Here is a 57,671-nt window from a genome sequence, read left to right on the forward strand (position 1 = left end):
TTCCAAATTTGTTCCCAAGAAATGGGATGAGGATAAAGAGAAGCTTTTGGCAGCCATGAATAAATTAGGTTTTCGTGATTTTCAATTGATTTCTGATTCGATATATCGCCATAATAATTCTTCTGTAAACCTTAAAGTTAAATTAGTTCAAGGACGTAAATATTATTACCGAAATATCTTTTTTGATGGTAACTATATCTACCCGGATTCGGTGTTGAAGGATGTGTTGGGAGTTAAGAAAGGAGATGTGTATAATACGGAAGAACTCGATAAAAAAATGGGAGGAAATCCTGGCGAAGACTTGAGTTCTGTTTATATGGACAATGGTTATTTGTATTACAATGCGGAGCCAGTAGAAACGTCTATTGTAGGTGATTCCATCGACTTAACGATTCGAATTTCAGAAGGTAAGCAAGCCACCATCAATAAGGTTATATTGAATGGTAATACCAAAACCTCTGACCACGTGGTTATGCGGGAGATTCGTACTTTACCAGGACAAAAATTCAATAAGTCTGCGATTATTCGTACAGTTCGTGAGTTATCTCAAATTGGTTATTTCAACCCAGAAAAAATTACGCCTAATCCTCAACCTCGTGCGGATGGAACGGTAGATATTGAATATAACGTAGAAGAAAAACCTTCAGATCAAATTGAATTATCAGGAGGCTGGGGAGGATACGTGGGCTTTGTAGGTACCCTAGGTGTGGTTTTCAATAATTTCTCCGCTAAAAATTTGACCAATTGGGCGGCTTGGCGTCCTCTACCTGCGGGAGATGGTCAGAAATTAGCGGTTCGTTTTCAAGCGAATGGAGCGGCATTTCAAAATTACAGTTTGACATTTACTGAGCCTTGGTTAGGAGGTAAGAAGCCTAATTCATTCTCTATCGCATTAAATCGTAGTATTTCATATCCTTACCAATTTAGAACAACGGGCTATGGAGGCGGAGGCTATGGGAGTGGCGGAGGCTACGGGGGTAGTTATGGAGGTGGCTACGGAGGTTATGGTGGCTATGGTGGTTACGGAGGAGCATATGGGGGCTATCAAAGTTATTCTGTGCCAGATTCATTGTTAACAGCTCACTTTAATGTGAACAGTATTACTTTCAGTTTAGGAAAGCGTTTAAAATGGCCAGATGATTATTTCTCTTTGAGCCACTCATTATCATTTTCTCAATATGATGTAGATCGTTATTATACTTGGGCTTACCCACAAGGTATTTCCACTTCAGTAACTTTCATGACAAATTTCTCTCGAAATAGTATTGATAACCCTACATTTGCTCGTTCAGGATCTAGTTTTTCCATGACAGCATCATTAACACCTCCTTACTCTTTGTTGGGCGGGAATAAAACGGGCCAACTCATTGAGTACCATAAATGGATGTTGGATGCAAGCTGGTTTAGTCCATTGGCAGGTAAATTTATCTTACATACGCGAGCTCACTTAGGTTTCTTAGGGTCTTATGGGGGGAAGGAGACTACTCGATTTGAGCGTTTCGATCTAGGTGGTTCAGGAATGGTGCAAGGTTTCTCATTCAACCGAGATATTGTTGGATTGAGAGGTTATAAAGATCGTGTTATTGGACCATCTGGATCTTATGGAAACGGAGGGGTTGCATATAATAAATTTGTCATGGAGGTCCGTTATCCTGTATCCTTGAATCCATCGGCTACTATTTTCGTATTGGGTTTTGCTGAAGGAGGAAACAACTTCTCTACACTATCAGATTACAATCCATTTAATTTGTATAAGTCAGCAGGTTTTGGAGCACGTATATTCATGCCAGCCTTTGGTATGATTGGTATTGATTATGGTTTTGGATTTGATAAACCTAGACCGGGTGACTCTGATTTTGGACGTCAGGCCTTTACCTTCTCTATTGGTCAGCAGATTAGATAGTGATTTAGCAGCATACAATGAAAAAGTCGATTTTTTTCTTAATTTTGATGCTTACGGTGCTAGGACAAAGGTCTTTTGCCCAGAAATTTGGATACATTGATACGGAATTTATTACTTCTAAAATGCCAGAATACAAACAAGTTCAAGGCAAGATAGATCAAATGACCAAACAATGGATCCAGGAGATTTCAAACAAAAACGAGGAAGTCGCCAAATTAGAACGAGACTATAAATTAGAAGAATTATTGTTGACCGAAGATTTACGTCAACAAAGATTAAGTATCATTCGTCAAAAGGACAATGAAGCGAAGTCCTTTCAAAATAAGATATTCGGCACAGAAGGGGAATTGTTTAAGTTCAAACAGGCAGCTTTGAAACCTATCTTGGATGAAGTATCCAAGGCGGTAGAAAAAGTTGTCCGACAAAAGAGATTAGATTTCCTATTTGATAAAGCAAATGACGGTTTGGCTATGATTTATACCAATCCGGTACACGACTATTCTGATTATGTATTGGAAGAATTGGGATTGGAATTAGATCCTAATTTGGTCGATAAAGCAACAGATAAATTAAACAAGTAAAAGAAAATTAATAATCAATTAAACTCACGTATGAAAACCAAATTTTTGTTGGCCATGGGCCTAGTGTTCGGAATGGCTGTAATGCCTCTTAAGGCGCAGATTAAGATCGGATTTATCAATGCAGATTACATATTAAGTCAAATGCCTGAAGCTAAACAAGTGGAGGAAGATTTGAAAAATACGCAAAAGCAATATGAAACTTTGTACCAAGGAAAGGTGAAAGACTTTCAAGATAAATTGGCAGTATTTGAGAAATTACCAGCTAGCACAGCTGATATTATCAAGCAAGACAGAGAAAAAGAATTGCAGAATTTACAAACTTCTATTCAGGAGTTTCAACAAAATTCTCAATCTTCTTTGCAAAAGAAACAAGCACAATTGTTACAACCTTTGTTGAAGAAAATTGAAGAAAATATGCATGCGGTGGCTAATGAAAATGCATATACTTATGTTTTCAATTATGATGCAGGTATGGGAACAGCCCCTATCTTGTTACACTACCCAGCTGATGCTAGCATCTCTGACTTGGTGTTGAAGAAAATGGGAATTACTCCTAAGCCAGTAACGGCAACTCCAGCTGCTGCGACGACGACTCCAGCAACGAAAACGGCTACTCCGGCTACGAAGAAATAAGCTAATTTATACCATATAAAAGGGTGCAAGTCAAACTTGCACCCTTTTTTTATGTCTAATGAAGAAGCTGATAAATTTTGGCTAGAGCCTATTTATCAATATGTTTAAGTGGGAATTTTTTAACTTAGATTTGTCAACTTTTCAAAAGTTGACAAATCTCTAAGCAATATTGAATATTGAATATTCAAAAATCAATACTCATGAATACCATAATAACCCCCAAGAGGTATTTATGATTTACCACCTTGGTATTTATTCTTTTTCCAACCTGTATAAGGTGTCGAATTTTTTGTCGCTGTAGCAGCCGAGGAATTAACCCCTGCCGGAGCTCCCGTTCGTGGCGTACCACTGTTTCTATGGGATGATGTAGCTCCTGCCGCTCTAGGTGGGCGCTGAGGCTTCACAGCTTTCTTAGCAATGGTATGATTCATTAATGGATAAGGATGATCCTCTATAACAGGGATTTGCTTTCCAATTAATTTTTGAATATCCCTTAAGTATTCTTTCTCCTCTGCTTCACAAAAACCTATAGCAATGCCACTAGCTCCCGCTCTTCCAGTACGACCTATTCGGTGTACATACGATTCGGGAATGTTGGGCAGCTCATAGTTGATCACGTGTGTTAATTCATCAATATCAATTCCTCGAGCCGCAATATCGGTTGCAACTAGTACACGAGTAAGTTTGGATTTGAAATTATTCAAGGCTGTTTGTCTCGCATTCTGCGACTTGTTTCCATGAATAGCTTGAGAATTTACTCCCGCCTTGCTCAAATCTTTAGCCACTCGATCAGCACCATGTTTTGTTCTAGTGAAAACTAGAGCTCTTTCAATGGATTTATCCTTTAGAATATCAATCAATAATTTTCGCTTGTTATCCTTATCTACAAAATAAACCACTTGATTGATGGTATTAGCTGTAGATGATACGGGGGTAACTTCCACTTTAGAAGGATTATGCAGTATGCTATTGGCCAATTCTACGATGGCAGGTGGCATAGTAGCCGAAAAGAACAAAGATTGTCTTCTCTGCGGCAAACGAGCAATGACTTTCTTGACATCATGAACAAAGCCCATATCCAACATACGGTCAGCTTCATCCAATACAAAAAATTGAATATTTTGAAGGCTGATAATTTTTTGATTCATTAAGTCTAATAAACGCCCAGGTGTTGCTACTAATATGTCCACACCAGCACGTAGAGACTCTACTTGACTATGCTGACTTACTCCTCCAAATATCACTTTATAACGCAAATTGGTATTTCTACCATAACTCTCAAAACTTTCACCAATTTGAATGGCTAATTCCCGAGTAGGCGTTAAAATAAGACTTCTAATCAGTCTTTTACCAGCAGGTAAGTGCTTATCTTGAGTAAGCAGTTGAATGATGGGTATCGCAAATGCAGCTGTCTTACCCGTGCCTGTTTGTGCACAACCCAATAAATCTTTTCTGTCCAATACCAATGGAATGGCTTTGGCCTGAATAGGAGTTGGGGTGGTATAACCTTCTGATTCTAAAGCCTTCAGAATAGGCTCAATTAACTTTAAATTTTCAAATGACATAGTGCCTTTTTGTTTATCGACCGGATTGTTTTGATTTCTTGATCACCGGTCGGACGAAAAGGAACTCGTTGTCTAAAATGTAGACGGATTATTTTTTAAGAAATGCAGCAAACATCCATATTAATTTCTCTTGCTCGCGAATGTAATCGCTCATCAGGGCATTTGTACCTTCATCTTGGGCATCGGAAGCTAAATTCAATAATTCTCTTTCTAATACAATAAGTGCTTGAAAACCTTCTAATATATGAGATAAAGCTTCTTTTCCATTGGATATATGCTTCACTTCCTTGATGGTCGCATGAGCTACATAATCTGTGAAAGAATGCAATGGAGTATGACCCAAAGTCAGAATTCGCTCAGCTATTTCATCAATTTTTAATAAAGCATCATTGTAAATTTCTTCAAATTTCAAATGCAGTTCAAAGAATTTTTCACCTGAAATATTCCAGTGAAAACCCCTTGCATTGATATAAAGTATTTGATAATCAGCTAAAAGAATATTCAATTTAGCTGCTAGTTCTTCTGATTTTTGACTGTCTAGTCCGATGAGGTTCGTGTTAGCCATGTTGATGAAAATGAATGTTATGCTGATAGTTCAAACGGCAAGTCTTGTTAATTGGTTCAATTGACAGGATTGAGCTTGCCTAATTTTCTGCAATTTCGTCATAATTCAGCTGGAAATACATTTTTTAACAAAAAAATGTCGATTGAATTGGAATGACAAAAATGTTAATCCTGGAAATAATGGATGGTTTGTATCACTGTGGTGATGATAATGACTGACAAAACAAGGTAATGAAAAGCTTTTTCTGAAATTTTAGTCAAAATAATCTTACCCAAATAAGTGCCTACTATGCTGATAATGATTAAAAAGGGGATCAAAATTATATGTTCCTGATGAAAATACCCTTGAGAAATATACACCGCCGCCCTACTTAAATCAACTCCAAAATCAATAACCGCTGAAGTAGCTATGAATACATCCTTTTCCAATTGAAAGGCGGCTAAGGTAATTCCTCGGATAGCTCCTCCTGTACCTATTAAGCCGGCTAAAAAGCCAGAAATAGCCCCACCCGTATACAAATTTCGATTATTCTTTTGGATTCTGTTATGGGCGCCTGACATCAAGTAAATGGACAAAGCCAATATGATGATGTTCATGCTAAGTTCAATCTTTTTTTGAGGGATATAGTTCGTGAGTAATGCTCCTAGTATAACAAATAAAACAGCAGGGATACCCAATTTTAATACGATGTTTTTGTCTATTCCATTTCTGAACAATAGAATTTTAGAAGTATTGCTAAATACATGAAAGACGGCCGTAACACCCAGCACAATTTTGAAATCTAAAACCAAGGATGCTAGAGGTACAAACAAAATGGATGACCCAAAGCCACTGACCGTTCCGATAATTTCGGCTAATAGGGCTAAAAAAAAGAAGAGGCTATAGGTTTCCATTCTTCAATATAACAAATACCTGTTAAAATCTAATGAGTAGCATTTTCCCCTTCGGAGGATTCCATGGATTCAGGATCTGTTGTAGAAACCTTTTCTACTTCATGTTTTTCCAAAAACTTATTTTGAAAGAGTAGAAAAAGTACCACCCCACAGAAAATGGAAGCATCCGCAAAGTTGAAGATGGGTGTAGAATAATAACTTCCTCCCCAAATGGGTACCCAATTAGGTAAAATACCTTCCCATACATCAAAGAAAAACATGTCGATAACTTGTCCATGAAACCAGGTCATGGGAGCATTGGCAGGAGCATTATTAAACCAAACACCATAGAAAATGGAATCGATTAAATTGCCGATGGCCCCTCCTAATATTAAACCCATGCAAACTAATAAACCCGCATGCATTTTTTTCTTGGTGAAACTGTAGAGATAATACCCTATGCCGAACATCGCAATAATGCGGAAACTTGTCAGCATGAATTTGCCATAAATAGTTCCTAGCTGTATCCCAAAAGCCATACCTGGGTTCAAGGTATAATGTAATTTGAAATAACTACCCAAGAGTTCTATTTGACCAAAATAACCGGGCTCCATGAAAAAATGTACCGATAATTTAATGGCTTGATCTATCAATATAATGGCAATGCTGACTAAAAAGTAGCGGTAATTTTTTAACGTCATAGGTTTTTTCTTCGGCTCACTTCTTTTTGTAAAAGGGCAAACTCTCTTGAAGTTTGACCCGCAATGGAGCTATTTTCTTCAGCTCGACGGAATAAATAGGGCATAACAGCAGAAACAGGCCCGTAAGGTACATATTTGGCTACGTTATATCCTGAGGATGCAAGGTTATAAGAAATATTATCTGACATGCCCAATAATTGTGCAAAATAGATATGCGGATGATTTTGTGTAATTCCTTTTTCTTCCATCCACTGACAAAGTAATTGGCAACTATGCTCATTGTGTGTACCAACACAGAAATGAACTTGTTCTAAATGATCCAAGCAGGCTTGAATTCCTACATTGAAATCACGATCAGTGGCTTCCTTTTCCTTGTGTAAAGGTTCTGAGTATTCATCTTCATGAGCTCTCAAGCGCTCTTTTTCCAAATAGGCACCACGCACTAATTTAACTCCCAAGAAATAGGATTGATCCATAGCCACCTGAATGGCATGATGTAGATTCTCCAACATATCAATGCGATACATTTGAAAGGTGTTGAAAATAATGGCCGTCTTTAGATTGTAGCGCTGCATCATTTCATAGCATAATTCATCGATGGTATTTTGAATCCAACTTTCCTCCGCATCAATGAATAATCGTACTTGTTGTTGGTATGCTTCTTGGCAAATATCAATTAAATATTCCTTGCTTTTTAAGAAGTCAATTTCCTCTTCTTCCGTTAATCCTTTTTCCGTTTGGTATTTTTCTAATAACTCGCTATTGAAAATCCCCGTCATTTTGAAAACTGCATAGGGTATAGCGCTACTTTCGTGTGACTGGATGATTGTTTTAAGGATTTCATTTTTAGTTAATTGGAAAGATTTGTCGTTTTCTTCCCCCTCAACCGAATAATCAAGGATTGTGCCAATGTGAGCTTTATCCAGTTCTTGGATGGTAGTTTGACACTCCTGTATAGATTCTCCTCCGCAAAATTGACCAAAAAGAGTAGTTTTTATTATTTTTTTAACAGGTAAATGCAAGAAAAGGAATAATTTGATGAAAAAAGTCCCTAACTTTACAAGCCAATTTTGATTCATTATCGCAAATATCCAATAGGACTTGCGAAGTTGAAAATCACTTTTAGAAGCAAAGGCGATTTGGGTGTCCTCAAAAGATAGCTTTTTCAAGTTTTTCGAAGATGTTTGGTGGGTCATTTTTTTTAAATTGCCTGCAAATATAAGTGAATAAAATTTAACCGAATCTGTAACACAAGAATATTAATATTAAAACAGTTTTGAGCTTAGGCTCTTTTAATCTATCCAAATTTATGAATGCCAATTTAGAAGTAGTGCCGATGCAAGAATGGATTCAGACAGATGGCAAGCCGCTTATCATTGCGGGACCTTGTTCTGCTGAAACTGAGGATCAAGTATTAGAGACAGCCCGTCGTATTAAAGCGGAAGGCTATGCGCATATTATGCGTGCTGGTGTTTGGAAACCTCGTACTCGTCCAGGAAGCTTTGAAGGCATGGGAGAGCCAGCTTTAAAGTGGTTGGTTGAAGCAAAGAAAGAAACAGGTTTGCCATTAGCTATTGAAGTAGCAACTCCAGAGCATATTGAGTTAGCTTTGAAGTATGGTGTAGATGTTTTGTGGATTGGTGCTCGTACTACCGTTAACCCGTTTAACGTACAAGACCTAGCTGATGCTTTGAAAGGAGTAGATATCCCTGTATTGGTGAAAAATCCAGTTAACCCAGATTTAGCTCTTTGGGTTGGTGCATTCGAACGTTTACAAGGATCGGGAATTAAAAAATTAGGGGCTATTCACCGTGGTTTTTCTAATGCGCAAGAAACGAAATACCGTAACTCACCAATGTGGGCTATGGCCGTTGAATTGAAGCGTTTATTCCCTCAAATGCCAATGATCGGCGATCCATCTCACATGGCTGGAAAGCGTGCTTTGTTGATGGAATTGTCACAACGTATCTTGGATTTGAATTACGATGGTATGATCATCGAAACTCACCGTGATCCTGATGCTGCTTGGTCAGATGCTTCACAACAAGTTACTCCAGAGAAATTAGGGGAGATGTTACGTGAATTAGAAGTTAGAAATGCTAGTTATGGTGCTGATTTCTCGGATGAATTGGCGGCATTGCGTGAGAAAATTGATAATATTGACCGTGAATTATTAGAAGTGTTAACGGCACGTATGGCTGTGGTGGAAAAACTAGGTGAATACAAGCGTGATAATAATGTAGCTGTTTTGCAATTAGATCGTTGGAAGCAATTACATGGCGATCGTGCCAATCAAGCAAAAGGTTTAGGTTTATATCCGGAGTTTGTAGAAGAATTATTCAAATTGGTTCACTTAGAATCTATCCGTAAACAAACGGAAGTAATGAATTCGGCTACAGCTTAATCAATATCTTGATAATAAAGCTTTAAAGGCCAGTAAATGATATCATTTGCTGGCCTTTTTTCGTTTACCTCGACAGCGTTTCAAACGCTGTCGAGGTTTAGGATTTTATTTATTTTTTTGAAATCTGATAACTTCCCACAATTACTAAAGCCATTCCGATTAACACCATCACATCAGGAAGTCCATGTCCTAAGATGATCTCTATCAAAATAGAAAATAAGACTGCACTATTTCCCACAGCGCCCACAATACTCGTTTTTTCAAATCGCAAAGCTTGAGTCGTGAAACTTTGAACGCCTAAAGCCAAAAGTCCCATGATGATAATCTCGATGTATTGAGTTCCTTGAGGACTAACCCATTGGCCTGACCAAAAACTATTGGGTAAATTTCCCCAAGTTCCTAAGATTAAAGAGACACATGAAGCCGTAAAGCCAGCAGCCATGAAGGAAAAGATCACCCAACGTGAATCATAGTATTTCTGGGCTTCTTTAATAGCCATATATCCGAGAGCGGTCCCCATCGCATATAATAAACCCACCGAATGGTTTTGCCAATGTTTATCCGCGGAAGGTTGGAAAATCAATAATATACCCATGAATCCCATTAATAGAAATAAGACCTGTTTGCTTTTTAAGCTTTCCGTAGGTATCCAAATAAAGGTAAATATGGCAATGAAGAGCGGGAAGGCTTGTCCGTAGGTATTGGTCAAAGACAAACCCAAGTGTTCTAAAGCATAAAATAAGCAATACAGAGTAAAGGCGCCTAGTAGACCTCGAAATACCAAAAATCCTAATTTACCCCCTGTTTGAATAGCTGGTTTTTGCCAAAGACTACCTATTAAAAAGGGCAATCCTACCGCATTTCGGAATAATACTAATTCTACTGATGGAAAATGCTTACTCATCCTCTGGGCCATGGCGGACATCAAAGCAAAGCATAAGGATGATAAAAGCATGAAGCCAATTCCTTTATTTTTGCTAATGAATGGATGAATTTTGGAAAGCATATTTTAGGGAGAAAGCTCGTTATGGATTCAGGTAATCCTTATTTTTTTGGTAACTTGCATTTCTTTTTTCAAAGGTATGACAAAAAAAATAATTTTATCGGAATCGGCTCCTGCTGCGATTGGCCCCTATTCACAAGCGGTTGCCATTCAGGGAGCCTTATATGTTTCAGGTCAAATTGCCATTTCGGTATTGGAAGCTGGCGGAGATATTGAAGAAGAAACGCATCAAGTATTGAAAAACCTTGGCTACATTTTGAAAGAGGCGGGTTATGACTACGAAGATGTCGTTAAGTGTTCCATTTTTGTTAAAGACATGAATCATTTTGCTCAGATTAATCAGGTGTATGCCCAATATTTTTCTGTCAATCCACCCGCACGAGAAACAGTAGAGGTAGCTCGTTTACCCAAAGATGTTCGTGTTGAAATTTCTTGTATTGCCCATAAATAAATTCATATGCCTAATTTAGTTCGTGTTCGTTTTGCTCCCAGTCCTACAGGTCCATTGCATATTGGTGGAGTTCGAACAGCCTTATATAATTTTTTATTAGCTCGTAAATTGGGAGGTACTTTCATTTTACGTATTGAGGATACAGATCAAGCTCGTTTTGTTTCAGGTGCAGAAGCGTATATTTTGGAAAGTTTAGCCTGGTTAGGAATTTCGCCTGACGAAGGTATAGGCGTTGGCGGACCTTTTGAACCATATCGTCAAAGTGAAAGAAAAGATATGTATAAAGCTTATGCCGATGAATTAATTCAATCGGGTAAAGCCTATTATGCCTTTGATACTTCTGAAGAGTTGGACGCTATGCGGACGGCCTTTGAAAGCCAAGGTTCAGCCTTTCAATACAATGCGGTAACACGGGTTAAATTGAGAAATTCTTTGGCCCTTTCTAAAGATGAAGTGGACCAATTGTTAGCCAATAACACGCCTTATGTTATCCGATTGAAAGTTCCTGCCAAAGGAGAAATTCGTTTTCAAGATATTATACGAGATTGGGTACATGTGCATACTTCTAGTATCGACGATAAAGTGTTGATGAAATCCGATGGAATGCCGACTTACCACTTAGCCAATGTGGTTGATGATCATATCATGCAGATTACCCATGTAATTCGCGGTGAGGAATGGTTGCCATCGGCCCCTTTACATATTTTATTATATCAAGCATTTGGTTGGAATGCACCTCAATTTGCTCATTTACCCTTATTGCTGAAACCAGAAGGAAACGGTAAGCTATCAAAAAGAGATGCCGATTTAGGAGGTTTTCCTGTATTTCCTTTAGAATGGAAAGATCCTCAGACTGGCGCTATTTCCAAAGGGTTTAAGCAAGAAGGATATTTGCCTGAAGCTACCTTGAATTTCTTAGCCTTTTTAGGCTGGAATCCAGGAACAGAACAAGAACTCTTTTCATTGGATGAATTAATTGCAGCTTTTTCTTTAGAAAGAATCAATAAAGCAGGGGCAAAATTCGATGTCAAAAAGGCTCAATGGTTTAATGAGCAGTACTTAAAACAACATGACGCAAAAGAACTAGCGGCCACTTATTTGCCATCTATTGAGACGGAAAAAGGGGAAGCATATGTTCATTTGTTTTTGGACCGCATTACATTTCCTCAGCAATTAGGTCAAATGGTTCAAGAATTTTCGGAATTTCCAGAAAGTTATGATGAGGCTGTTTTGAGCTCTAAATGGAATGCAGAAACCAAACAAGCATTAGAACTTATTCTAGGGGTATTACCAACTTGTACCAATTGGCATGCAGAAGAAATTAAACTTTGTATTCAACAATGTTTAGATCAAGCTGGGATAAAAATGGGTAAAGTGATGCAATTATTCCGAGTGGCCATGAGTGGAAAAGGAGCAGGTCCAGATTTAATGATATCTTTGGAATTATGGGGTAAGGAGCAAGTTATAGCTAGATTAAGTAAAGCATTGGAAAAATTTCCAGCCATTTGATATGAAAGATAAATCAAAGAAAACCAAAGAGAAAGCTCCCAAAGTACATCCTGATTTGGCTGGCTTTGAGATGAATATTGATTCATTTGGGCAAATTACCTCTACTTTGAATCGAGATGCCTTGAATGCATTTTTGGACAAGGAGATGCCAGATGATAAAAAATTAAATCCGAAAAACGATGAAAGTAAATAAAGAAGATGTCATTAAAATTGCCCATTTGGCTCGTCTGGAGTTAAAAGAGGAAAAAATTCAAGACATGCAGGATTCCATCAATAAGGTATTGGATTGGATGGAAGCATTGAATGCCGTAGATACATCTTCAGTTGAACCTTTGGTACACATGACACCAGCTATCAATCATTTTAGAGAAGATCAAGCCAAGGCTATGCTGGATCGTCAAAAAGCATTAAACTTAGGTCCAGACACCAACGAAAGTTATTTTAAAGTACCCCAAGTGATGGAGTAATTAGCCAATATAGTATTGAAGGGCTTTTTTCATTTCGGATTTGCCCACGGGTATATCATATCCACAATCACCAATACCTGTTAATAAAGAGAAACGAACCTCATTTCCTAGGTTCTTTTTGTCTTGCATGGTCAATCGAATGATTTCAGGAATTTCACTTTCCTGTAGAGGCACTTTTCCATAAGTGGCAAATAGGTAAGCCTCAATATCTTCTAACTCAGCTAAACTGATTAAACCTCTTTCATAGGACAGGAAGGCCTCAGTGATGATTCCAACAGCAACAGCCTCTCCATGTAAGATTTTTCTTTTACCTTGATTCAATAAAAATGTTTCTACAGCATGTCCTAAGGTATGTCCTAGATTAAGGATTTTACGAATTCCTGCTTCTTTAGGATCTTCAGTAACAATGGCTTCTTTGATGGCAACCGAGTGAGCAATTAAAGCGGCAAAGTCGTTTTCTTGCCAGTCTAATTGGCTAATTTCTTCCCATTTTGCGGCATCACGGATTAGGCAATGTTTAATGATTTCTGCAAATCCAGATCGCTTTTCTCTTTCAATCAATGTTTCAATGAATGTAGGATCAATCAATACGGTTTTGGGCAATTGAAATACACCCAAATGGTTTTTGAAGCCTTGAAAATCAATACCTAATTTCCCTCCTACGCTAGCATCTACTTGAGCCAATAGGGTAGTCGGTATCTGAATGAAATCAATGCCTCTTTTATATGTTGAAGCACAAAATCCCCCCATATCCCCAATGACCCCTCCTCCCAAATTGATCATTAGAGCATGTCTGTCCAAATTAGCTTTGGTCATGACTTCCCAAATTTTCACACAAGTTGTGAGGTTTTTATGAGCCTCCCCAGATTTGATGACAACTTTGATATAATTTTTAGGAAGAAATTTTTCAATCTTGGGAAAACAATGTTTTTGCGTTAGCTCATCCAGCAAGACAATAACTCTAGAATAGATTTTCTTGTTGAGAAATGCAGGTAGAGAAGTGGAAATAGGAGCTATTTGTACGGACATAGTATGTAAAATTGGTATTAAAGTTTAAAAATACCACGAATTTCTCAAAATGGGCAATTTGAGAACCTAATTTTGGTTTTGTGGTATGCTTTTTCTTGCCTAATTTTGCGCGGTTATGTTTTTTCATACACCTTAAAATTTTATGAGAGAGATTCAATTCAGAGAAGCCTTGCGTGAGGCAATGCAAGAAGAGATGCGACGCGATGCATCCGTTTTTTTAATGGGTGAAGAGGTTGCAGAATACAATGGTGCATACAAAGTTTCCCAAGGTATGTTGGATGAGTTTGGTCCAGACCGAGTAATTGACACTCCGATTGCAGAGTTAGGTTTTGGAGGGATTGGAGTAGGAGCTGCTGCCAATGGTTTACGTCCGATTGTCGAGTTCATGACTTTCAACTTCTCCTTGGTTGCTATTGATCAAATTATCAACTCGGCCTCTAAAATGATGTCGATGTCTGGTGGTCAATATTCTTGTCCCATTGTTTTCCGTGGTCCTACAGGTAATGCAGGGCAATTGTCATCTCAGCACTCATCTAACTTTGAAAACTGGTATGCCAATACACCCGGTTTGAAAGTAGTGGTTCCTTCTAATCCAGCCGATGCCAAAGGTTTATTGAAGGCATCTATACGTGATAATGATCCTGTGATTTTTATGGAATCAGAATTGATGTATGGTGATAAAGGATTAGTACCTGATGGAGAATTTTTAATTCCCATTGGTAAAGCCAATATCGTGAAAGAAGGTAAGGATGTTACCATTGTAACCTTTGGTAAAATGCTTTCTCGTGTGGTTATGCCTGCTGTGGAAGAATTAACTAAGCAAGGAATCAATGCCGAAGTAATCGACTTGCGCAGCGTTCGTCCTATCGATTACATCACTGTGGTGGAATCAGTTAAGAAAACAAACCGTTGTGTAGTGGTAGAAGAAGCAAATCCATTATCGGCTATTTCATCCGAAATCACCTATCATTTGCAACGATGGGCATTTGATTATTTAGATGCTCCAGTAGTTCGTGTTAATTCAAAGGACTTACCATTGCCGTATGCTCCAACCTTGATTGAAGAAATTTTACCAAGTATTGAGCGCACAATTCAAGCAGTAAAAACAGTTACTTATAAAAAGTAATTTAAGCTAAATAAGAGTTAAAAGAGCCAAGCTACAACTTGGCTCTTTTTTGTGCCTTAATCTTCCTATTATTTACATTATCAATTTATTGGACAACATATGTATTTCCAAAAACGTTATGAACGCTCAACGCTGGCAAGGTTCTAAACCTTGACAGCGTTAGAAAATTAGCGTTCAAAAACAAAAAATCCCCCGATTTTCGGGGGATTTTTACGATTTCAAAACCTTACAAGATCACTATATTTTATAGGACATAAATAAAACGGGAACCGTCCACATCCACACCTTCAAGTTTAATACGTCCTTTACGCGCTTCTAATAGCTGAACAGCTTCTTTAGGGTCACTAACGGCCTTATCATTGATCTTGGTAATGATGGAACCTTTTGATAAACCATACATTTCAAGTCGGCCATCAGCTAATACCTCAATAACCTTTACACCATTGCTAACTTTGAATTTTTCTTTGTCAGTGCTACTTAGGCTTCCAAATTTTGCTCCTAAAAACTCTGATTTAGTTGATTCGCCTACATCCCCTTTTACAATGGACGTATTTCCATCCTTATTTTTTAATGTTACTTTGAATTCTTTGGTTTGACCATCACGATTCACCGTAACTAAAATACTTTCACCTGGGCGTTTTCTACCCACAATCTCCATTAATTTAGAAGAAGACTTCGTGTCGGTTCCATCAATTTTGGTGATGACATCATTGATTTTAATACCAGCATCTTTCGCAGCTGAATTTTCAGAGAATCCTCCTACATAAACTCCATCCTTCGATTTTAAGTCTTTTTCTTCTGCCAATTTGGCATTTACTTCGGTGATGCTTACACCCAAGAAGCCACGTTGCACATTTCCATATTTGATTAAATCAGATGATACTTTCTTCACAATACTAACCGGAACGGCAAAAGAATAACCAGCAAATTGACCAGTTCTAGAATAGATAGCTGTATTGATACCAATTAACTCTCCTTTTAGATTAACTAAGGCCCCGCCTGAATTACCTGGATTGACAGCGGCATCTGTCTGAATAAATGATTCAAGAGGGTTGGTATCACCACCATCACGGTCAATGATGTTTTGACGGCCCTTAGCTGATACAATGCCCGCTGTAACGGTTGATTCCAGATTAAATGGATTACCTACGGCTAATACCCATTCTCCCACACGAAGTGCATCTGAATCACCGAAGGTCAAGAAAGGTAAATTTTCAGCTTTGATTTGAATCACAGCTAAGTCGGAGGATGGATCTGTAGAAATCACCTTAGCTTTAAATTCACGTTTATCATTCAAAATAACGCTCACTTCCTCTGCTTCCTGAACTACGTGATTATTGGTAACAATATATCCGTCGGAGCTAATGATTACCCCTGATCCCGAGGCCTCTTGTGTTTGGGGAGCTTGTTGGCGACGACCACCAAAAGGGTCTCCAAAACCAAAAAAGTCATCAAATGGACTGGATGACTGACGACTCTGACGAGCTGTCATTTTTGTTTTAATGTGCACGACAGCAGGAGTCGTTTTTTCTGCTGCAAAGGTGAATTCACCGGGATTTCCGGGGACATTTTGACTGTTGGAAACTGAACTTGTAAATGCTGAAGATGCATCACCCAAGGTGTGCGAGGAACCTAAGTTTAATAAAGAATAGGCGCCAAGGGTGATTCCGCTAGAAAGTAATGCGATAATCACATACGTTTTAAGGTGGTTTTTGATTTCCATAATATTAAAAATGTGTTAGATTTTAGTTTTGCTAAATTAACGCAAATTGTGTGCCAATGTTCTGCACTCAGTATTTTATTAACAAGATTTAAGAATTGGCAGATTTTATGAATTTCTATCAAAGCTAAAAAACGGACAAATCAATACTATTTTGAATCAAAGTCGATATCTGATTTATGCTAAAATGTCAATTTCAACTCACTTGTTAGGAGCTGTTTATTGGCTTTCATGTCATTTTCATTTTTATTAAATGATGAATCTTTAGCTTGATTGGGAAGTCCATTTTTTAATCGGCCTATAATTGGTTAATTTTGCAATTCATTTTAGAAATTAGCAAATACCCCATGGTTTTAAGTGAGCAAGAACAATTAAGAAGACAAAAAAGATTGGATTTGATGGCTTTAGGCATTGATCCTTATCCAGCAGAAGCCTATCCTGTTACGGTATATGCCAAGGAAATTTTGTCGGATTATTCCGCTGAAGTAGCCAACTTTCAAGATGTAACCTTGGCAGGTCGTTTGATGGGTTTTCGCATTATGGGAAATGCCTCATTCGCTGAATTGCAAGATGCCAGTGGTCGTATTCAATTGTATTTCAGAAGGGATGATTTATGTCCAGGAGAAGATAAAACACTATATAATACCGTTTTTAAAAAGCTTTTAGATATTGGTGATATCATTGGCGTAAAAGGATATGTATTTACCACTCAAATGGGAGAAATTTCTGTTCATGTGCGTGAATTCACTCTTTTATCTAAAGCATTAAAGCCATTACCTGTGGTGAAAGAAGCCGAAGGGCAGACCTTCGATGCCTTTTCTGACCCAGAAATGCGTTACCGTCAGCGTTATGTCGATTTAATCGTAAATCCATCTGTTAAAGATATTTTTATCAAGCGTGCCAAAATCATTTCAACCATGAGAGCCATGTTTGATGAGCGCGGTTGGTTGGAAGTAGAAACTCCCGTTTTACAAGCTATTCATGGTGGCGCTTCGGCTAGACCTTTTAAAACGCATCACAATACCTTGGATATGCCGCTTTATTTGCGAATTGCCAATGAATTGTATTTGAAGCGATTAATTGTGGGTGGTTTTGATGGGGTATATGAATTTGGTAAGATGTTTAGAAATGAAGGGATGGATCGTACCCATAATCCAGAATTCACCTCATTGGAATTTTATGTGGCCTATAAAGACTATCACTGGATGATGGACTTGACTGAAAAAATCTTTGAAACGGTAGCCCAGACCTTACATCAGCAAACGAAAGTAATGGTGGGAGAAAACGCCATTGAATTTGCGGGCCCTTATCCTAAATTGTCTATTTCTGAAGCAATTCTAAAGTATTCGGGAGTTGATGTGGATGCATTAACGGAAGATGCATTGCGTGCCAAATGTCTAGAGTTTGGTATGGAAGTGGATGAACAGATGGGTAAAGGTAAGTTGATTGATGAACTATTCGGAGAGAAAGTAGAAGCTAATTTAATTCAACCAACCTTCATTATCGATTACCCTGTCGAGATGTCACCGCTTACAAAAAAACATAGATCAAAAGAAGGCCTGGTAGAGCGGTTTGAATTATTTGTCAATGGTAAGGAAATTGCCAATGCTTATTCTGAGTTAAATGATCCAATAGATCAGAAAGAAAGATTTGAGGACCAATTAAGATTGGCAGAGAAAGGAGATGATGAAGCTATGGCCATGGATCATGATTTCATTCGTTCTTTGGAATATGCGATGCCTCCAACTTCTGGTATCGGGATCGGTATTGACCGTTTAACGATGTTGATGACAAACCAAGCTTCGATTCAAGAAGTATTATTCTTTCCTCAAATGCGCCCTGAAGTACTCAAAGAAGTATCTTCTGATACTGATTTTGTTCAAGCAGGAGTAGCAGAACATTGGATTCCGGCTTTGCAAAAAATGGGAATACTGACTCTAGAAGCCTTAAAAGCAGCTAATCCCAATAAAGTCTTTAATGATTTAGGTGGCATGCGTAAGAAACTAAAAATAGAGGCCACAATGCCGAGCAAAGAGGAAGTTATTGCTTGGATAGAATCATAATTGAATTTAATAGAAATCAAAAAAGCCACCCCAAAGGATGGCTTTTTCTTTTCTCTTTATTAGAGATCAATGTTGCAATTTTAATAGGATAACCTAATATATATTGGAAAATACTGATTTGCTCTAATCAAGGACATGTAAGAAAATTAGATTTTCTTTACATTGATAGCGTTAGCTCCACGCTTTCCGTCAGTTACTTCGTAGGAAACGCTGTCATTTTCGCGAATCGTAACACCAGCTAAGCCAGTTACGTGTACAAAAATGTCTTCACCTGTTTGATCGTCAACGATGAATCCGAAACCTTTCGTCTCGTTGAAAAATTTTACTTTACCAGTTTGCATAAAAAATTAATGTTAAAAATTAAATCTTAAAGAATTTTAGACGCAAGAATTTCGACTGGGACAAACTTATAGAATCAAATGGAGTATAAACCGGGAAGATACTAGGAGGGATGAAGTCGAGAATTTTGCTGAATTAAAACTTTTAAGTGCCCAAATGTATATAAAATTCAATTGCATGCAAGCAAATTCAAATTAAATATTACAAATTATCAGATATTTTATTTTATTATTGTAATATTTGTATAATAATTTGAACTATTCATATTTGTTATCTTAAAACGGGTAATTAATTAATATTTTTGTAGGTATTAAATTTAGCTACATGGAAAAAGTAAAGTATTTCGTTGAAAATCAAGCTTTTGGAGTTTGTACTAGATTAGGAGAAAAGTTTAAAATTTCCACCTCCAGCATCCGATTGTATTTTATTTATACCTCATTCATTACCATGGGTTCACCCATCATCATTTATTTAATTCTAGCATTTTGGATGAATATTCGTCGGTATTTACGCCAAAGAAATAACCCCACTGTCTGGGAATTCTAATATTTTAAGTCACTGAATTTTTTCTTTTTCTGCATGAAATAGGCCCAAAGGATGGATTTGGGATACATGATTGTGCTTGATTTTTTAATTAGTGCATTCGGTAAATTTTGTTTGGGATGATGTACCAAAATATAATAGTAAAAGGCAAAATGGGCTTTTACTATCGCCCAAATCAAAGCGAATTCTCCCGATAACAAATATCGAATTCCTGCTAATCCATCAGCCCCCATTCGAAATAAAAGGGTTGACCATTTTTCCCAGCCAGAGAGGTTTTTGTACAATAGAATTAAATTATTTCTAAAATTTAAATAGGTCTTGAAAGGATTTCCTTTGTCTAGTGTACCTCCTCCCACATGCTTGACAGTACTTTCTGCCACAGCTGCCACTTGATAGCCTGCTCTTTGAAATCTCCAACAAAGGTCTATTTCTTCCATATGAGCAAAAAAGTAAGCGTCTAAACCTCCCACTTGCCAGTATATGTCTGAGCGAACTAATAAACAAGCACCCGTAGCCCATTGGACTAGGCTAGTGCTATATTGGCCTTCATTTTTTTCAATGGAATCGAATATCCGACCTCGACAAAAGGGGAAACCCAAATTATCCCAATAGCCTCCAGCTGCACCTGCGTATTCAAAATAGGTAGGATCTTGATAAGCTAGAATGAAGGGTTGTGCCGCCGCTACTAGTGGATTGTTTTCCATGTAATCCACTAATGGATTCAACCAGTTTTCACTAGGTTCTATGTCAGAATTCATTAACACATAGTAATCTGCATCAATGCTTTGTAAAGCTCGATTATATCCTCCAGCATAACCCAGATTGCCTTCTCCAATTAAAAGATGTACTTCGGGATATTGATTTTTTAGAAAGTCAATGGAATCATCGGAAGATCCATTATCCGCAACATAGATAGAATTCTTAGGACAGCTTGCTACCACCGATGGTAAGAATTTTTCTAAAAAATGTTTTCCATTAAAATTTAAAATGACAATAGCTACCGACATAATGTTCCTTTGTCACAAAGGTAAGTAAATCGTTCAAATTAGAATTTATTCGGGAAAGATGTATTTTTGTTAATCTTACCATCACATCAACTAATCAAATTGCATGAATTCATCTTTTTTTCGCAAAAAGTCCATTGATAAAATAGTTTCTGATCAAATCGAGATTGAAAAGCTGGAAGGTGGATCCATGGTTCGAAATTTGGGAGTGCGTGACCTAACCTTTTTGGGGGTAGCCGCTATCATTGGGGCTAGTATCTTTTCTGCGATTGGGCAGGCCTCTGCTAACGGTGGTCCAGCCGTGTCTTTATTATTTGTATTTACAGCTGTGGCCTGTATGTTTACCGCTTTCTGTTACGCTCGATTTGCTGCTACAGTTCCCATCAGTGGTAGTGCTTATACCTATGCCTACACTAGTCTAGGTGAAATTGTCGCCTGGATTTTAGGTTGGAACTTATTGTTAGAATATGCCATTTCCAATGTTGCAGTGGCCATTTCTTGGTCAAAATATTTTGTTGATTTGGTCGAAGGTCTTGGTTTTCATATTCCTGATTACCTTACCATGGATTTTTTATCAGCCAAAAGAGCGTATGCTGAAGCGCAAGTTGCCATGTCACAAGGACAATTGTTGGAATCTCTATCTGTCAATGTCCGAGAAGGATATGCCGCCTATGCGACTGCTCCTTTGATATTTGGGTGGCATTTTGTAGCCAATATTCCCGCTTTATTAATTACTGCTGCCATTACTTACTTGGTCTATATTGGAATTAGAGAAACCAAGAACATGAATAATATTTTGGTTATACTTAAACTACTCGTGATTGTAATCGTAGTAGGAGTGGGGGCATTTTATGTGCAGGTAGACAACTGGTCGCCATTTGCCCCCAATGGCATCAGCGGTGTGTTAAAAAGCGTGGCAGCGGTTTGTTTTGCCTATATTGGTTTTGACTCTATTTCAACCACAGCAGAGGAATGCACTAATCCTCAGCGCGATATTCCTAAAGCTATGATGTGGGCTTTGATAATATGCACGGTTTTATACGTACTGGTAACTTTAGTATTAACGGGTATTGTTCCATCTGCTTCTTTAGCTGGTATTGAAGATCCTTTGGCTTATATGTTCACACATGTAGGTTTACACGGTGTAGCCGGAGTAGTGGCAGCTAGTGCGGTTATTGCCTTAACAAGTGCCTTATTGGTATATCAGTTGGGGCAGCCTCGAATTTGGATGACGATGTCACGGGATGGACTTTTACCCAAGGCTTTTTCTAACATTCATCCCAAATACCGAACACCTTCATTTTCGACCATCATGACCGGGGTTTTAGTGGGTATTCCTGCTTTATTTGCCAATTTGGAAGAGGTGATTAATTTGAGCAGTATAGGCACACTTTTTGCTTTTGTATTGGTTTGTGGAGGTGTATTAATTCTGGATTTAGATCCTGAAAATCAAAAGAAATCTAAATTCAAAATTCCTTATATCAATGCCAAATATTGGGTAGGAGTAACTTGGCTAATTTGTTTGTATCTATATTTCCCCAATGTTGATTCTTGGTCGAGCTACTGGACTGCTCATTGGGTAGGTGATGCCCGAGTGGATCATTTCTTGATGTCTGGTTTTTTTCTCATTTGGTTGTTTTTAGCCTATTTTAGCTATACCATCAATTTATCATTGATACCTGTCTTAGGTCTATTGGTCAATTTATATTTGATGACCCAGATGGGAGCGACTAATTGGGAACGCTTCTTATATTGGTGTATCGCGGGTTTCGTGATTTATTTTAGTTACAGTTATCGAAAGAGCAAATTACATGTATAAAAAAAGGGCCATCGGCCCTTTTTTGTTATTTGTTAGTCGTTACTTCTTCGACCACCTAATAAATTTAAGTAGTAGAGTAATTGCGCCAACATGGCTAATGCAGCTACTACATAAGTCATAGCTGCCCACCAAAGTGCATCTTTTGACATTTCATATTCACTTGCATTGACAATTTGATTGTTTTTTATCCATGCCAAGGCACGATTGGAGGCGTCAAATTCGACAGGTAGCGTAACAAAACTGAATAAAGTAGCTAAGGCAAATAAGGCCACTCCAATACTCAATAAAGTTGAATTTCCGGTAGAATATAAAAGCATCATTCCAATCATTAATAAAATGGGCATGAAACCATTAGCGATATTCAATAATGGAACCATAGCACTTCTAAACTGCAAAAAGGAATAGGCTTTGGCATGTTGAACAGCATGCCCACATTCGTGTGCTGCCACTGCTGCAGAAGCAGCATTTCGACCATGATAGACATCAGCACTTAAATTCACAGTTTTGTCGCTTGGATTATAATGGTCCGTTAATTGACCATCCACGGAAATAACGCGAACATCGTAGATTCCATGGTCAGAAAGCATCTTTTCTGCAATTTGCTGTCCAGATAAATTACTTTGAAGGGGTACTTCCGAATACTGTTTGAATTTGGATTTTAATCTCCAAGAAATCATCATTCCGATAACTCCAAAAAGGATGGTTAAAACATAGATTCCGGTCATTTTTTTATTTTTTAAGTTTGTTAATAATTCCTGTTGTTGAATAATTGGGTACTAAATCAATGGTGCTCACTTCGCCACCAGCTTCTAACACTTCTTTTGAGCCTACAATAGTGTCTATGGTGTAATCGTTTCCTTTAATCAATACGTCTGGTAATAAGGACTTAATTAATTCTAAGGGTGTTTCTTCGTCAAAAATGATGACTAAGGAAACGAAACCCAAAGCAGCAATTAAGCGGGCCCGAGCGTACTCTGAATTCACAGGTCTTTCTGGGCCTTTTAGTTCTCTTACAGATCGATCTGAATTAACAGCCACGATCATTTGATCTCCTGCCTGACTTGACTTTTCTAGGTAATCGACATGGCCGAGATGTAAAATATCAAAACATCCATTGGTGAAAACAACTTTTTGACGGTCATTTTTCCACGTATTTCGAATTTCAATAGCTTCACTGAGTGTATGAATTTTATGTTCACTGAGAGTTGACACTGTTTGTTTTTTTAGGTAAGAAAAGAGTTAAAATAAAACTGATACCCCCAAATAACAAGATGGTGGCCATTTGAGTTCCGTGAAAAAATGTAGCCAAGGCTGTAGCCTCTTTCATGGGGATTTGATAGAAAAATAAGGTGGATGCTACTAGGCTATGATAGGCTCCGATTCCACCTTGTGTAGGGGTTGCCATACCAAATGTCCCCATCACTAAAATACTTAATGCAGCTGAAAAACCCAGGTTTTCACTACTAGAGAAAGCTAAAAGCAGCGTGTAGGCATTCAGGAAGTAAGCGACCCAAATAGCTAGGGTATAGATCAAAAACAAACCAGGTTTTTTTACGTCTTTGATGCTGATGATGCCATCAATCCAGCCAGAGAGAATTTGCCCTACTTTTGAACTTTTTGACAGTACTTCCCATTTAGCTATGATAAAATCTTTGGTGAACCATAAGGTGATAAGTCCAATTAAGCCTACAATAATCAAACCCATAATCAAGGTCAAAGGTGGAGTGTCTGTTTGTGGAAATAGGAAAGACTGAATGGGTTTCCATTCAACTAAGAACGTAATTCCAACCAAGACAACTAGGCCTAATAAATCGACAATTCTTTCGGTGATAACAGTGCCAAAAGACTTTTCAAAAGGTATATCAGCTGTTTTTTGGAGTGAACCACAACGAGAAACTTCTCCCATCCTAGGAACAATGAAATTGGCAAAATAGCCAATAAGCACAGCAGAGAAAGTTCTAACTTGACCAGGCTGATAGTTTAGGCTATCAAGTAATTGTTCCCAACGTAATGCCCTTAGCCAATGAGAAATCAAAGAAATAATAATGGCTACAGTTACCCACTGATAATTAGCATGTAAAAGAGTTTGGTAAATATCATCCCATTCTAGTTGACTTTTGGAAAATGCCCAATACAAGAGTGAGGCAGCTAATAAAGTCGAGAATAAGTACTTAAGAATGGATTTTATCATGTTGTGGTGATGGATTTCGGGAATCACAAGGCAAAATAAAGAGCTTTGCTTAAATTATATAGCTGGAATCCGATAAAATTTTTATATTTTTGCAAAGTTTTTTTGGGATAATTTTCCCCTAAATCAATTTAGAATGTCCAAATTACGTATTCTTTACGTTTCGAGTGAGGTTGACCCTTTCCTTAACACCTCTAGAATTGCAGACTTCGTTCGTAACCTTCCAACTGCTATGCAGGAGAGGGGAATGGAGATTCGAATCTTGGTTCCAAGATTTGGTTCCATCAATGAACGCAAAAACCGTTTGCATGAAGTAGTTCGGCTATCAGGAATCACTATCCCCATGGGTGAGGAAGAAAAACCGTTAACGATTAAGGTCGCTAGTATTCCTGCTGCTAAATTGCAGGTGTATTTTATTGATAATGAAGATTATTTCCAGCGTAAATTTGTTTTAACTGACAAAGACGGCGCATTCTACGAAGACAATCACGAACGTGCTGCATTCTTCTGCAAAGGAGCATTGGAGACAGTTGTGAAATTAGGCTGGTCGCCCGATGTCGTACACTGTAATGATTGGATGTCAAGCTTAGTACCATTGTACATTTCTACCCATTACAAAAACCACCCAATCTTCAAAGATTCAAAAACTATTTTCTCTCCTCACAATTCTGAATTTGATTTTACGTTCTCTAATGACGATTTGCTAGGGAAAGTGAAATTAGGTGAAATTGAAGACGAAAATTTAACTAGTTTAGCAAATTCAGATTATTCTGCCTTCATTAAAATTGGTGCAGAATATGCCGATAAAGTAGTATCATTAGAAAATGCGGAAAATAGCCGTATCCAATCCATCATTGATGAATTTAAATCAAAAACCTATCAAAATATTGCCGAAAATGATCTCGATTTCTTCGAAAAATTGTATTTGGAATTGGCCGGCAATTAAATGGGTAGGGATTCTCTCCCTTTTCCTTACTTCTTGTGATTTACCCAAAGAAATTGGGTCCGATTTGTTTAGTGTAGAAGTTGGGTTGAACTATACAGATTCATTGAGCATTCAGTCATCTACCGTGTTGATTGATTCGATATATACGAATCAAACGGGTGCGTTTTTGGTTGGATCGCATCAAGATCCTATTTTGGGTACTATTGCTGCCTCTGCATTTACGCAGATTGCGAACGTGGATACCTTGAAAAGTACAGAGGCTTCTATTTTAGATTCCTTAAAAATGAATTTGATCTATCAGTCTTTTGTGGGTGATACGACTCAAAAACAGACCATATCCATATATAGACTAAAGGATAGTGTGAGTCGTGCGGTGGATTATTTTAATATTTCTACTTTACCTTATGACCCCACTCCGATAGGAACACATTCGTTTTATCCTCGTCCAATCAAAGCGAAAACGGCTAATGGAGACTCCCTGAAATACGATACCTTAAGTTTCAAAATGAATGCTTCTTTTGGTAGAGAATTATTAGGAAAATATACGGATAAGTCCATTGCTGCGGGTGGTGCTGCCTTTAGAGATTATTTCAAAGGAATGCACATTAAATCGAGCTCCTCAGCAAAAGCGGCCATCATTGGGTTTACTCCTACTTATTCGGTAATGACGTTGCATTATCATAATCCGAATGATACCGTTAAATACGCCATCAATTATTACTTCAGCCTATCCACGGCTTTAGTGGCTGAAATTCATGGTCGATTTAATCAGTTGAATATTTCTAGATCAGGTGTTTTAGGTAATTTACAAAAACCAGGAGATAGAATTCCAGCTTCACAGTCTAATATGGTGACTTATGTTCAATCAGGAACAGGTTTGGCTACTAAATTAGAAATTCCTTATTTATTGAATTTAAAAGGGAATAAGAATGTCGCGATTAATAAGGCTGAGTTAGTTATTCCTGCAGCAGATAGTTATGAACTATCCAAAACCTTAGGTACTTTATCTTTGGTAGAAACAGATGCCAGCAATAGGACTCTCAAGAATTCCTATGGCTTAAGGTATTTATTAACAGAGGGCGGAGCCGGTATTCAATCGGCTAGTTTTAATACTAGTGACAAAACATATAGTTTTAACATTACTACGGCCATCCAAAATATAATTGCCAATAACCGTAAGAATTTCGCGATTTTGGTGACTAGTCCTTTGACTAGCAATACGGCAGGTTATAGTCGCATTATTGGAGATAATATTCGTTATGTACCTTTGAATGCTAGTAAAATCAAATTGAAGGTATATTATACCTACATTGCGAAATAATTGACAAGATTATGGTTTCCCCGAATAGCCATTTACGGGTAAGTATGGTGCAGACCTCCCTTATATGGGAGAATCCTGCAGCCAATTGCGCTATTTTAGAAGAGAAATTACAAGCTTTACAGGGTAAAACGGATGTGGTAGTTTTGCCAGAAATGTTCCTTACTGGTTTTAGCATGAGTGCCGAAGGAGCGGGTTTTCCCAAAGGAGATCAAGTCCAATGGATGCAAATGATGGCAAATCGTTTGGATGTATTGTTAGTAGGAAGCCTCAAAATCAAAGAAAATAATCAATTTTTTAATCGTTTGTTAGCCGTTTTTCCTGATGGGAAAATCGTTGCTTATAATAAGCGCCATTTGTTTCGAATGGGCAATGAGCATCAGTTTTATAGCTCTGGTGAAGAGCAGCGGATTTTAACCTATAAATCTTGGAACATAGCCTTATTTGTTTGCTATGATTTACGTTTTCCGGTTTGGTCCAGAAATGTGCAAATGGCCTATGATTTAGCTATATATGTGGCTAATTGGCCCGCTGCACGCGCCCATGCTTGGTCCACACTGCTGAAGGCCCGAGCTATTGAAAATTTAGCCTATGTTGTAGGAGTTAATCGGGTGGGAAAAGATGCCAATGACTTAGCTTATCAAGGCGATTCGGTGGTAGTTTCTTTTAAAGGAGAAGAACTTATCCATCTGTTTGATGAAGAAACGATACAAACTACCCCAATCTCGAAGGAATCACTTAGTGAGTTTAGGGATAAATTCCCTGCACATCTTGATGCAGATGCTTTTGAATTGAATTAAGCTGTTTTATCCTTAAAAAAAGCAGCCAAGCCTCCCGTATAATTTTGAGCTTCTTGTAGCGAACAATCAGCTACTAAATTTCCATGGCTGATGAGTAAAATACGGTCGCAAATGGATTCTACCTCGGTCAATAGATGACTCGAAAATAATATAGTTTTACCTGAACTTAATGATTGAATTAAGGATCTGATTTCCGCCATTTGATTGGGATCTAAGCCACTGGTGGGTTCATCTAGTATTAGTACTGAAGGATTATGAAAGATCGCTTGTGCAATGCCAACTCGCTGTTGATAGCCTTTCGATAATTCAGCAATTTTCTTTTTTTTCTCTTTCTCTAGTCCTACCAGTAGAATGACCTCTTCGATTCGTTTTTTTCTTTGGGCAGCAGAAAAGCCATGAATTTTACCGATAAAATCAAGGAATTCCTGTACATACATATCAGGGTAAAGTGGGTTGTTTTCAGCCAAATAGCCGATTTTTCTTTTCAATTCCAACGTATGATCAGCCACGCTCAATCCTAGCACCTTGGCTTCTCCCTGACTAGGCTGGATTAATCCAACGAGCATTTTGATGGTGCTAGACTTTCCAGCACCATTAGGTCCTAGAAATCCAATGATTTGACCTTCAGAAGCTTGGAATGAAATGGAATTGACGGCGATTTGTGAACCGTATATTTTAGAAAGATTGGCAACTTCAATCGACATACCTGATAAGGGATAGATTATCTGACAAAGGTAGTAAAATGGGAACTAAATCTGCTTACCTTTGTGTTTTGGTTCATAAAGCTTAAAAACATGCAGGAAGATTCCATTCGTTTGGATCGTATTGAAGATGCGATAGAAGATATTCGACAAGGTAAAATTATCATTGTAGCCGATGATGAGGACCGGGAGAATGAGGGTGATATGATTTGCGCATCAGAAGCAATTACTCCTGAATTGGTCAATTTTATGATTCGTGAGGCACGTGGTTTAATGTGTGTTTCTTTGACGGACGACCGCTGTGGCGCTTTAGGGCTTGAAATGATGGTCGATAATAATACTACCTCACATGAAACTCCATTCACGGTATCGGTAGATTTACTGGGAAATGGATGCACCACAGGTATTTCCGCTTCTGATCGTGCTAAAACGATTCAAGCTTTGGTAGATCCCTTGACTAAACCCAGTGACTTAGGAAGACCAGGTCATATTTTCCCTTTAAAGAGTAAATCAGAAGGCGTATTACGTCGAACTGGACATACCGAAGCATCTATGGATTTCGCTCGTTTGGCGGGTTTTCAACCTTCTGGGGTGCTGATTGAGGTATTGAATGAAGATGGGAGTATGGCGCGTTTGGCGGACCTTCGTCGGATTGCCGATAAATTTGATTTGAAACTGGTTACCATTAAGGATTTGATTGAATATCGTTTGGATAAGGAGTCCTTAATTCAGCGCGAAATTGGAGTCGATATGCCTACTCAATGGGGGAATTTTGACCTGATTGCTTTCAAACAGAAAAATACGGGTGATACCCATTTGGCTTTGGTGAAAGGTACTTGGGAAAAGGACGAAGAAATAATGGTTCGTGTTCACAGTTCATGTGTAACGGGAGATATATTTGGTTCTTGTCGTTGCGACTGCGGTCCTCAATTGCACAAAGCCATGGAAATGGTGGAGAAGGAAGGTAAAGGAGTGGTTTTATACATGTTCCAAGAGGGAAGAGGTATCGGTTTATTGAATAAACTAAAAGCCTACAAATTGCAGGAAATGGGCCGTGATACGGTGGAAGCTAATTTAGAATTGGGTTTTGCAATGGATGAACGGGATTATGGCGTGGGGGCTCAGATTTTACGTAATTTAGGTGTCAAGAAATTGAGATTAATTTCCAACAATCCTAAAAAGCGGGCTGGTTTATTAGGTTATGGATTGGAGATTGTGGAATCCATTCCCATTGAAATTAATCCTAATCCGCACAACCAACAATATTTGCAAACGAAACGAGATAAAATGGGTCATTCCATTTTGAGGAAATAATCAATATTTTGAAAAAAAAGCGCTCCCATTTAGGAGCGCTTTTTTTTGACTATTTCAATGTAATCAACAAATCTGCTTTTACAGAACAATACGTAGGCATAAATTCTAGTTTATTTAGACAATATACTAGAAAATTGGCACCCTTATTGGATAATAAAATAGTTCAAATATCTCATGGATTACATAAAGCTGGCAGATGAATTGAGTGATTTAAGTTTGTCTACGTAATCCATTATCTTAATTTCCACCCAAAATTATTGGGCTACTTTTTCCATTACCCATGATGATGATTTTGCTATTAGGTGACTTGGCTAGTTCTTTTTGCGCCAATATGGATTCATATTGTAATTGACGATCACTTAATCCTGTTGATAAGATTCGTTGATAATCTGCAATACCTTGCGCCTCTACCCGTTTGCGTTCTGCTTCTTGCTTTTCTTTTTGTAAGACAAATTGCATTTTTTGAGCATCCTGTTCGGCATTGATTTTAGATTCTATACTTTGTTTCACCGAATTCGGTAAGGTGATATTTCTGATGAGTAATTGTTCCAAAATGAGGCCTCTATTTTTGAAATTCGCATCAATGTCTTTGAAGATACGATTTTGGAATTCATTTCTTTTTTTCGAAAACAAACCCACGGCATCATAGTAGACGGCATTGTCTCTAATTTTGGTCCGGGTAATGGGCCGAACTACTTTGTCTTTATAATCTAGTCCAATTTGTTTAAATATATTAGGAGCTTCTTGAGAAGATATTTTATATAATACGGTTAAATCAACAATAACTTCTAATCCGTCAGCTGTTAAAACCCTGATGGCATCATCACCTTCCTTGTCACCTTCATCATGGACACCTGACATGGTATAGTTTTGTGTCTTAGAATCAAAGATGAATATATTGGAAAGGGGATTAACAAAGTTTAAACCGCTGTTCAAAACCTGCGGCTTGACGCTTCCAAATAGGCTTTGTACGCCAACCTCACCTGCTTCAATCTGCTTGACGGTGGAGCTGAACAATCCAATTCCTGCTAAGGCAATACCTCCAATTTTGAATGCTTTGCTGTATTTTGAAAACACTAAATTGGGATTGGCAATGATATTGCCAATAACGAGTAAGATAATTCCGACGACGATGAAAAACATAGGGATCTTTATTTTTTAGAGTATAAACGGGTGATGTTGGTAAAGTACGAAGAATAGATTCGACAAGCAATCAATTTATGCTAATAGCCATTATCTTGAATTTAGATGGAAATTTGAACCGGAAAATAATTCAGGTAAAAAACGAGACATTCTTCATTTTTGGCAAAATATGCCTAATTTTGAATATGATTGAAATCAAAAACATACACAAAGAGTTTGATGGAAAAGTTGTTTTGGATGGAGTTGATGGCTGCTTCCAAAAGGGTAAAATCAACATGGTTATTGGGGGTAGTGGAACAGGTAAAAGTGTATTGTTGAAGTGTATGATTGGTATTTTAAAACCTGAGCATGGTAAAGTCTTGTACGATGGGAGGGATTTTGTCACTGCATCCAATGATACCATTAAATCCATTCGTCGGGAAATGGGAGTTCTTTTTCAAGGAGGAGCCTTATTTGATTCCAAAACTGTGTTGGAAAATGTGCGTTTTCCTTTGGATATTTTGACGCATCAAAGTTTAGAGGAGAAGAATGAGCGGGCATTAATTTGTTTACAGCGTGTGGGTTTGGAAGCCGCAGCTAGTCAAATGCCCTCAGATATTTCTGGAGGAATGAAAAAGAGGGTAGGTATAGCTCGGGCCATTGTGATGAATCCCAAATACTTATTTTGTGATGAGCCCAATTCAGGATTGGATCCATTGACTGCGGTTAAAATTGATTTATTGATCGAAGAGATTACGAAGGAATTTAACATTACGACAGTCGTTATTTCTCACGACATGAATTCGGTTCTTCGTATGGGAGAATATGTGATCTTTTTGAAGGATGGCAAAAAGCTTTGGGAGGGTAGCAATAAAACCCTGATGAGTACTGATGTAGCAGCCTTACAAGAATTTTTATCTACTAAATTGCATTAATATGCCTTCTTCAATTGCCCTGCCTAGAGTATTGGAAAACTATTCACTCCAATCACTCAATACCTTCGGAATTGATGTCAAGGCAAAGTATTTTGTAGAAATTCATTCCATTGAACAATACCACGCATTATTGAATTCGGGTCTCTATGCTCATGTGCCTCATATTTTCTGGGGTGGAGGAAGCAATGTTCTTTTAACCCAAGATTTGAATGCCTTAGTGGTCAAAATAGCCATTGGTGGAATCGAAGTAATTAAAGAAGACAATCAATATGTTTGGGTACGAGCTGGAGCTGGAGTGGTTTGGCATGATTTTGTACAATATACCGTTAGCCATCATTGGGCTGGTATTGAAAATTTATCACTTATTCCAGGTACTGTGGGTGCTGCTCCCATGCAAAATATTGGGGCTTATGGCGTAGAAATAAAAGACACATTTGATCATTTGCAAGCTTTTCATTTGGCAACTCATACCTTAGAAACATTTGATGCCTTAGCTTGCCAATTTGGTTATCGGGAGAGCTATTTTAAACATGAAGGGAAAGGGAAATATGTCATAGCCTATGTTTGTTTTAAATTGAACAAAGTGGCTACACCTAAGACCTCTTATGGAGCTATTCAAGAAGTGTTAGAGGCTAAATCCATCACTCATCCTACTATTCAGGATGTTTCCAATGCAGTCATTGAAATTAGACAGAGTAAATTGCCAGATCCCAAAGAGATAGGAAATTCAGGTAGTTTTTTTAAAAATCCTACTTTGGATAAGGATAGTGCGGCCGAATTGATGGAGAAATATCCACAAATTCCACATTATCCTTTGGCGGCAAGCACGGATATCAAATTTCCGGCTGGCTGGCTTATTGAACAAGCCGGTTGGAAGGGTTTACGTGAGGGAGACGCCGGTGTGCATACCAAGCAGGCATTGGTCTTGGTCAATTACGGACAAGCTACAGGTAAGCAGATACTAGCTTTATCTGAACAAATTAAACAATCCATTCTCAGCAAATTCGGTGTAGTATTAGAAACCGAAGTAAACATTTTATAATATGTCCTTACCCTATACAACAAGTCAAGATAAAGTGCCATTTTTCTTGATGGCTGGTAGTTGTGCTATTGAAAGCAAAGACTTGGCCTATGAAATTGCAGAACGGATAAAGCAAATCACTGATTCGATGGGTATCCCTTTTATTTTTAAGGGGTCTTATCGTAAGGCGAATCGTACCAAAATAGATTCATTTACGGGTATTGGTGATATTCTTGCCTTAGAAATTTTGAAAGAAGTAGGGCAACATTTTCAGGTTCCTACGGTTACCGATATCCATGAAAGTGCAGAAGCAGCTATGGCAGCTCCCTATGTAGATGTTTTACAAATCCCCGCTTTTCTTTGTCGTCAGACGGATTTATTAGCGGCGGCAGCACAGACAGGCAGAGCGGTTAATATTAAGAAAGGTCAATTTATGTCGGGTGCCTCCATGAAATTTGCGGTAGAAAAAGTTAAACACGAGAACCCAGAGGCATTGGTTTATTTGACAGATCGAGGAAATTCATTTGGATATGGAGACTTGGTTGTTGATTTTAGAAATTTACCCGAAATGGCGGCCTTTCAGGTGCCAGTCATCATGGATTGTACACATTCATTACAACGACCCAATCAGGGTTCCGGAATTACTGGAGGGCAGCCGGCATTGATTGAGACGATTGCCAAAGCAGCCATCGCGGTAGGAGCAGACGGCTTGTTTATAGAAACCCATCCTAATCCATCCATAGCTAAGTCAGATGGAGCTAATATGCTTCCTCTTGATCAGTTAGAAGGTCTTTTGGAAAAACTGATGAAAATTAGAGAAGCCATTTTATAGGTTATTCCAAACTACTTGCAAGCTGATATCCGTTTTGTGAGAGCCTGAAATTAGGTCTAAACCAGATCCAATTTCGCCTCGATCAACATAATCCATCCTACCTATTTTGGCTGATATGCCAAGGTGGGGCACCCATTTATATTGAATCACGAGACAGCTTCTTATTCCTTTCCCAGAATAGGCAGGTAATGAAAAAGCATAAGGGAGACTAGGTTCATAGGCATACAGTCGACTATCGTAATTGCTGCTATGCACATAGGCTACCCTGGTCTTTATTTGCCATTTCTGCCATGATATATGGACATCATTAAGCCACAGTCATCCCCAGTCTTTTTGTGCAGGAGAGTGGATGTAGGTGGCCATCAAGCGACTATGCCAATCCCACTGCTTATGAATCGCTTTTTTGAAATCTCCACTTAGCTGCCATTGATGTCTTCTGATGATATCAGAATATGGCTTAGGAGCATCTTCTTGTTTGGAAGTCCATTTGATTTGGATAAAGTAATTGTATTGATTTCTACGTTCAAATTGATATCTACTTAAGGTTTCCCAGCCCCAGGTATGGGCTTGACTTACTAAGTATTTAGGAGCAGGGAATAGAAAGATATCTAAGTAAGAAGATAATCGACTTCTTTTAGACCAGCGGTATTGGTTGCCTAGAAATAAGCCTAGTTCATTGCTGGCCTCTGAGTTTTCGCCAAAAGCTTGTGCTTGTGGACTAAAATAACGGGAAGATTGATAGCGAAAGACATAAGAGAAATCAGTCGCTTTAGAATGTGCCCAAGCTGCGCCTTGAAGTATAGCCCAAGAATTTGGTCCAGCTAATGCGATTTCTGCCATCCATTGCGCTTTTTTCCAGGGGAAATTGGCTGAAATGGAGCTGTTTACGAGTTCTTGGCCTTGCCATTCTGCTGCTTGATAAGATTTAGTGGAATTTCTTTTTGGCATGGACCATCGACTCCAGACGATATTTCCATGAATGGAAAGGGGTGTATTTTTGGCTTGCCAACTGATGGAATTACCCACGCTCCATTCTTGTACTCGGTTTATTTTGTCGACCTCGCTGAGAGTTCTGTGTAATCCACTAGTTATGAGGGTTGAATAAAACTCTGTTCCTGCGGAATCTGTTTGAACACTGGCATCCCACTTTCTTTTGGAAATAAAGCTTTCCATGTTCCATTGTTTCTTTTGAAAGCCCAGGAGTAAACCTCTATAAAAACCCGATTCCATGCTGGAGCTGTAGGGAAGAGCCCCTTGGTGAAATTTCTGGGTGGAGATGATGCTTTCGTAGCTTTTTCCTAAGGAGAATCCTCCAGCTTGTACTAATCCTTGACCCCATTGGTTGACAAAATCTCCGATGATTATTTTGTGGATAGAACTTTTCGGTTTATTCCAATGCAAATAAAAACTAGTAAAATCAGCTATATCACTTTCTCCAGCATCTTTTTGCATCAAGAAACCTAGTCCTAATGAGGTGCTAATTTGTCCTCGGTATCGGTGGAGTTCTGTGTAGGGACTATTGAAGTAGCGAACTTTGCTTCGGCCATCTGGAGGGCTAAATCCTTTTTTTTCTTCTGCCGTGAATTCCATTCGATGTATCCAAAGATGTTTGCTTGATTTTAAATCCCATGAAATATTGGGACTACGGCAAATGATGAAAGCCTGAATTCTTTTTAGGGTTGGTATGTCCCAATCAGGGATGGCTTGTAATTCCCAAATACTGAGAAATTGCCCCGTATTTTTTTTGAAGTCAAAGAATGAAGCAATTTGTTTGGCATTTAATAGGCCTAATGGATACCAATCAGATGCTTGGGCCTGATTAATATCAATGGGGTTTTGCAAATAATGCTGGTAAGTACTTTGTCTTATCTCGGATTCATCCCATGTTTGGGTATCGTCGACTTGGCCTTGAAGGGAGAAAGCACTGAGTAGGATAATGGTTAGGTACTTCACTTTTTTTAAGTGAAAATAGCTAGTCTATCGCATGAATCTGATCAATTACTTGATGAAGAAAATCACTTAGTTGAATTTCCTACGAATCATTTCTTGTAATTCATTCCAAGATTCTTCATTATCGGCTCTTTGGAATTCCGCATACCGATGTTGGATGATTTCTTGCCAAGTATGACTTTCGGCTTCTTTATCGATGAAGTCGATCAATTGGTTCAAATGATGTCCTTCACCGTCGAAAATGGATTGAATGAATTTGATTTTTTGGTTTAGGCTAATGCTGTTGGCCAAGGTTTCAGTCATTTTGGTTTCAACCAATGACTTAAGCGAACCGTCAGTTCCTTGCAGTTTTTCAAAGACTTTTTCGGAAGTAGCATCAGCAATCACTTCCATGATTTTTCTGCCTGAAGGAGCTTGGTCTTTAGGTTCTTCTTGGAAGAAGCTGCTGGAAGTGGAAGCTGGGGAAATTTGAACGTTTTCGATAATGATTTCAGTAACAGGCTTGGCTGGGCTGGGCTCAGGAACTGTTTCTTCGGGTAATTCTGTAATCGCAGAACTTAATTCTACGACAATCATGTCAGGTTCAGGAGCAGTCTCTTCGGGTAGATCTTCTAAAGCTTCCGGAGCTTCAAAATATACTTCTGCTGTTAATAGGGTATCTGGGCTTATTTCTTGAGGTTCAGCTCCCAATGCGTTGTACAAATAATCAGATTGTGCGCTGGAGTTTTTAATTTCTTGAATCCATTGATTCCAGACCTTATTGGGAAGTGTGACTTGCAATAATAAAGAGCGCGTGATATTATCCCATTTCTCTTGGAATCGATGATTTTGCCAATCAAAACAAGGTAATTGATCTTGAACTCGTTGACTTTGTAATTGCAACAATAATTCAGATTGCAAAACTTCCAAGGTGGAAGCGGGAATTTCTTGCTGTAAAATATCTTGAAAAGTACTTGATTGACCTTCTTCGGTCCAGTAATGAAGCAAAATATTGGGCGTTGGCATCGTTAATTATTTATTTCCAATTCTTCACAGGCTTTCATAGCAGCTGTTTGTTCTGCTTTTTTCTTGGAGTATCCTTTACCTTCGGCTACCTTCAAGTTATCTACCAGAACGATGGCTGTAAATTCTTTATTGTGGTGTTGGCCCTCTTCATCCAAGGTAAAGACTACTTTTTTTCCTTCTTTTTGAGCCCATTCAATCAGGATGGATTTAAAGTTGGGATTATTTTGGACCACAGTTTCTAAATCGAAATACTGGGTTAAAATCTTTTTGATGATGAATTTTTGGGTAAAGGCGAAACCTTTATCTAGGTAAATGGCTCCAATGAATGCTTCTAGGGCATCACCGTACATGCTAGACCGGGAAAGAATGGTTCTTTTTTGGTTTTCATATTCGATCACCTCGTCTAAGCCTAATTTTCTTCCTAGTACATTTAAGGATTCACGGCTGACCATTCTTGACCGGATTTCAGTTAAAAAACCTTCGTCTTTAAAGGGAAATTTTTGGAATAAATAGGTAGCCGTAATCATTCCGAGTACGGAGTCTCCTAAAAATTCGAGGCGTTCATTAGATTCCTTGAAGGATTTGGCTATGCTATCTTTAGAGGCAGAGGCATGTAAAAAGGCCAAACGATAGAGCGACAAGTTGGATGGACTTTCGCCAATCAAATGGGTTACAGATTTCTTTAGAAATTTCTCTCTTTCATTTAGTCGGGTAGGATTCAACCAGCTTAACACCGAGAGAATTTTCATAAGCCTATACTTTTCGGAAAATGACGGTAGCGTTATGTCCACCAAAACCAAATCCATTGCTTAGCGCAACGTCAATTTTTCTAGCTTTTCCTTGATTTAGAGTCAAATCTAGATTTTGATCAATCGCAGGGTCTAAATCCTTGCAGTTGATGGTCGGAGGAACAAATTGATGTTGTATGGCTAGGATGGAAGCCACAGCTTCTACAGCACCTGCACCACCTAATAGGTGGCCTGTCATTGATTTAGTGGAAGAAATGCTCATTTTGTAAGCATGTTCACCAAAACAATCTACGATAGCTTTTAATTCTTGTGGGTCACCAATAGGGGTAGAAGTACCGTGTGTATTGATGTAATCCACTTCTTCTGGCTTGATTTGAGCATCTTCTAGTGCATCAATCATAGAAAGTAGAGCTCCGTAACCTTCTGGATGTGGGGCAGTAATATGGTAGGCATCTGAAGAGAATCCACCACCGATTAGCTCGGCATAGATTTTAGCTCCACGTGCTTTAGCATGTTCGTATTCTTCTAGTATCAAGGCTCCTGCACCTTCACCTACTACGAAACCATCACGGTTAACGTCATAAGGGCGTGAAGCAGTAGCGGGATCATCGTTTCTTTCTGACATAGCGCGCATGGCAGTAAATCCACCTACGGAAGCAATGGTCACGGGAGCTTCAGAACCACCTGTCACACAGATGTTAATACGACCTGTGCGAATGTAGTTGAATGCATCAATGATGGCATTGTTGGCAGATGAACAAGCAGAAACCGTAACGTAGTTAGGACCACGGAAACCATTTCTGATGGAAATTTGACCTGAACTAGAGTCCGCAATCATTTTGGGAATAAAGAAGGGATTGATTTTAGGCGTTCCATCTCCTTTGCCGAAATAAATCATTTCATCTTCAAAGGTTTTTAAGCCACCAATACCCGATCCCCAGATGACACCGACTTTGTTTTTATTGATTGCTTCCATGTCGAAACCAGCATCCTTGATCGCTTCATCTGAAGCGACAATGGCATACTGGGTAAATGGGTCCATCTTACGGGACTCTTGACGTGGAATGAAATCTTCAACACTAAAATTCTTGAGTTCACAGGCAAAACGAGTTCTGAATTTTTCAGCGTCGAATTTGGTGATAAGTCCGCACCCACTTTTTCCAGTAGATAAACCTTCCCAATATTCATTAACTGTATTTCCAATAGGGGTAAGTGCTCCTAAACCCGTTACTACAACTCGTTTTAACTCCATAATTATCCTGGTATTTTAGGTTTGAAAAATAAAAAATGTCAATTCGTAAGGGTGATTTTCTAAGGAACGAGGCTCCTGAGTCATTACCAATTACCAATTGACATCATTATTATTTCGTTTCGATTACTTTGCGTTCTCTTCCAAGTAGGTGATGGCCTGTCCTACAGTTTGGATATTCTCTGCTTGATCATCTGGAATAGATACGTTGAATTCTTTTTCAAATTCCATAATCAACTCTACCGTGTCTAAGGAATCAGCTCCTAAATCGTTTGTGAAAGATGCCTCAGGTGTAACCTCAGATGCTTCTACTCCTAATTTCTCAACGATGATGCTTTTTACTTTTTCTGCAATATCTGCCATTTCTAAAATATTTTGGGGTTCAAAAACGATGCAAAGATTAGAATTAAAACTTAGATTATCAAACAAATTTTAAGCCTAATTGCATTATTAAAATAAATAATTAGATAAAAATAATTCTTTTTTTTGAATTGTTTAAAATTCTTGCAATTGATTTATGCCAAAGCCTTAAAAACAAAGAGAGGCGGCTCCTAAAAGTCCAGCATCATTTCCTAAAAGTGCTTTTTTAATGCTTAATTTTTTCAAGTAGGCAGGGGTTAACCAATAATTCAATTGTTTCTCCATGCTTGGTAAAATGAAATCAAATGAGGCAGATAAACCACCTCCAATAAAGATATTTTTGATATCTAGAATACGGATTAAAGAAACAATCATATCTCCTAGCATTTCACCTACTTCATTCCAAATCGCTAAAGCTAATTCATCTCCTTCTTCTGCAGCCACCACAAGAGCTGTGGTAGAAATAGAGCCATCTGCTGCTAAAACCGTTTTTCCTTTATAATTGGCGCGCATGGCTGTAGCCATTTGCAATAATTCTTTTTTGCCGATATTTCTTTCTAAGACCTTTTCGTTTCTAGATGGTACGTGGCCTGGTTCCATGGCATTTCCATCACCACCTAAGAATATTTTACGATCAATGATAGCTGCGCCACCAATTCCCGTGCCTAGGGTTAAAAAGATGAAATCTTCTGGCATGCTTTCTTTTTCAGGTGAGAAATAAAATTCTCCTAAAGCTGCAGCGTTGGCATCATTTTCCATGAAGAATTCATGATCAGGAAAACGCTTTTCCAACATGGAAATTAAATGTGCTCCGTCAATTTCAGGTATGGCGGTAATCTCGATTAATGTCTTACGGTTTTTCGTTAAGATTCCAGGCAGACCGATACCTATTTTATGCACATGCTTGTGCTGGAATAATTGCAAGGCAATTGCATCAGCTAAACGTTCTAAGAAGTGATTGGATTCTCTCCAGGTGGCTGTATCGTAACTTTGAAAATTAGAAATATGGCCAGTTTCAGGATGGACAATGCCCATTTTAACTCCTGTTCCTCCTACATCAATTCCTAGATATTCTGCTGCTTCCATGCGGTCTTTTGGTTTAATTTGCTGCGAATTTCTTTAAAATTACGCGCATATTCAAATATTCTTTTGGGCAATTTGTATTAGTTATAGATTCTTTCCAGTTTTTCCATGATTTGAGAAACGACTGGACAGATTAAGGCATTTTTTTGAGTTAACTTAAGAATCCCGAACATGTTTTTTCGGTCGGTATGAGGATATTCACGACAAGCCTTGGGTCTGTGTTCATAAATATCACAGGCATTATCTTCCAATAAAAAGGGGCAAGGACTGGATGGGTAAACCCAGTCGCCATCGGCATCTTTGATTAAATAAGTGTCCAAAAAATCAGATACTTTCATTTTTAATAGCTTGGCTACCCGTTGGATGTCTGTTTCATTCCACATTGGACTCGTGGTTTTACAACAATTGCCGCAATCCAGGCAATCGATGTTTTCAAATACCGCTTCATGGGCCTTTTTAAATTGCATGTCCAGGTCTTTCGGTTTTTTTGCCCGAATGCGCTGAAAAACTTTGGTGAAACTGGGGTCTCTGGGCATGTCAAAAAGTATGTGTGAAGCAAGTACGGCAAAGAGCTTCATAACTTTCGGCCTCACCTAACATCACGGTTTGCTGTTGCTGAACGATCCGATGGGAATATTGAGCTACTCCCCCACATTTCACACAAACAGCATGTACTTTGGTAATGTATTCGGCAATGGCCATTAAATCAGGCATTGGGCCAAAGGGGAGACCTTTAAAATCCATATCTAAGCCAGCAATAATCACACGTTTACCTTGGTTTGCCAGCGTATTACAAACCTCAACAATGTTTTCATCAAAAAACTGTGCTTCATCCAAGCCCACTACATCACAGCTGCCAGCCAATAGGAGTATTTCACTGGAACTATGCACAGGGGTGGAGCGTATGGAATTTTGGTTGTGAGAAACGATGTCCTCGTCGTGATAGCGCGTATCCGCCGCAGGTTTAAAAATCTCCACTTGCAATTGGGCGATTTTGGCTCTTTTTAGTCGACGAATTAATTCTTCTGTTTTGCCGGAAAACATGGAGCCGCATATCACTTCCACCCAACCACTAGGATTGGTGTTTTGAGATGATTTGGCATGATTTGGCTCTAAAAACAAGGCATGAAAAAGCCCCTTGGAATCAAGGGGCTTAGTTTAGGTTAAATCTTATTTGGATGTAAATACCGAAGAGAAATACTCACGGTTCATGCGAGCAATGTTCTCAATGGAAATACCTTTAGGACATTCAGCTTCACAAGCACCCGTATTGGAGCAAGCTCCAAAACCCTCTTCGTCCATTTGAGCTACCATGGCTTCCGCACGCTTAGAACGCTCCGCTTGACCTTGCGGTAATAAAGCTAATTGAGAGATCTTGGCCGAAGTAAATAACATGGCAGAAGCATTTTTACATGCTGCTACGCAGGCTCCACAACCGATACAAGCTGCCGCTGCAAATGCTTCATCCGCATCATCTTTAGGGATAGGCAAGCTGTTCGCATCTTGGGCATTACCCGTATTGACAGAGATAAATCCACCTGCTGCAATGATGCGATCAAAGGCAGAACGATTGACTACTAAGTCTTTAATCACTGGGAAAGCTTCTGCTCTCCAAGGTTCAATGGTAATCGTTTGACCATCGCTAAAGCTACGCATGTGCAACTGACAGGTCGTAACTCCTTTGTTAGGTCCATGAGGGCGGCCATTGATGTACATAGAGCACATCCCACAGATACCTTCACGACAATCGTGATCAAAAGCTACTGGATCATCACCTTCTTCGATAAGACGGTTGTTGAGCACGTCAATCATTTCCAAAAAGGACATATCCTCCGAAATACCACTTACTTGGTATGTCTCGAATTTACCCGCAGTTTGGGCATTTTTTTGTCTCCAGATTTTAAGCGTCAGGTTTAAATTTCCTTCCATGTTATCGAATTATTTATAAGATCTTTGAGCAATTTTAATGTTTTCGAATTTCAATTCTTCTTTATGTAATTCGAATTTAGATTCACCTTGGAATTCCCAAGCAGCTACGTAAGCGAATTTTTCATCGTCACGTAAGGCTTCTCCATCCTCAGTTTGGTATTCTTCACGGAAGTGACCTCCGCAACTTTCCTGTCTTTCTAATGCGTCTTTACACATTAATTCTCCTAATTCTAAGAAGTCTGCTACACGGCCGGCTTTCTCTAATTCAGGATTCAAGTTATTCGCTTCACCTGGAATACGAACATTACTCCAGAACTCTTTACGTAGTTCTTGTATCTCTGCAATAGCCATTTTCAAGCCAGCTTCGTTACGCGCCATACCGCATTTGTCCCACATGATTAAGCCTAGTTTCTTATGGAAATAATCCACTGACTTCGTACCACGGATATTCATTAATTGATCAATCTGGTCTTTCACCGCTTTTTCCGCATTCACAAAAACTTCACTGTCGGTAGATAAGGCAGGCGTTCTGATTTCAGAAGCTAGATAAGCACCAATCGTGTATGGAATAACGAAATATCCATCGGCTAAACCTTGCATCAAGGCAGAAGCACCTAAGCGGTTAGCACCGTGATCTGAGAAGTTGGCTTCTCCTAAGGCATATAAACCAGGAACAGTAGTCATTAAGTTATAATCAACCCAAAGACCACCCATGGTATAGTGAACAGCAGGGTAGATACGCATCGGCAATTCATAAGGATCTTCTCCCGTGATTTGCTTGTACATATCGAACAGGTTACCGTATTTTTCTTTTACAACTTCTTTACCCATCAATTGAATTTCTTCATCACTAACATGGTGGATGTTTCTTTTGTTAGCTTCAGCTTTACCATAACGGATAATGGCTGCTGCAAAATCCAAGTAAACGGCCATTTTTGAAGTTCCTACTCCATAACCTGCATCGCAACGCTCCTTGGCAGCACGTGAAGCAATATCACGAGGTACTAAGTTTCCAAATGCAGGGTAACGGCGCTCCAAGTAGTAGTCGCGCTCATCTTCCGGAATTTCGCTGGCTTTACGCGGATCATCTTTCTTTTTAGGAACCCAGATACGGCCATCATTACGTAATGACTCTGACATCAAGGTTAATTTCGATTGGTGGTCTCCTGAAACAGGAATACACGTTGGGTGAATTTGAGTATAGCATGGGTTAGCAAAGAAAGCTCCTTTTTTGTGTGCTTTCCAAGCAGCCGTTACGTTAGAGCCCATGGCATTGGTCGACAAATAGAATACGTTTCCGTACCCACCTGTACATAATAAAACCGCATGACCGAAGTGACGCTCTAGCTCTCCAGATACTAAATCACGGGCAATAATTCCGCGTGCTTTACCATCTACCATCACGACATCCAACATTTCATGACGCGTGAATAACTCTACATTACCCATACCAACCTGGCGTTGTAAAGCCGAATAAGCGCCTAATAATAATTGTTGACCTGTTTGTCCTGCTGCATAAAAGGTACGCTGAACCTGCGTTCCTCCGAATGAACGGTTAGAAAGCAAGCCACCGTATTCACGGGCAAATGGGACACCTTGAGCTACACATTGGTCAATGATGTTTCCTGAAACTTCCGCTAAACGGTGCACATTAGCTTCACGTGCACGGTAGTCACCACCTTTGATGGTATCATAAAATAAGCGGAAAGTAGAGTCACCATCATTCTGATAGTTCTTTGCTGCATTGATACCTCCTTGAGCGGCAATCGAGTGCGCACGACGAGGGGAATCTTGAAAGCAGAATACTTTTACTTTATATCCTAACTCAGCCAAAGAGGCGGCAGCAGAAGCTCCTGCTAAGCCTGATCCTACGATGACCACTTCCAAATTACGTTTGTTGGCAGGATTTACTAAGGAAACACTGGAACGGTATTTGGTCCATTTTTCGGCTAAAGAACCTTCTGGAATTTTTGCGTCTAATTTTGTCATATTAATCGTATCGGCTGAGGAATTAATGAATCAAATTAAAATGGAATGCGATAGGCATAGCGGCAAATAATGCAGCAATTATGATGGCATAAGCTGCACCGATGCACTTAATCGTCGGAGTGTATTTAGGATGGTTCCATCCAAGGCTTTGGAAAGCACTCTGAAATCCATGCAATAAGTGGTAGGCTAAAGAAATACATCCAAGTACATAAATAGCCACAACTGCTGGGCTAGCAAATATGGCTTGCATCTCGTTATATAAAGTATGCTCTTCTGTTAAATTGTCTGTCAAACGAGAGAAATACCAAAAATGCTTTAAGTGAATGATTAAGAACAATAACAATAAAGTTCCTAAAAGTCCCATGGAACGAGAGTACCATTTGCTGTTGGCAGCACCGTCAATAACGGCATAGGCTACAGGACGCTTCTTTTTGTTGTCCATCCATAAACGTAAACCGTCTAAAATGTGGAGTAATAAACCTCCAAATAAAACGATTTCCATGGTACGAATGATGGGATTCTTTGCCATGAACTCCGCTCCCTCATTAAATGTGACCCCTCCGTCGTTTAAAAAGACAGTGGCGTTAAGTCCGCAGTGAACAAGTAGGAAACTAACTAAAAAGAGGCCGGTGATTGCCATTAGGAGCTTTTTTCCTAGAGATGAATTAAGTGATTTTGATAACCAAGCCATAAATGAAATTTATTTTGATTGAAGTAAACATTCGCCCACAGTAAGCATAAGCGAAAATTTAGGATATAAAACTACAATTGATTCGTGGGTCTTTCAAATATTCGATTAAAAAAACCGTTTTTTTTATTTTTTTCGAATTGCTTAATTAACTTTCCATATTACAAATTTGTTTTATGTCCGCAAAAAATTATTCCGCCTACATTCTTGCCTTTTTGCTTAGTTTTTTGGGGATGATTTTCCAAGCTCAAGCAACCCACTTAAAAGGGGGGGAGATTACAGTGAAGCGGATTTCCAACATCAGTCTGACCTATGAATTTACCTTAACTACTTATACTGAGGACAATAGAGCGAACCAAGATCAAACGGATGTAAATTTTTGTTTCGGTGATGGTTCGGGAATATTTAAAGCCAAAAGACAACTGCCAATAGTTAATTTGGGGAATGGGACATTGAAAAATACCTATAAAATAGAGTATACCTATCCTGCACCAGCCTTGTTTTATAAAGTATCAGTCGCGGTTCCCAATCGAAATGATGGAGTAAGGAATATCACTCGTTCGGTGGAAGTTCCTTTTTATGTGGAAACTATTTTTTCCATTAACTCAGGCTTAGGCCAAAACTCTACTCCTTTATTATTGAATCCAGCCGTTGATTTAACAGCGGTGGTTGGCCAGCCTTTTATACATAATCCCAATGCCGTGGATGCTGAAGGGGATAGTTTAGCTTATCGTTTAACCGTTTCTCGCTATGGTGATTATGAAACTTGTAATCCTACTAGTCGTGGCATCACAGCCCCTAATTTTAGGCAGCCAAACGAAGTATCAACCATTGCTTCTTCTTTTACGATTAATTCCTTGAATGGAGATTTAATCTGGGATTCGCCCCAAGAATTAGGTATATACAATTGTGCCTTCATTGTAGAAGAATGGAGAAATGGAGTAAAGATTTCCGAAACGGTACGTGATATGCAGATTGAGGTAAAGGATTTAGATAATAAAGGCCCGAAAATCGTGGTACCGCCAGATGTTTGTATTCAGGCGGGCACCTTACTACGGGAAACCGTGACTGCGGCTGATGTTATTTCTCGTTCGGGTAGAACAGATCCCGTTACTATTATCAGTTCCGGTAATGTATATCCGATTGATACCTCCTATGCGATCAAGCAGCCATTTGCCACTTTTGTTTCTACTCCAAAACAAACTGGAACAGCCATAGGTACTTTTACTTGGCAAACTGCCTGTCAGCATATACGGAAGGAAACCTATGATGTTTTCTTTAAAGCCGAAGATAATCCTCCTACAGCCATTGGTGGAGGGGTGAAGCTGGTTGACAGTAAAATTTGGAAGATAAAAATCATTGCTCCATCCATCAAGAATTTGGTAGCTAAAATTCAGCCGACCAAAGGCTCAGCTTTATTGACCTGGAGTCCTTATGCTTGTTCATTGCCTGGAGCAAAAATCAGTGTATTCCGTAAACAAGCAGCCTGTACACCAGTAGTAAATAAGTCGTGCGAAACAGGGATGCAACTAACAGGATTTACCGAGATAGCCCGTTTGAACGCAGGAGAGGTGCAGTTTGAAGATACCAATAAGGGAACGGGATTGATGAAGAATGCCAACTACGTATATGTATTGGTGGTGGTGTTTACCAATTCTAGTGGACAAACGGATTATAGTCCTATGTCTAATTCCAGCTGTGCCTTCATTCCTTCATCGGCTCCTTTGATGACCAATGTGTCTATTCAGAAAACAGATGCAACCAATGGAGAAATATTGGTTCGTTGGTCACGTCCATTAAACTTAGATACTAGTTTGTATAAAGGTCCTTATCAATATCAGGTAATGCGTGCTGAAGGAAATGGGTCCACCAATTTTGTGGCCATCGGAAGTCCTATTTCAGCATCGATTTATCAAGCGAAAAATGATACTTCATATGTGGATAAAGGATTGTCAACGGAGGCTAAGATTTATCGCTATCGGGCGGATTTCTATTATAGCTCCAATGGTCAGTTCAAATTATTGGATTCGCCTAGTCCGGCTACTCAAGTGCAATTAGTGGCTCAATCAGCCGTAAGGTCTAATAAATTAGCTTGGTCTGCCGATGTTCCTTGGTTAAATGATTTCCAAGTTCACCGAGTGTATCGGGAGACTCCTCGCGGCTCAGGTAAATTTAACCAAATCACCGAGGTATCTGTGGCAGGTCCGAGCACGTATACTTATACGGACCAAGGAACTGATTTTTATACCAAAGACGGTAAGTTTGATGTTACTCTTTCTCCTGATTCTACCTATTGCTATTATGTAGAAACTTTAGGCTCTTATGGAGAAGGTTTTCCGGTCATGACGCTAATCAATGCTTCTAAAATTGTTTGTTTGAAACCTCAGTCAGATGTAAACCCTTGTGCCCCTAAATTGAGTTTATCGGCTCCTGATTGTGCGGCATTGGATGGCTCTTTGAATTGTAATTTTACGAGCTTTACCAACCAGTTGACTTGGCAACCGACATTGACAGGAACTTGTGATCAAAGTATCGCTTCCTATCGCATTTATTATGCTCCGAGTGCCGCTGGCCCATTCACGAAGATTGCCGAAGTAAGTGATTTGCGCTATTTACATCAAAAGAAGGATTCCTTCATTGGTAGCTATTATGTAACGGCAATAAGTCAATTAGGAAAGGAAAGCCCGAAGAGTGAAACCTTGAATCAGGATAATTGCCCTTCCTTTGAATTACCTAATCTTTTCAGCCCCAATGGCGACTTGAAAAATGACGTTTGGTTGCCGATGCGTTGTCCTCGATTTGTGAAAACCGTGGTGTGTAAAATCGTGGATCGTTATGGTCAACTGATTTATGATTACAATGGAACGGGTGCTGATTTTGGTTGGACTGGAAAAGATAGTTCTGGAAAAGATATGGCAGTGGGAACTTATTTTTACACGGTGGATGTTAGCTTTGATGTCAATAATCCAAGTTTGAAAACTAAAAGTTTGAAAGGTTGGGTCGAACTAGTTCGCTAATGAAAAGCCCCATATTCATCGACGGGAATTGTCGCTTTTGTCGCTTTTGCGCCAAGGTTTTGCGCCGAATGTGTGGTGATAAGATTCAGATTGAATTTCAGGGTTCTAGTTTGTATCAAACGTACGTATTGAAATATCCGGATCCACTTTGGGAAGTGGATAGCATTAAAATCGTGCAGAAAGATAAGGTTTGGGTAAAATCCCAGGCTATTGAGCGTGTTTTGTACTTAGCTCCTTGGTATTATCAAATCCTGCGGATATTCTTTCTTTTACCTAGTCGAGTATTGGATAAAGGCTATGATTTTATTGCCAAAAATCGATTGATTTGGGGGAAATCCGTGGATGCCTGTGAGCTTTAGCGACTCCGTAAAATGGGTGTCATTTGGCTGAATAATTTAGGATCAAAAACGATATCCCATTTTCTAGCAGCCTCTTCTAGTCCAGCAAAATTAAAGTGAGTTCCATCCCAGCGAAAACCCGCACCCACTACGGATTGCAGATTGGCCCCTTCGATGACATTGGGTAAGGTTTTCAACATGATATTTTGAGCTTCTTGGACATGTAAATCCTCCGTTTTATTGAGACCTCGATTACTTCGAGCCAACATAAAACTAAGATTTTTACTTTGTAGGATTTCACGGGTATAATCCATGTAAACTCCCGTGTATTTAATGATATTATCCATGGAAGTGGTGGCATCATTTTCACCATGTATAACCAAAACGGCTCTCAATCCACTTTTGGGTACTTCGCTTAAGATTCTATTTTCAAAAAAGGAATAAGGGTATCTTTTTTGCCAATCAAAAAGTGTGCTGCTAAATGCTAAACCTAAGGCCGATTTTCCCCATTGTTCAGACGTAGATCCGCCGATTCCCGTACTATAGATACGAATGGGGACTTGATATCTGTTTTTTAATTTATCTGCCAATCTTCCCCAAAATGCCACGACATTGTTTTCTGAATATTTGACGATTTCACACCATTTATTGTCGTAATCGGTTAATTCATAAGGAGGTTGACCTTCTGCTAAGGAGTGACCTATGACCGCAAAAACTTCTCCAACTTTAAAGGGAGATTGGGTTAGGAGGGTATCACTGACTGTTTTGGAATCCTGCATTAACTTGATTTCTGGATAATATCCGCCAGCCTGTAAGGAGAATTCCCCTTTGAATTGAGCGCCTTCTTTACTTAGATTGAGCCAATCGCTTTCTTTTCCACCAAGTACGTTTTTGAATTTGACTTGGGCAGAAGTAAATGATAGGGAACTTTGCCCTACAAGGACAATTTTACCCTGATTGTTGAGATCTCGTTGAACAAAAGTCCGACTATTCGATGCATCAATTTGGATATTTCCTTGCTGATTGGAGGATGGGTTATTCTCTTCCTTTTGGCATGAAATGAATAGGCTTAGGCAGAGAGGGATTGCTAGGAAGGTTAAAAATCGATAGAACATGCAATTGAAATTTAAGAGCGTTTCAGATAGCCAGAAGATTAATTTATCTTTGTCAAAGATTGTCAATCTTAAATCAAAAATATAACAAAACATAATAAAAATGAAGGCATTCGTATTTCCCGGTCAAGGATCTCAGTTTCCAGGTATGGCCAAAGATTTATATGAGAACTTTGCTTTAGCGAAAGAAATCGTGGATGAGGCGGATCAAATTTTGGGTTTTTCTTTGTCGAAAGTCATGTTTGAGGGGACTGATGAGGATTTGAAACAAACGAAGGTGACTCAACCTGCCATTTATTTGCACTCGGTACTAGTGGCTAAATTAGGGAAAGATTTTGCTCCAGACATGGTGGCTGGACATTCCTTGGGCGAGTTTTCGGCATTGGTTGCGGCAGGTGGATTATCTTGGCAAGATGGATTGCGTTTGGTCTATCAAAGAGCCTTGGCGATGCAAAAAGCATGTGAGGTAGTCTCAAGTACCATGGCAGCAGTTTTAGGCTTAGCAGATGCCGAAATTGAACGTATTTGTGGAGAATTGAATGGGGAAGTGGTGGCTGCTAATTACAATTGCCCAGGTCAAGTGGTAATTTCAGGTAGTGTGTTAGGAATTGAAAAAGCAGCTGAGCTATTGAAGGCGGCAGGAGCTAAGCGAGTTTTGACATTACCGGTTGGTGGAGCATTTCACTCACCCTTTATGGAGCCAGCGCGTGTGGAATTGGCGGCAGCTATAGAAGCCACGACGATTGAACGACCTATCTGTCCGATATTCCAAAATGTAACGGCAAAGCCTTCACAGGATCCAGCGGAAATCAAGCAGAATTTAATAGCTCAATTAACCGGTGCGGTACGTTGGACGCAGTCGGTGGAGGCAATGGTTGCAGCAGGTGCAACGGACTTTATTGAGTGTGGTCCAGGTAAGGTTTTGCAAGGTTTGGTGAAGAAAATTAGTGCTGATGTCCAAGTTGCATCGATGGAGTTGGCATAAGCAGCTTTGTCAAGTGCAAATTAATTGCTTGATTTAGAGCCTCCAAGCCGATTTTGGATGAAATAATTCAATTTTTTTTGAAGCACATTTGATAATTCGCTTAGGAGGTCTTATTTTTGCATTCGATTTGGAATTGACCTATGGTGTAAAGGTAACACATCTGATTTTGGTTCAGTCGTTCTAGGTTCGAATCCTAGTAGGTCAACCACCCTTTCCCTCGCTGATTTTTCGGCGGGGGATTTTTTTTGTTTGGGAAATAATAAGTACATTTCAATGTTACAAAATAGAACCAAATGTAATCTAGTCAAATCAAATTTATATGGCTGTACATACTGTTTATTCAGATAGAGTTCCTTTTGCTAATGTTTTCGTATTTCAAACCAATGATCAAAAAATAGCTGGAATTATTCAATTTGCTGTAAAAAATGAAAATATATTCTATCTAAAAGACGAAATTGTTTTTCAAGAGAAAAAATTCTTTTTAACAGATAATTTAAGTACTATTTTGAGGGAATTATTGATTGAATTTGTTGAAAGTCATGAATTGTATAATAATATTGAAGTAGAATCAATTTCAAATTTTTAATTTTTTATTTAATAATAACTTTATCTATTCTATTATGAAATACATAATTTTAATTTTTTGGGTATTTACTGGAACTTTTAGGGCTTATTCCCAGACTCTACTTTTGGATAATGCAAGAGAAATTGGTGAGGTCCAACGTCAAATGCAATTGAAATACGAGAAGAACAATGAAAAAGTTTCTGAAGTTTCAGATGAATTTTATAAGGTTTTAAAGATTTTAAATCGGAGAAGTAAGGAAAAAACTTTACTTAGTTCAGAGCAAATAAAGTATGTTGTTGATGTTATAACTATTATGAATAAAACAAAATTAAATCTTACAGATAATGTGGGGGTTAATAACTATGTTCGTTTTCTTAATAATGCTATTGAAGAAATTGAAAGCTGGACATTCGATTAATTTATTTTTAAATAGAATTCTTTTAAGAATTCTTACATGGTGTTAAATGTAAAAAAAGAAGGATTTTAGTTTTTCTATAATTATAATATTGTATATATTTGATGACTTAATCAATCCAAAAATGAAAAATTTCGTAGAAGAACTTAAGAATTATTTCGCAAGTACTTCAAAAGAGGTGCTTTTAGCGGAATGGAAGTTGTCGGAACATTTAAATGAAATAGGTCCAGGGGTATTGGAATTTGTTGAAAATTCTTTAGATTCTAGGTATATTTTAAAATTTGATATTAAAATTAAAGACCCAGACTTAGAATTAATTGAAAATGAAAATAACCTTAACCCGAATTTTAATTCGGGTTTTTTAATTTTAGAACTTTAAATAATATGGAATCAGCACAATTTTTTATTGAGTCTTATAGATTTAATAAAGTTATAATTGATTTAAATAACAAACTGTCAAACGAATTGAAATTAGAAATAATTCCAAAAGGAACTTTTGAATTTAAATCATCAAGATTTAATCTTTATTTTGTTTTTAAAGCATTTAGCGAAAATAGTGAAAATACATTTATTGAAATTGAATGTAATGGTATTTTCGGTTTTAAGGAAAATACAACTTTTGAACAGATTCCAGATTTTTTTTATAATAATAGTATGGCAATATTATTCCCATACTTACGAGCATTTATAAGTTTGGTTACGTTACAAATTAATATACCTCCATTAATTTTACCTACATTGAATTTATCATCATTAGAGGCAGATTTGAGGAAAAATACGTTTAATATTTAAACTGTATAAAAGAGTATGCCTTTGATTTATTTATACCAAACTTTAGAAAATAGAGGAAATGAAGAAGACATTTTGTTAAATGGTCCTTTCATTTGTAGAAGGAATACTTCATGGTTGGGGGATGGTTATTATTTCTGGGATGGAATTATAGAAAATGCTCATTGGTGGGGGGAAGTTGGTTATAAGGTAAAAGGTTCGGATTATGTAATAACAAAAGGATGTTGTGATTTCGATTTTGATACATGTTTTGATTTAGTAGGTTGGACAGAACATTTGAACCAATTTAAGCAAGCAGTTGATTTAATGAATGAAATGGGATTGATAGATTCAAATGTAACTGTAAGAAGAGTCATAGAATATATTAAAAACAAAACACAATCGTTTAATTATCAAGCTATAAGAGCATGTGGAGTGTTGACAAGAAGTGAAAAATCAGAAATGTTTTTTCAAATGAAGTTTAATGTAAAAAAGGTGCCATATTTGGATTTGACTCCACCAATTCAATTATGTTTATTTGATAAAGGAAGTTTGAATTTTCGTAATTATGAGGTAATAGATAAAGCAGTTTGAAATTTATAAAAGTTAATCAAGTAGAAATCTAAAATATAATAAATCTGATTTTGGTTCAGTCGTTCTAGGTTCGAATCCTTTTGGTCAAGCACCCTTTCCCTCGCTGATTTTTCAGCTGGGGATTTTTTTTGTTTTGGAAATAAATCGAGAAAATAGGATTTTTGAAGGGCTAGATTTATTTTTAGAAAAACGATTTAATTTACTGCATTTGAAATACCTGATAATCCTTTGTTTGTTTTTACTAATATCTTGTACAGGTCAAGTACAGTATCAAACAGGTATTAGCAAGTTTTCCAATCAAGATTATTTGGGGGCAAATGTAGAATTTAGTGAGGCTCTTTTGAAGGATAAGCGAAATGATGAAATCTATTTTGCTCGGGCGGCTACTCGGAGTTTAGCAGGCTATCATTCATTAGCCATTGCGGACATGAATAAGGCCATCAGCTTGAATGATTCGCGCCCAGATTATTATTTCTTTCGAGGGTATTTCAAATCACAATTGGCCTATCATAAAAGTGCCATCAAGGATTATTCCACTTGCATATCGAAGGCTTCTTGGTTTGTGGAAGTGTATCGGCACCGAGCCTTATCATTTATAGAGCTAGGTGATTTGACTGAAGCATGTCTTGATATTCAGGAAGCCATTGCAGCAGGAGATACAGCAGCAGTCTCTTTACAAGAAAAATATTGCTTCAAGAAGCCTTAATCCTCCGTTTTTACATATGTATAGTTTCTTGTCTTGGCATTTGAAATATAATAATTTAGCAAAAAAGTATAATTAAAATTAAATTGCGAAACCTAGAGAGCTAGTATAAAGCTCAAATATGGAGGAAAAGCTTTTTTATTTACCTATGATTCCGAATATACCCTATATTTTTCGTCGATGGAATGATTTAATTACCCAGTGGGCTCAACATCAATTGGGCGTTATGATCATTTGTTTATCACTCTTTGCTGGGTTCTCGATTCTCTATTTTCCTAATGTTATTCAAAAACGTATGGATAATTCCTGGACGAGTAATGATAAGTATATGATTGATTTTGTCAATCGTAAGATTGAACATCCTTTGGTGGCCATGGTCGACAAAGATTCCAGAGAACATTATGCAAAAAGGGAACTACGTATAACACCTTATCTGATTGGAAAGGTATTTCATCTGAATGCGATTCGACTTTTTTATTTGCAAGTTTTGTTGCTGCCCTTCTTTCTTTTTCTCTTTTTTAATCTAATTCGAAAATTAACGGGAGGAGATGCGCCTATGGCATTTTGGACCACAGCTTGTATATTGTTTACCTACGTTGGGCATTCATTTGTGTATGATACACTTTTTTACGACTCATATGCCTTTGTATTCCTGTTGATTGCCTGCTATTATTATGATCGAATTTGGTCTGTTGTAGCCCTGATTTTAGCCTTTTTTGTGGATGAACGTAGTCTATTCCCAGCCTTAAATTTGCCATTATTATTTTTGTTTCAATCAGGTATTTCCCAAGGAAAATGGTCCGAGGTGATTCGTGATTTTCTTTGGAAAAATAAAGCGACACAATATTTATTGCTCAGTTATATTCTGTATGCCTTCATTCGATTTTATTTATATATCTATTTCCACTTAGAAACACCCATGGGGAAACAGGCAGGAGTTCAGTTGGGATTTGCCTTTTTGCATGGATATAAATTACCCTATGCTTTATTTTCCGCATTAAAGTGGGCCATTATATTGCCTGTAATCGCTTTGGGTTATTTTGTAAAACAAGGGATTTGGACTACGACATGGTTTTATTTCAGTACTTATTTGGCTTCTTTTATAGCAGCCACAGCCGTAGATGATGTCACCCGGAGTCTTACTTTTTGTTTCCCCATTATATTCGTACTTTTTCAAATCATTCATCGTTTGAAAGAACATGAAAATGCTCGGGTTTTAATTAGTCTCTTGTTTTTAGCGAACATTTTGACTCCAACCTACACATTGTTGATGCATTTGGAGCGGATTTCACCATTCAATTGGATTTATTAAGGGCCTAGATCGTCGAAACGTCGAGTCTTTGATCAATTGATTTCCCCAAGCGGATGCTTTTTACTATTTTAGTACCCAAATTTTGAAATCCTTACCCCTCAAACGCCAAACCATGAAATACTTGTTACTATGTTTTATCGTGTTTGTATCAATGCAAGTACATGGTCAAGTATCCATCGTTTTTCCTCACAATCGACAAGTATTTCAGCGCGATGCTCAAAATGAAGCTCGTTTATCCATTCTAGGAAATTGTTCACAAGAGGTGAGTTTGGTCCAATATAAATTGGAGCCTGTGAAAACAGGTCAGGGGACTTTAATCAATTGGACTAATATCAATACCAAGCCTGTAGCAGGTTTTTTCCAAGAGATCATTACTGCCAAAGGAGGATGGTATACCTTGAAAATTCGAACTTTTCAAGGCTCTCAATTAAAAGATTCTACTCAATTAGATCGCGTGGGTGTGGGAGAGAATTTCATTATTTCTGGTCAGTCTAATGCACAAGGTGGGAACAGTCGGCATGCTGAAGAAAGTTTTTCTAAAGACGACCGTGTTAATGTGGCCAATGTGTACAACTACTTTAAGGATTACAATAATTCTCCATTTTATCGCTATTTAGGTCGTTTGAATACCGATTTTCCCTTTACGGATTTTCAACATTTGGATGCTAAGACCACCATTGGACCTATGGGTTTATCCAATTATTATTGGGCGAGATTAGGAGATCGATTGGCAGAAACATACAATGTTCCCATTTGTTTTATCAATACGGCATGGTTAGCTACGGTCATGCGAAATTGGTATGAATCTTCTCTGCCCAATGCAAAACCTTCACCTAATCCTTTTGATCCGAATATAGCGTATGATGCAGGTTTTCCTTTCAAAAACTTAAAAAGAGCCGTGGAGCTTTTTGGTAAGAAAAATGGGGTTAGAGCCATTCTTTGGCATCAAGGAGAAACAGATTCTTTCGGTTATCGCTTAGATTCTTATGAGGTAAGAAAGATGAAAACGGATACCTATCAACAGAATTTCAAGGATATGATTAAAAACCTTCGGACACAAACAGGTGTGGATGTGCCGTGGTTAGTTTCTCAAGTTTCTTATGGAGCTGGATTGGCGAATGGGGCTTGTAGTCCTGCTTATACTGATGAATTATTGCTAAGAAAGCAAGGTGATATGGTGACTGAGGTTAGTGGTATACCGGAAATTTATTTGGGACCTTATACAGATGTTGTGGAGATACCTCGTAAGTCGGATGCATTCTCAGAATGTGTCCACTTCTCCCCTGATGCCTATGAAGAGTTGGCCTACCTTTGGTTAGTTAAAATATCGGAGGCGATTGGAAAAAATGCGAAGGCGATTACGCCTAAAGCTTTACCTAGTTTTTCGGTGATTTGTGATAATACCAATGCCACCAACCTAAGTGTTACCACTCAGGATAGCATTCAGTGGTTAAATGAAAGTTCCCAAGTATTTAGTACCACTAGTACCCTCCAGCAAGCTAAATCTGGAAATTATTCCATGCGTTTGCAAGATGGTGTTGGGAATGAATTTAGCGTTCCATTGTTTCAATTTAAGCCGCTGCAAGCTCCCGCAACTCCTGTTATTTTAGTCAAAGGTGATACCTTATTTTGTCAAGGTAATTCTGTTGAATTGCAAGTAGCTGCCAATGCTGATTTTAGTTATGTTTGGAATACGGGGGCTCAAAGTTCTTTGATTACGGTTAAGGATAAAGGTTCATTCCAAGTAAAAGGGACCAATAGTTACCAATGTACCACGGCTTTTTCTAAGGCAGTTTCCACACAAGTTTTTGATATTCCAGCGGCTCCTGTGATTACCCAAGAAAGCCCATATTACCTAAAAACAGCTATCTTGAAAGCCAGTGATACGAATTTATTTTGGGAGTTCAATCAAAATGTATTGACGGAGAAAAGTACTATGTTGCGCGTTAAAGATTCGGGGACTTATTCCCTGTATTTGACCAAAACCTATAGTCCAGGACCAACCTGCGTCTCTCCTAAGGCAAGTTTTAGCTATAGTTTGCCTGATGATATAGGAGTGGTGGTATTTCCCAATCCTGTTGTCAATTCTTTATCCATTCAGGCTAGAACATCATTAGCAGGAGCCTTGGTGAAAATATACACGCTAGATGGCCGATTAGTGATGGATTCACAAATTAGCCAAGATGGGTCAGCCCAATTGAATGTACAACATCTTTCGCAAGGGTCATACAAGTTATGGGTGAGAACAAATGATCAAATGGAATACGTGAAAAATATCATCGTAAGCCATTAATTATAATCTTGTTCTAGGAATTTTTTTAATTTGATTTTGTCGTCCGACTTATTGAAATCAGTGGCTGCTTTGCCCCAAGTCCAGAGGGTATAGGATAAAACTAAATCTCTTGGCAAATCAGCAGGAACTCCTGAGCTAATACCCCCTTTTTTAGTTTTGATTAAGACCACACCATTGGCACCTCTAACGCCATAAATAGCCGTTAAAGAAGCATCTTTCAATACTTGCACTGATTCAATGTCATTAGGATTGATAGTATTTAAATTGCCAGATACAGGCACATCGTCCACCACGTACAAGGGACTATTGGAATTGATGGAGCCATAACCTCGAATACGCACCATGGTGGCACCACCGGGAGAATTATCGTTGCCCACAGTCACACCAGCCACTTGACCAATCATTTTTTGATTTACACTGGCTGCATTGACATTGGCTAGATTTTTATCGGTGAGTTTAGCGGGAGCGCCATTGTCTTTGGCTTTTTCTTTGGGAGCTATACCCGCAAAATTCTTTTGGATAAACTCGATACCTACACCAGCTTGTCCAGCGGCATTTTTCGACTTATGTATTTTTATTTGCTGGATTTGGTGAATAGGAATGACCGTGGTATCATAAAATGGACCTTTGGTAAAAACATCCATGGGGTCGTACAGGTAGATGAATAGACTATCTCGACGAATGGAGAAAGAGCGACTCGCTTCCAGTGCTTGGTTTTTATTAACCAAGACACTGGAAGAGGCCGTTTTGCTGAAATACGTACTTAAAATCTGACTAACTTCTTGAGGAGAGGTGGCAGCTTGACCACACACAGATACACTCGCAAATACAAACAGGGAAAAGAATACGTATTTCATATGGCTTTATGGGTTAGTTAGAGTTAGCTAAAACCTTGGCTGCTTCTCCTAGTTTTTCATAGGATAGAATCATGGATCTTACATTATGGTAGTTAATTTTCCAAGAGTGCGACATATGTCTCCAGATAGGTTCTCCTTCTCTGGTCAACAAAGGCCACCACTCGCCAGTGTTAAAATTAATCATTTTATCGAAAACAAAACGATGTACCTGACGATAAGCTTTTAGGAAGTCTTGG

Annotated in this window: 60 protein-coding genes and 1 tRNA gene (2 of these 61 only partly in view); 31 read left to right on the forward strand and 30 right to left on the reverse strand. The window is 38.4% G+C overall.

Going from position 1 to position 57,671, the window contains the following annotated elements:
• The 3 genes in view from bamA to EWU23_RS09515 are tightly spaced (at most 30 nt apart) and all read left to right on the forward strand, a layout consistent with a single transcriptional unit that may run on beyond the window.
• Positions 1-1,903, forward strand: the 3' portion of a protein-coding gene (gene bamA / locus EWU23_RS09505; RefSeq protein WP_235942193.1) for an outer membrane protein assembly factor BamA. Its footprint begins 767 nt before the window's first position; the window shows 1,903 of its 2,670 coding nt (coding positions 768-2,670); the start codon falls outside the window, past its left edge; it ends in the stop codon at positions 1,901-1,903.
• 17 nt (positions 1,904-1,920) lie between these two features.
• The gene (locus EWU23_RS09510) at positions 1,921-2,484 is read left to right on the forward strand and encodes an OmpH family outer membrane protein (protein WP_166231443.1); all 564 of its coding nucleotides are present in this window, start codon (positions 1,921-1,923) and stop codon (positions 2,482-2,484) included.
• A 30-nt stretch (positions 2,485-2,514) separates the two neighbouring features.
• Entirely contained in the window at positions 2,515-3,117 is a 603-nt protein-coding gene (locus EWU23_RS09515) for an OmpH family outer membrane protein (protein WP_109322455.1), read from the forward strand.
• Between the two features lie 230 nt (positions 3,118-3,347).
• On the opposite strand, the gene EWU23_RS09520 is transcribed toward EWU23_RS09515, so the two are convergent.
• The 5 genes from EWU23_RS09520 to EWU23_RS09540 form a co-directional block, all read right to left on the reverse strand.
• Positions 3,348-4,682 (reverse strand): DEAD/DEAH box helicase, encoded by a 1,335-nt coding sequence (locus tag EWU23_RS09520; protein ID WP_166231446.1) that lies wholly within the window; start codon positions 4,680-4,682, stop codon positions 3,348-3,350.
• A gap of 88 nt (positions 4,683-4,770) precedes the next feature.
• Positions 4,771-5,247 (reverse strand): Dps family protein, encoded by a 477-nt coding sequence (locus EWU23_RS09525; RefSeq protein ID WP_166231450.1) that lies wholly within the window; start codon positions 5,245-5,247, stop codon positions 4,771-4,773.
• A 164-nt stretch (positions 5,248-5,411) separates the two neighbouring features.
• Complete coding sequence (locus tag EWU23_RS09530; protein WP_166231454.1) at positions 5,412-6,140, reverse strand: sulfite exporter TauE/SafE family protein; 729 nt, start codon at positions 6,138-6,140, stop codon at positions 5,412-5,414.
• A gap of 29 nt (positions 6,141-6,169) precedes the next feature.
• On the reverse strand, positions 6,170-6,820 hold the full coding sequence (locus EWU23_RS09535; RefSeq protein WP_166231457.1) for a lipoprotein signal peptidase: 651 nt from the start codon (positions 6,818-6,820) through the stop codon (positions 6,170-6,172).
• Complete coding sequence (locus tag EWU23_RS09540; RefSeq protein WP_317164315.1) at positions 6,817-7,989, reverse strand: proline dehydrogenase family protein; 1,173 nt, start codon at positions 7,987-7,989, stop codon at positions 6,817-6,819. Before EWU23_RS09540 ends, EWU23_RS09535 begins: the two co-directional genes overlap by 4 nt.
• Positions 7,990-8,129: 140 nt before the next feature.
• On the opposite strand from EWU23_RS09540, the gene EWU23_RS09545 reads away from it, so the two are divergent.
• Positions 8,130-9,224: a chorismate mutase gene (locus EWU23_RS09545; protein WP_166231463.1), complete on the forward strand. Its 1,095-nt coding sequence runs from the start codon at positions 8,130-8,132 to the stop codon at positions 9,222-9,224.
• 109 nt (positions 9,225-9,333) lie between these two features.
• Here the strand turns inward: EWU23_RS09545 and EWU23_RS09550 are convergent, their stop codons facing one another.
• Positions 9,334-10,230 carry a DMT family transporter gene (locus tag EWU23_RS09550; protein WP_166231466.1) on the reverse strand — a complete coding sequence of 299 codons (897 nt, stop codon included), beginning with the start codon at positions 10,228-10,230 and terminating at the stop codon, positions 9,334-9,336.
• 76 nt (positions 10,231-10,306) lie between these two features.
• Here EWU23_RS09550 and EWU23_RS09555 point away from each other — a divergent pair, with 76 nt between their 5' ends.
• From EWU23_RS09555 to gatC, 4 genes are read left to right on the forward strand one after another with little or no spacing between them, the layout of a single operon-like run.
• Complete coding sequence (locus EWU23_RS09555; protein ID WP_166231469.1) at positions 10,307-10,678, forward strand: Rid family detoxifying hydrolase; 372 nt, start codon at positions 10,307-10,309, stop codon at positions 10,676-10,678.
• Between the two features lie 6 nt (positions 10,679-10,684).
• Positions 10,685-12,187: a glutamate--tRNA ligase gene (gltX, locus tag EWU23_RS09560; RefSeq protein ID WP_166231472.1), complete on the forward strand. Its 1,503-nt coding sequence runs from the start codon at positions 10,685-10,687 to the stop codon at positions 12,185-12,187.
• 1 nt (position 12,188) lies between these two features.
• Positions 12,189-12,380, forward strand: a complete 192-nt coding sequence (locus EWU23_RS09565) for a hypothetical protein (protein ID WP_166231475.1) — start codon at positions 12,189-12,191, stop codon at positions 12,378-12,380.
• Positions 12,367-12,654: an Asp-tRNA(Asn)/Glu-tRNA(Gln) amidotransferase subunit GatC gene (gene gatC / locus EWU23_RS09570; protein WP_166231478.1), complete on the forward strand. Its 288-nt coding sequence runs from the start codon at positions 12,367-12,369 to the stop codon at positions 12,652-12,654. The genes EWU23_RS09565 and gatC overlap by 14 nt, the downstream gene beginning before the upstream one ends.
• Here gatC and aroB read toward each other — a convergent pair whose 3' ends face one another.
• A complete protein-coding gene (gene aroB, locus EWU23_RS09575; protein ID WP_166231481.1) occupies positions 12,655-13,683 on the reverse strand; it encodes a 3-dehydroquinate synthase in 1,029 nt (342 codons plus the stop codon).
• A gap of 142 nt (positions 13,684-13,825) precedes the next feature.
• On the opposite strand from aroB, the gene EWU23_RS09580 reads away from it, so the two are divergent.
• Positions 13,826-14,809, forward strand: coding sequence for a pyruvate dehydrogenase complex E1 component subunit beta (locus EWU23_RS09580; protein WP_109322467.1), 984 nt, complete (start codon positions 13,826-13,828; stop codon positions 14,807-14,809).
• 244 nt (positions 14,810-15,053) lie between these two features.
• On the opposite strand, the gene EWU23_RS09585 is transcribed toward EWU23_RS09580, so the two are convergent.
• Positions 15,054-16,532 carry a Do family serine endopeptidase gene (locus tag EWU23_RS09585; protein ID WP_205753142.1) on the reverse strand — a complete coding sequence of 493 codons (1,479 nt, stop codon included), beginning with the start codon at positions 16,530-16,532 and terminating at the stop codon, positions 15,054-15,056.
• 344 nt (positions 16,533-16,876) lie between these two features.
• On the opposite strand from EWU23_RS09585, the gene lysS reads away from it, so the two are divergent.
• On the forward strand, positions 16,877-18,592 hold the full coding sequence (gene lysS, locus EWU23_RS09590; RefSeq protein ID WP_166231639.1) for a lysine--tRNA ligase: 1,716 nt from the start codon (positions 16,877-16,879) through the stop codon (positions 18,590-18,592).
• A gap of 146 nt (positions 18,593-18,738) precedes the next feature.
• Here lysS and EWU23_RS09595 read toward each other — a convergent pair whose 3' ends face one another.
• The gene (locus EWU23_RS09595; protein WP_109322468.1) at positions 18,739-18,933 is read right to left on the reverse strand and encodes a cold-shock protein; all 195 of its coding nucleotides are present in this window, start codon (positions 18,931-18,933) and stop codon (positions 18,739-18,741) included.
• Positions 18,934-19,255: 322 nt separating this feature from the next.
• Here EWU23_RS09595 and EWU23_RS09600 point away from each other — a divergent pair, with 322 nt between their 5' ends.
• The gene (locus EWU23_RS09600; protein ID WP_109322469.1) at positions 19,256-19,477 is read left to right on the forward strand and encodes a PspC domain-containing protein; all 222 of its coding nucleotides are present in this window, start codon (positions 19,256-19,258) and stop codon (positions 19,475-19,477) included.
• Here EWU23_RS09600 and EWU23_RS09605 read toward each other — a convergent pair.
• Positions 19,474-20,481, reverse strand: a complete 1,008-nt coding sequence (locus EWU23_RS09605) for a glycosyltransferase family 2 protein (protein WP_166231484.1) — start codon at positions 20,479-20,481, stop codon at positions 19,474-19,476. The two genes, EWU23_RS09600 and EWU23_RS09605, sit on opposite strands and share 4 nt — an antisense overlap.
• 103 nt (positions 20,482-20,584) lie before the next feature.
• Here EWU23_RS09605 and EWU23_RS09610 point away from each other — a divergent pair, with 103 nt between their 5' ends.
• Positions 20,585-22,297, forward strand: coding sequence for an amino acid permease (locus EWU23_RS09610; protein ID WP_166231487.1), 1,713 nt, complete (start codon positions 20,585-20,587; stop codon positions 22,295-22,297).
• Positions 22,298-22,329: 32 nt separating this feature from the next.
• Here EWU23_RS09610 and EWU23_RS09615 read toward each other — a convergent pair whose 3' ends face one another.
• From EWU23_RS09615 to EWU23_RS09625, 3 genes are read right to left on the reverse strand one after another with little or no spacing between them, the layout of a single operon-like run.
• Entirely contained in the window at positions 22,330-23,022 is a 693-nt protein-coding gene (locus tag EWU23_RS09615) for a zinc metallopeptidase (RefSeq protein WP_166231490.1), read from the reverse strand.
• Between the two features lie 4 nt (positions 23,023-23,026).
• Positions 23,027-23,509, reverse strand: coding sequence for a D-glycero-beta-D-manno-heptose 1-phosphate adenylyltransferase (gene rfaE2 / locus EWU23_RS09620; RefSeq protein ID WP_166231493.1), 483 nt, complete (start codon positions 23,507-23,509; stop codon positions 23,027-23,029).
• A complete protein-coding gene (locus EWU23_RS09625) occupies positions 23,493-24,488 on the reverse strand; it encodes a lysylphosphatidylglycerol synthase transmembrane domain-containing protein (protein ID WP_166231496.1) in 996 nt (331 codons plus the stop codon). Before EWU23_RS09625 ends, rfaE2 begins: the two co-directional genes overlap by 17 nt.
• Before the next feature lie 133 nt (positions 24,489-24,621).
• On the opposite strand from EWU23_RS09625, the gene EWU23_RS09630 reads away from it, so the two are divergent.
• From EWU23_RS09630 to EWU23_RS09640, 3 genes are read left to right on the forward strand one after another with little or no spacing between them, the layout of a single operon-like run.
• On the forward strand, positions 24,622-25,431 hold the full coding sequence (locus EWU23_RS09630; protein ID WP_166231499.1) for a glycogen/starch synthase: 810 nt from the start codon (positions 24,622-24,624) through the stop codon (positions 25,429-25,431).
• Positions 25,382-26,752: a DUF4270 family protein gene (locus tag EWU23_RS09635; protein ID WP_166231502.1), complete on the forward strand. Its 1,371-nt coding sequence runs from the start codon at positions 25,382-25,384 to the stop codon at positions 26,750-26,752. Before EWU23_RS09630 ends, EWU23_RS09635 begins: the two co-directional genes overlap by 50 nt.
• Before the next feature lie 11 nt (positions 26,753-26,763).
• The gene (locus tag EWU23_RS09640) at positions 26,764-27,549 is read left to right on the forward strand and encodes an amidohydrolase (RefSeq protein ID WP_166231505.1); all 786 of its coding nucleotides are present in this window, start codon (positions 26,764-26,766) and stop codon (positions 27,547-27,549) included.
• On the opposite strand, the gene EWU23_RS09645 is transcribed toward EWU23_RS09640, so the two are convergent.
• On the reverse strand, positions 27,546-28,253 hold the full coding sequence (locus EWU23_RS09645) for an ABC transporter ATP-binding protein (protein WP_166231508.1): 708 nt from the start codon (positions 28,251-28,253) through the stop codon (positions 27,546-27,548). The two genes, EWU23_RS09640 and EWU23_RS09645, sit on opposite strands and share 4 nt — an antisense overlap.
• A gap of 90 nt (positions 28,254-28,343) precedes the next feature.
• Here EWU23_RS09645 and EWU23_RS09650 point away from each other — a divergent pair, with 90 nt between their 5' ends.
• Positions 28,344-29,564 carry a bifunctional 3,4-dihydroxy-2-butanone-4-phosphate synthase/GTP cyclohydrolase II gene (locus tag EWU23_RS09650; RefSeq protein WP_166231512.1) on the forward strand — a complete coding sequence of 407 codons (1,221 nt, stop codon included), beginning with the start codon at positions 28,344-28,346 and terminating at the stop codon, positions 29,562-29,564.
• 237 nt (positions 29,565-29,801) lie between these two features.
• Here the strand turns inward: EWU23_RS09650 and EWU23_RS09655 are convergent, their stop codons facing one another.
• Complete coding sequence (locus EWU23_RS09655) at positions 29,802-30,707, reverse strand: prohibitin family protein (RefSeq protein WP_166231515.1); 906 nt, start codon at positions 30,705-30,707, stop codon at positions 29,802-29,804.
• A 185-nt stretch (positions 30,708-30,892) separates the two neighbouring features.
• Between EWU23_RS09655 and EWU23_RS09660 the strand changes: the two genes are divergently transcribed.
• The 3 genes from EWU23_RS09660 to kdsA are packed head-to-tail and all read left to right on the forward strand — an operon-like array spanning position 30,893 to position 33,474.
• Positions 30,893-31,621, forward strand: a complete 729-nt coding sequence (locus tag EWU23_RS09660; protein ID WP_166231518.1) for an ABC transporter ATP-binding protein — start codon at positions 30,893-30,895, stop codon at positions 31,619-31,621.
• Between the two features lies 1 nt (position 31,622).
• Complete coding sequence (gene murB, locus EWU23_RS09665; protein ID WP_166231521.1) at positions 31,623-32,663, forward strand: UDP-N-acetylmuramate dehydrogenase; 1,041 nt, start codon at positions 31,623-31,625, stop codon at positions 32,661-32,663.
• Position 32,664: 1 nt separating this feature from the next.
• The gene (gene kdsA, locus EWU23_RS09670) at positions 32,665-33,474 is read left to right on the forward strand and encodes a 3-deoxy-8-phosphooctulonate synthase (RefSeq protein ID WP_166231524.1); all 810 of its coding nucleotides are present in this window, start codon (positions 32,665-32,667) and stop codon (positions 33,472-33,474) included.
• On the opposite strand, the gene EWU23_RS09675 is transcribed toward kdsA, so the two are convergent.
• From EWU23_RS09675 to EWU23_RS09730, 12 genes are all read right to left on the reverse strand, one after another.
• Positions 33,469-33,729 carry a hypothetical protein gene (locus EWU23_RS09675; RefSeq protein ID WP_166231527.1) on the reverse strand — a complete coding sequence of 87 codons (261 nt, stop codon included), beginning with the start codon at positions 33,727-33,729 and terminating at the stop codon, positions 33,469-33,471. The two genes, kdsA and EWU23_RS09675, sit on opposite strands and share 6 nt — an antisense overlap.
• A 63-nt stretch (positions 33,730-33,792) precedes the next feature.
• Complete coding sequence (locus tag EWU23_RS09680) at positions 33,793-35,427, reverse strand: hypothetical protein (protein WP_166231530.1); 1,635 nt, start codon at positions 35,425-35,427, stop codon at positions 33,793-33,795.
• 66 nt (positions 35,428-35,493) lie between these two features.
• Positions 35,494-36,429: a type 1 periplasmic-binding domain-containing protein gene (locus EWU23_RS09685; RefSeq protein WP_166231533.1), complete on the reverse strand. Its 936-nt coding sequence runs from the start codon at positions 36,427-36,429 to the stop codon at positions 35,494-35,496.
• A gap of 2 nt (positions 36,430-36,431) precedes the next feature.
• Positions 36,432-37,178, reverse strand: a complete 747-nt coding sequence (rnc, locus tag EWU23_RS09690; RefSeq protein ID WP_166231536.1) for a ribonuclease III — start codon at positions 37,176-37,178, stop codon at positions 36,432-36,434.
• A 4-nt stretch (positions 37,179-37,182) separates the two neighbouring features.
• Positions 37,183-38,430: a beta-ketoacyl-ACP synthase II gene (fabF, locus tag EWU23_RS09695; RefSeq protein WP_166231539.1), complete on the reverse strand. Its 1,248-nt coding sequence runs from the start codon at positions 38,428-38,430 to the stop codon at positions 37,183-37,185.
• A gap of 123 nt (positions 38,431-38,553) precedes the next feature.
• On the reverse strand, positions 38,554-38,790 hold the full coding sequence (locus EWU23_RS09700) for an acyl carrier protein (protein WP_092019417.1): 237 nt from the start codon (positions 38,788-38,790) through the stop codon (positions 38,554-38,556).
• Between the two features lie 165 nt (positions 38,791-38,955).
• Entirely contained in the window at positions 38,956-39,873 is a 918-nt protein-coding gene (locus EWU23_RS09705) for an ROK family protein (RefSeq protein ID WP_166231542.1), read from the reverse strand.
• A gap of 77 nt (positions 39,874-39,950) precedes the next feature.
• On the reverse strand, positions 39,951-40,406 hold the full coding sequence (locus EWU23_RS09710; protein WP_166231545.1) for a YkgJ family cysteine cluster protein: 456 nt from the start codon (positions 40,404-40,406) through the stop codon (positions 39,951-39,953).
• A gap of 1 nt (position 40,407) precedes the next feature.
• Complete coding sequence (locus tag EWU23_RS09715) at positions 40,408-40,992, reverse strand: thymidine kinase (protein ID WP_166231548.1); 585 nt, start codon at positions 40,990-40,992, stop codon at positions 40,408-40,410.
• A 48-nt stretch (positions 40,993-41,040) separates the two neighbouring features.
• On the reverse strand, positions 41,041-41,799 hold the full coding sequence (locus tag EWU23_RS09720; protein WP_166231551.1) for a succinate dehydrogenase/fumarate reductase iron-sulfur subunit: 759 nt from the start codon (positions 41,797-41,799) through the stop codon (positions 41,041-41,043).
• 9 nt (positions 41,800-41,808) lie between these two features.
• Positions 41,809-43,788 carry a fumarate reductase/succinate dehydrogenase flavoprotein subunit gene (locus tag EWU23_RS09725; RefSeq protein ID WP_166231554.1) on the reverse strand — a complete coding sequence of 660 codons (1,980 nt, stop codon included), beginning with the start codon at positions 43,786-43,788 and terminating at the stop codon, positions 41,809-41,811.
• A gap of 22 nt (positions 43,789-43,810) precedes the next feature.
• Positions 43,811-44,479: a succinate dehydrogenase cytochrome b subunit gene (locus EWU23_RS09730; protein WP_166231557.1), complete on the reverse strand. Its 669-nt coding sequence runs from the start codon at positions 44,477-44,479 to the stop codon at positions 43,811-43,813.
• Between the two features lie 173 nt (positions 44,480-44,652).
• On the opposite strand from EWU23_RS09730, the gene EWU23_RS09735 reads away from it, so the two are divergent.
• Together EWU23_RS09735 and EWU23_RS09740 are read left to right on the forward strand one after the other, a co-directional pair.
• Positions 44,653-47,493 (forward strand): T9SS type B sorting domain-containing protein, encoded by a 2,841-nt coding sequence (locus EWU23_RS09735; protein ID WP_166231560.1) that lies wholly within the window; start codon positions 44,653-44,655, stop codon positions 47,491-47,493.
• Complete coding sequence (locus EWU23_RS09740; RefSeq protein ID WP_166231563.1) at positions 47,493-47,852, forward strand: thiol-disulfide oxidoreductase DCC family protein; 360 nt, start codon at positions 47,493-47,495, stop codon at positions 47,850-47,852. Before EWU23_RS09735 ends, EWU23_RS09740 begins: the two co-directional genes overlap by 1 nt.
• Here the strand turns inward: EWU23_RS09740 and EWU23_RS09745 are convergent.
• Positions 47,849-48,946, reverse strand: coding sequence for a hypothetical protein (locus tag EWU23_RS09745; RefSeq protein ID WP_166231566.1), 1,098 nt, complete (start codon positions 48,944-48,946; stop codon positions 47,849-47,851). The two genes, EWU23_RS09740 and EWU23_RS09745, sit on opposite strands and share 4 nt — an antisense overlap.
• A 100-nt stretch (positions 48,947-49,046) precedes the next feature.
• Between EWU23_RS09745 and fabD the strand changes: the two genes are divergently transcribed.
• The 10 genes from fabD (at position 49,047) to EWU23_RS09795 (ending at position 56,578) form a co-directional block, all read left to right on the forward strand.
• Positions 49,047-49,928 (forward strand): ACP S-malonyltransferase, encoded by an 882-nt coding sequence (gene fabD / locus EWU23_RS09750; RefSeq protein ID WP_166231569.1) that lies wholly within the window; start codon positions 49,047-49,049, stop codon positions 49,926-49,928.
• Between the two features lie 134 nt (positions 49,929-50,062).
• Positions 50,063-50,136, forward strand: a tRNA-Gln gene (locus EWU23_RS09755).
• Positions 50,137-50,247: 111 nt separating this feature from the next.
• Positions 50,248-50,514, forward strand: a complete 267-nt coding sequence (locus tag EWU23_RS09760; protein ID WP_166231572.1) for a hypothetical protein — start codon at positions 50,248-50,250, stop codon at positions 50,512-50,514.
• 34 nt (positions 50,515-50,548) lie between these two features.
• Positions 50,549-50,911 (forward strand): hypothetical protein, encoded by a 363-nt coding sequence (locus EWU23_RS09765; protein ID WP_166231575.1) that lies wholly within the window; start codon positions 50,549-50,551, stop codon positions 50,909-50,911.
• Positions 50,912-51,032: 121 nt separating this feature from the next.
• Positions 51,033-51,287 (forward strand): hypothetical protein, encoded by a 255-nt coding sequence (locus EWU23_RS09770; RefSeq protein WP_166231578.1) that lies wholly within the window; start codon positions 51,033-51,035, stop codon positions 51,285-51,287.
• Positions 51,288-51,292: 5 nt separating this feature from the next.
• On the forward strand, positions 51,293-51,700 hold the full coding sequence (locus EWU23_RS09775; RefSeq protein ID WP_166231581.1) for a protein-export chaperone SecB: 408 nt from the start codon (positions 51,293-51,295) through the stop codon (positions 51,698-51,700).
• Positions 51,701-51,715: 15 nt separating this feature from the next.
• Complete coding sequence (locus EWU23_RS09780) at positions 51,716-52,270, forward strand: hypothetical protein (RefSeq protein ID WP_166231584.1); 555 nt, start codon at positions 51,716-51,718, stop codon at positions 52,268-52,270.
• 232 nt (positions 52,271-52,502) lie between these two features.
• Positions 52,503-52,976 (forward strand): tetratricopeptide repeat protein, encoded by a 474-nt coding sequence (locus tag EWU23_RS09785; RefSeq protein WP_205753143.1) that lies wholly within the window; start codon positions 52,503-52,505, stop codon positions 52,974-52,976.
• 118 nt (positions 52,977-53,094) lie between these two features.
• On the forward strand, positions 53,095-54,285 hold the full coding sequence (locus EWU23_RS09790; protein WP_166231589.1) for a hypothetical protein: 1,191 nt from the start codon (positions 53,095-53,097) through the stop codon (positions 54,283-54,285).
• 151 nt (positions 54,286-54,436) lie between these two features.
• Positions 54,437-56,578: a sialate O-acetylesterase gene (locus EWU23_RS09795; protein ID WP_205753144.1), complete on the forward strand. Its 2,142-nt coding sequence runs from the start codon at positions 54,437-54,439 to the stop codon at positions 56,576-56,578.
• Here the strand turns inward: EWU23_RS09795 and EWU23_RS14355 are convergent.
• Both EWU23_RS14355 and EWU23_RS09805 read right to left on the reverse strand, forming a co-directional pair.
• Positions 56,575-57,435, reverse strand: coding sequence for a TonB-dependent receptor plug domain-containing protein (locus EWU23_RS14355; RefSeq protein WP_394367309.1), 861 nt, complete (start codon positions 57,433-57,435; stop codon positions 56,575-56,577). The genes EWU23_RS09795 and EWU23_RS14355 overlap by 4 nt on opposite strands.
• A 13-nt stretch (positions 57,436-57,448) precedes the next feature.
• Positions 57,449-57,671 carry the 3' end of an AGE family epimerase/isomerase gene (locus EWU23_RS09805; protein ID WP_166231593.1) on the reverse strand. The gene runs 1,061 nt beyond the window's last position, so only the last 223 of its 1,284 coding nucleotides appear in the window; its start codon lies beyond the right edge, outside the window; its stop codon occupies positions 57,449-57,451.

Source organism: Aquirufa beregesia (assembly GCF_011090385.1).
GTDB lineage: Bacteria > Bacteroidota > Bacteroidia > Cytophagales > Spirosomataceae > Aquirufa > Aquirufa beregesia.

Bases quoted from the DNA above. Each gene is read 5' to 3' on its own strand.
- EWU23_RS09660 (WP_166231518.1), top strand. From the start codon at position 30,893: ATGATTGAAATCAAAAACATACACAAAGAGTTTGATGGAAAAGTTGTT.
- EWU23_RS09545 (WP_166231463.1), top strand. From the start codon at position 8,130: ATGAATGCCAATTTAGAAGTAGTGCCGATGCAAGAATGGATTCAGACA.
- EWU23_RS09705 (WP_166231542.1), bottom strand. From the start codon at position 39,873: ATGGAAGCAGCAGAATATCTAGGAATTGATGTAGGAGGAACAGGAGTT.
- EWU23_RS09775 (WP_166231581.1), top strand. From the start codon at position 51,293: ATGGAATCAGCACAATTTTTTATTGAGTCTTATAGATTTAATAAAGTT.
- EWU23_RS09630 (WP_166231499.1), top strand. From the start codon at position 24,622: ATGTCCAAATTACGTATTCTTTACGTTTCGAGTGAGGTTGACCCTTTC.
- EWU23_RS09740 (WP_166231563.1), top strand. From the start codon at position 47,493: ATGAAAAGCCCCATATTCATCGACGGGAATTGTCGCTTTTGTCGCTTT.
- EWU23_RS09580 (WP_109322467.1), top strand. From the start codon at position 13,826: ATGAGAGAGATTCAATTCAGAGAAGCCTTGCGTGAGGCAATGCAAGAA.
- EWU23_RS09515 (WP_109322455.1), top strand. From the start codon at position 2,515: ATGAAAACCAAATTTTTGTTGGCCATGGGCCTAGTGTTCGGAATGGCT.
- EWU23_RS09745 (WP_166231566.1), bottom strand. From the start codon at position 48,946: ATGTTCTATCGATTTTTAACCTTCCTAGCAATCCCTCTCTGCCTAAGC.
- EWU23_RS09770 (WP_166231578.1), top strand. From the start codon at position 51,033: ATGAAAAATTTCGTAGAAGAACTTAAGAATTATTTCGCAAGTACTTCA.
- EWU23_RS09520 (WP_166231446.1), bottom strand. From the start codon at position 4,682: ATGTCATTTGAAAATTTAAAGTTAATTGAGCCTATTCTGAAGGCTTTA.
- EWU23_RS09605 (WP_166231484.1), bottom strand. From the start codon at position 20,481: ATGTCGGTAGCTATTGTCATTTTAAATTTTAATGGAAAACATTTTTTA.
- EWU23_RS09610 (WP_166231487.1), top strand. From the start codon at position 20,585: ATGAATTCATCTTTTTTTCGCAAAAAGTCCATTGATAAAATAGTTTCT.
- EWU23_RS09525 (WP_166231450.1), bottom strand. From the start codon at position 5,247: ATGGCTAACACGAACCTCATCGGACTAGACAGTCAAAAATCAGAAGAA.
- EWU23_RS09565 (WP_166231475.1), top strand. From the start codon at position 12,189: ATGAAAGATAAATCAAAGAAAACCAAAGAGAAAGCTCCCAAAGTACAT.
- EWU23_RS09640 (WP_166231505.1), top strand. From the start codon at position 26,764: ATGGTTTCCCCGAATAGCCATTTACGGGTAAGTATGGTGCAGACCTCC.
- EWU23_RS09550 (WP_166231466.1), bottom strand. From the start codon at position 10,230: ATGCTTTCCAAAATTCATCCATTCATTAGCAAAAATAAAGGAATTGGC.
- EWU23_RS09790 (WP_166231589.1), top strand. From the start codon at position 53,095: ATGGAGGAAAAGCTTTTTTATTTACCTATGATTCCGAATATACCCTAT.
- EWU23_RS09720 (WP_166231551.1), bottom strand. From the start codon at position 41,799: ATGGAAGGAAATTTAAACCTGACGCTTAAAATCTGGAGACAAAAAAAT.
- EWU23_RS14355 (WP_394367309.1), bottom strand. From the start codon at position 57,435: ATGAAATACGTATTCTTTTCCCTGTTTGTATTTGCGAGTGTATCTGTG.
- fabD (WP_166231569.1), top strand. From the start codon at position 49,047: ATGAAGGCATTCGTATTTCCCGGTCAAGGATCTCAGTTTCCAGGTATG.
- aroB (WP_166231481.1), bottom strand. From the start codon at position 13,683: ATGTCCGTACAAATAGCTCCTATTTCCACTTCTCTACCTGCATTTCTC.
- EWU23_RS09645 (WP_166231508.1), bottom strand. From the start codon at position 28,253: ATGTCGATTGAAGTTGCCAATCTTTCTAAAATATACGGTTCACAAATC.
- EWU23_RS09600 (WP_109322469.1), top strand. From the start codon at position 19,256: ATGGAAAAAGTAAAGTATTTCGTTGAAAATCAAGCTTTTGGAGTTTGT.
- EWU23_RS09760 (WP_166231572.1), top strand. From the start codon at position 50,248: ATGGCTGTACATACTGTTTATTCAGATAGAGTTCCTTTTGCTAATGTT.
- gatC (WP_166231478.1), top strand. From the start codon at position 12,367: ATGAAAGTAAATAAAGAAGATGTCATTAAAATTGCCCATTTGGCTCGT.
- EWU23_RS09625 (WP_166231496.1), bottom strand. From the start codon at position 24,488: ATGATAAAATCCATTCTTAAGTACTTATTCTCGACTTTATTAGCTGCC.
- EWU23_RS09585 (WP_205753142.1), bottom strand. From the start codon at position 16,532: ATGGAAATCAAAAACCACCTTAAAACGTATGTGATTATCGCATTACTT.
- EWU23_RS09510 (WP_166231443.1), top strand. From the start codon at position 1,921: ATGAAAAAGTCGATTTTTTTCTTAATTTTGATGCTTACGGTGCTAGGA.
- murB (WP_166231521.1), top strand. From the start codon at position 31,623: ATGCCTTCTTCAATTGCCCTGCCTAGAGTATTGGAAAACTATTCACTC.
- EWU23_RS09795 (WP_205753144.1), top strand. From the start codon at position 54,437: ATGCAAGTACATGGTCAAGTATCCATCGTTTTTCCTCACAATCGACAA.
- EWU23_RS09685 (WP_166231533.1), bottom strand. From the start codon at position 36,429: ATGCCAACGCCCAATATTTTGCTTCATTACTGGACCGAAGAAGGTCAA.
- EWU23_RS09535 (WP_166231457.1), bottom strand. From the start codon at position 6,820: ATGACGTTAAAAAATTACCGCTACTTTTTAGTCAGCATTGCCATTATA.
- EWU23_RS09725 (WP_166231554.1), bottom strand. From the start codon at position 43,788: ATGACAAAATTAGACGCAAAAATTCCAGAAGGTTCTTTAGCCGAAAAA.
- EWU23_RS09595 (WP_109322468.1), bottom strand. From the start codon at position 18,933: ATGCAAACTGGTAAAGTAAAATTTTTCAACGAGACGAAAGGTTTCGGA.
- EWU23_RS09555 (WP_166231469.1), top strand. From the start codon at position 10,307: ATGACAAAAAAAATAATTTTATCGGAATCGGCTCCTGCTGCGATTGGC.
- EWU23_RS09655 (WP_166231515.1), bottom strand. From the start codon at position 30,707: ATGTTTTTCATCGTCGTCGGAATTATCTTACTCGTTATTGGCAATATC.
- EWU23_RS09765 (WP_166231575.1), top strand. From the start codon at position 50,549: ATGAAATACATAATTTTAATTTTTTGGGTATTTACTGGAACTTTTAGG.
- EWU23_RS09710 (WP_166231545.1), bottom strand. From the start codon at position 40,406: ATGCCCAGAGACCCCAGTTTCACCAAAGTTTTTCAGCGCATTCGGGCA.
- kdsA (WP_166231524.1), top strand. From the start codon at position 32,665: ATGTCCTTACCCTATACAACAAGTCAAGATAAAGTGCCATTTTTCTTG.
- lysS (WP_166231639.1), top strand. From the start codon at position 16,877: ATGGTTTTAAGTGAGCAAGAACAATTAAGAAGACAAAAAAGATTGGAT.
- fabF (WP_166231539.1), bottom strand. From the start codon at position 38,430: ATGGAGTTAAAACGAGTTGTAGTAACGGGTTTAGGAGCACTTACCCCT.
- EWU23_RS09615 (WP_166231490.1), bottom strand. From the start codon at position 23,022: ATGACCGGAATCTATGTTTTAACCATCCTTTTTGGAGTTATCGGAATG.
- EWU23_RS09635 (WP_166231502.1), top strand. From the start codon at position 25,382: ATGATCTCGATTTCTTCGAAAAATTGTATTTGGAATTGGCCGGCAATT.
- gltX (WP_166231472.1), top strand. From the start codon at position 10,685: ATGCCTAATTTAGTTCGTGTTCGTTTTGCTCCCAGTCCTACAGGTCCA.
- EWU23_RS09530 (WP_166231454.1), bottom strand. From the start codon at position 6,140: ATGGAAACCTATAGCCTCTTCTTTTTTTTAGCCCTATTAGCCGAAATT.
- EWU23_RS09780 (WP_166231584.1), top strand. From the start codon at position 51,716: ATGCCTTTGATTTATTTATACCAAACTTTAGAAAATAGAGGAAATGAA.
- EWU23_RS09735 (WP_166231560.1), top strand. From the start codon at position 44,653: ATGTCCGCAAAAAATTATTCCGCCTACATTCTTGCCTTTTTGCTTAGT.
- EWU23_RS09700 (WP_092019417.1), bottom strand. From the start codon at position 38,790: ATGGCAGATATTGCAGAAAAAGTAAAAAGCATCATCGTTGAGAAATTA.
- EWU23_RS09730 (WP_166231557.1), bottom strand. From the start codon at position 44,479: ATGGCTTGGTTATCAAAATCACTTAATTCATCTCTAGGAAAAAAGCTC.
- EWU23_RS09650 (WP_166231512.1), top strand. From the start codon at position 28,344: ATGCAGGAAGATTCCATTCGTTTGGATCGTATTGAAGATGCGATAGAA.
- rnc (WP_166231536.1), bottom strand. From the start codon at position 37,178: ATGAAAATTCTCTCGGTGTTAAGCTGGTTGAATCCTACCCGACTAAAT.